The 57,232-nt window shown below is 60.6% G+C and carries 52 protein-coding genes (1 of these 52 running past the window's edge); 23 read left to right on the top strand and 29 right to left on the bottom strand.

Translation table 11 applies throughout. From position 1 onward, the window contains the following. The 13 genes from LUU92_RS01525 to LUU92_RS01465 all read right to left on the bottom strand — a co-directional run. Window positions 1–73 carry the 5' end (the start) of a hypothetical protein gene (locus LUU92_RS01525; RefSeq protein WP_257103066.1) on the bottom strand. The gene continues 1,217 nt to the left of window position 1, outside the view, so only the first 73 of its 1,290 coding nucleotides appear in the window; its start codon is at window positions 71–73; its stop codon lies off the left edge, out of view. A 437-nt stretch (window positions 74–510) separates the two neighbouring features. Continuing rightward, on the bottom strand, window positions 511–738 hold the full coding sequence (locus tag LUU92_RS01520; RefSeq protein WP_257103065.1) for a hypothetical protein: 228 nt from the start codon (window positions 736–738) through the stop codon (window positions 511–513). A gap of 47 nt (window positions 739–785) precedes the next feature. Beyond that, window positions 786–1,133, bottom strand: a complete 348-nt coding sequence (locus LUU92_RS01515; RefSeq protein WP_257103064.1) for a hypothetical protein — start codon at window positions 1,131–1,133, stop codon at window positions 786–788. Beyond that, the gene (locus LUU92_RS01510) at window positions 1,130–1,858 is read right to left on the bottom strand and encodes a hypothetical protein (protein WP_257103063.1); all 729 of its coding nucleotides are present in this window, start codon (window positions 1,856–1,858) and stop codon (window positions 1,130–1,132) included. The genes LUU92_RS01515 and LUU92_RS01510 overlap by 4 nt, the downstream gene beginning before the upstream one ends. A gap of 120 nt (window positions 1,859–1,978) precedes the next feature. Then, window positions 1,979–3,349 (bottom strand): exopolysaccharide Pel transporter PelG, encoded by a 1,371-nt coding sequence (gene pelG / locus LUU92_RS01505; RefSeq protein WP_092248456.1) that lies wholly within the window; start codon window positions 3,347–3,349, stop codon window positions 1,979–1,981. Continuing rightward, window positions 3,350–4,864, bottom strand: coding sequence for a GT4 family glycosyltransferase PelF (pelF, locus tag LUU92_RS01500; protein WP_257103062.1), 1,515 nt, complete (start codon window positions 4,862–4,864; stop codon window positions 3,350–3,352). Then, the gene (locus LUU92_RS01495; protein ID WP_071492456.1) at window positions 4,854–5,849 is read right to left on the bottom strand and encodes a HEAT repeat domain-containing protein; all 996 of its coding nucleotides are present in this window, start codon (window positions 5,847–5,849) and stop codon (window positions 4,854–4,856) included. The genes pelF and LUU92_RS01495 overlap by 11 nt, the downstream gene beginning before the upstream one ends. Then, entirely contained in the window at window positions 5,827–7,194 is a 1,368-nt protein-coding gene (locus LUU92_RS01490) for a PelD GGDEF domain-containing protein (RefSeq protein ID WP_257103061.1), read from the bottom strand. Before LUU92_RS01490 ends, LUU92_RS01495 begins: the two co-directional genes overlap by 23 nt. A gap of 5 nt (window positions 7,195–7,199) precedes the next feature. Beyond that, window positions 7,200–7,718: a penicillin-binding protein activator LpoB gene (locus LUU92_RS01485; protein WP_071492458.1), complete on the bottom strand. Its 519-nt coding sequence runs from the start codon at window positions 7,716–7,718 to the stop codon at window positions 7,200–7,202. Between the two features lie 26 nt (window positions 7,719–7,744). Further along, window positions 7,745–11,344 carry a tetratricopeptide repeat protein gene (locus LUU92_RS01480; protein WP_257103060.1) on the bottom strand — a complete coding sequence of 1,200 codons (3,600 nt, stop codon included), beginning with the start codon at window positions 11,342–11,344 and terminating at the stop codon, window positions 7,745–7,747. Further along, window positions 11,322–14,135, bottom strand: a complete 2,814-nt coding sequence (locus LUU92_RS01475) for a bifunctional glycoside hydrolase/polysaccharide deacetylase family protein (protein WP_257103059.1) — start codon at window positions 14,133–14,135, stop codon at window positions 11,322–11,324. Before LUU92_RS01475 ends, LUU92_RS01480 begins: the two co-directional genes overlap by 23 nt. A gap of 62 nt (window positions 14,136–14,197) precedes the next feature. Then, window positions 14,198–15,130, bottom strand: coding sequence for an SDR family NAD(P)-dependent oxidoreductase (locus LUU92_RS01470; protein ID WP_092248467.1), 933 nt, complete (start codon window positions 15,128–15,130; stop codon window positions 14,198–14,200). A 469-nt stretch (window positions 15,131–15,599) separates the two neighbouring features. Further along, window positions 15,600–16,094 carry a hypothetical protein gene (locus tag LUU92_RS01465; RefSeq protein WP_071492462.1) on the bottom strand — a complete coding sequence of 165 codons (495 nt, stop codon included), beginning with the start codon at window positions 16,092–16,094 and terminating at the stop codon, window positions 15,600–15,602. A 125-nt stretch (window positions 16,095–16,219) separates the two neighbouring features. Here LUU92_RS01465 and LUU92_RS01460 point away from each other — a divergent pair, with 125 nt between their 5' ends. Further along, window positions 16,220–17,104 carry an AraC family transcriptional regulator gene (locus LUU92_RS01460; RefSeq protein ID WP_257103058.1) on the top strand — a complete coding sequence of 295 codons (885 nt, stop codon included), beginning with the start codon at window positions 16,220–16,222 and terminating at the stop codon, window positions 17,102–17,104. A gap of 15 nt (window positions 17,105–17,119) precedes the next feature. Here LUU92_RS01460 and LUU92_RS01455 read toward each other — a convergent pair whose 3' ends face one another. The 3 genes from LUU92_RS01455 to LUU92_RS01445 all read right to left on the bottom strand — a co-directional run bounded on the left by LUU92_RS01455 (window position 17,120) and on the right by LUU92_RS01445 (window position 19,551). Beyond that, on the bottom strand, window positions 17,120–17,821 hold the full coding sequence (locus tag LUU92_RS01455) for an SDR family NAD(P)-dependent oxidoreductase (protein ID WP_257103057.1): 702 nt from the start codon (window positions 17,819–17,821) through the stop codon (window positions 17,120–17,122). A gap of 20 nt (window positions 17,822–17,841) precedes the next feature. After that, window positions 17,842–18,045, bottom strand: coding sequence for a tautomerase family protein (locus LUU92_RS01450; RefSeq protein ID WP_016979078.1), 204 nt, complete (start codon window positions 18,043–18,045; stop codon window positions 17,842–17,844). A gap of 204 nt (window positions 18,046–18,249) precedes the next feature. Then, window positions 18,250–19,551 carry an OprD family porin gene (locus LUU92_RS01445; RefSeq protein WP_071492465.1) on the bottom strand — a complete coding sequence of 434 codons (1,302 nt, stop codon included), beginning with the start codon at window positions 19,549–19,551 and terminating at the stop codon, window positions 18,250–18,252. A gap of 412 nt (window positions 19,552–19,963) precedes the next feature. Here LUU92_RS01445 and LUU92_RS01440 point away from each other — a divergent pair, with 412 nt between their 5' ends. After that, entirely contained in the window at window positions 19,964–22,051 is a 2,088-nt protein-coding gene (locus LUU92_RS01440; protein ID WP_257103056.1) for a TonB-dependent receptor, read from the top strand. A 64-nt stretch (window positions 22,052–22,115) separates the two neighbouring features. On the opposite strand, the gene LUU92_RS01435 is transcribed toward LUU92_RS01440, so the two are convergent. The 3 genes from LUU92_RS01435 to LUU92_RS01425 form a co-directional block, all read right to left on the bottom strand. Beyond that, window positions 22,116–22,331 (bottom strand): hypothetical protein, encoded by a 216-nt coding sequence (locus LUU92_RS01435; protein WP_257103055.1) that lies wholly within the window; start codon window positions 22,329–22,331, stop codon window positions 22,116–22,118. A gap of 233 nt (window positions 22,332–22,564) precedes the next feature. Beyond that, window positions 22,565–23,671, bottom strand: a complete 1,107-nt coding sequence (aguA, locus tag LUU92_RS01430; RefSeq protein WP_071492467.1) for an agmatine deiminase — start codon at window positions 23,669–23,671, stop codon at window positions 22,565–22,567. Between the two features lie 120 nt (window positions 23,672–23,791). After that, window positions 23,792–26,692 (bottom strand): aminotransferase, encoded by a 2,901-nt coding sequence (locus LUU92_RS01425; RefSeq protein WP_257103054.1) that lies wholly within the window; start codon window positions 26,690–26,692, stop codon window positions 23,792–23,794. A gap of 152 nt (window positions 26,693–26,844) precedes the next feature. Here LUU92_RS01425 and rfbB point away from each other — a divergent pair, with 152 nt between their 5' ends. From rfbB to LUU92_RS01390, 7 genes are read left to right on the top strand one after another with little or no spacing between them, the layout of a single operon-like run. Next, window positions 26,845–27,927, top strand: a complete 1,083-nt coding sequence (gene rfbB, locus LUU92_RS01420) for a dTDP-glucose 4,6-dehydratase (RefSeq protein WP_257103053.1) — start codon at window positions 26,845–26,847, stop codon at window positions 27,925–27,927. Beyond that, on the top strand, window positions 27,924–28,799 hold the full coding sequence (gene rfbA, locus LUU92_RS01415) for a glucose-1-phosphate thymidylyltransferase RfbA (RefSeq protein WP_257103052.1): 876 nt from the start codon (window positions 27,924–27,926) through the stop codon (window positions 28,797–28,799). The genes rfbB and rfbA overlap by 4 nt, the downstream gene beginning before the upstream one ends. After that, window positions 28,796–29,341 (top strand): dTDP-4-dehydrorhamnose 3,5-epimerase, encoded by a 546-nt coding sequence (gene rfbC / locus LUU92_RS01410; protein ID WP_257103051.1) that lies wholly within the window; start codon window positions 28,796–28,798, stop codon window positions 29,339–29,341. Before rfbA ends, rfbC begins: the two co-directional genes overlap by 4 nt. Further along, the gene (rfbD, locus tag LUU92_RS01405; RefSeq protein WP_071492472.1) at window positions 29,338–30,207 is read left to right on the top strand and encodes a dTDP-4-dehydrorhamnose reductase; all 870 of its coding nucleotides are present in this window, start codon (window positions 29,338–29,340) and stop codon (window positions 30,205–30,207) included. The genes rfbC and rfbD overlap by 4 nt, the downstream gene beginning before the upstream one ends. A gap of 36 nt (window positions 30,208–30,243) precedes the next feature. Further along, complete coding sequence (locus tag LUU92_RS01400; RefSeq protein ID WP_071492473.1) at window positions 30,244–32,052, top strand: sensor histidine kinase; 1,809 nt, start codon at window positions 30,244–30,246, stop codon at window positions 32,050–32,052. Beyond that, complete coding sequence (locus LUU92_RS01395) at window positions 32,049–33,425, top strand: sigma-54-dependent transcriptional regulator (RefSeq protein ID WP_257103050.1); 1,377 nt, start codon at window positions 32,049–32,051, stop codon at window positions 33,423–33,425. Before LUU92_RS01400 ends, LUU92_RS01395 begins: the two co-directional genes overlap by 4 nt. Before the next feature lie 26 nt (window positions 33,426–33,451). Then, entirely contained in the window at window positions 33,452–33,907 is a 456-nt protein-coding gene (locus LUU92_RS01390) for a YiiD C-terminal domain-containing protein (RefSeq protein ID WP_071492475.1), read from the top strand. Window positions 33,908–33,934: 27 nt separating this feature from the next. Here LUU92_RS01390 and cysQ read toward each other — a convergent pair whose 3' ends face one another. Further along, entirely contained in the window at window positions 33,935–34,771 is an 837-nt protein-coding gene (gene cysQ, locus LUU92_RS01385; protein WP_071492476.1) for a 3'(2'),5'-bisphosphate nucleotidase CysQ, read from the bottom strand. Continuing rightward, a complete protein-coding gene (gene nudE, locus LUU92_RS01380; RefSeq protein ID WP_071492477.1) occupies window positions 34,768–35,334 on the bottom strand; it encodes an ADP compounds hydrolase NudE in 567 nt (188 codons plus the stop codon). Before nudE ends, cysQ begins: the two co-directional genes overlap by 4 nt. An 87-nt stretch (window positions 35,335–35,421) precedes the next feature. Here nudE and yrfG point away from each other — a divergent pair, with 87 nt between their 5' ends. Continuing rightward, entirely contained in the window at window positions 35,422–36,084 is a 663-nt protein-coding gene (gene yrfG, locus LUU92_RS01375) for a GMP/IMP nucleotidase (RefSeq protein ID WP_071492478.1), read from the top strand. A 108-nt stretch (window positions 36,085–36,192) separates the two neighbouring features. On the opposite strand, the gene lysM is transcribed toward yrfG, so the two are convergent. Beyond that, window positions 36,193–36,633, bottom strand: coding sequence for a peptidoglycan-binding protein LysM (gene lysM, locus LUU92_RS01370; protein ID WP_071492479.1), 441 nt, complete (start codon window positions 36,631–36,633; stop codon window positions 36,193–36,195). Window positions 36,634–36,765: 132 nt separating this feature from the next. On the opposite strand from lysM, the gene LUU92_RS01365 reads away from it, so the two are divergent. From LUU92_RS01365 to LUU92_RS01350, 4 genes are all read left to right on the top strand, one after another. Continuing rightward, window positions 36,766–37,653 (top strand): LysR family transcriptional regulator, encoded by an 888-nt coding sequence (locus LUU92_RS01365; protein ID WP_222540777.1) that lies wholly within the window; start codon window positions 36,766–36,768, stop codon window positions 37,651–37,653. Window positions 37,654–37,750: 97 nt separating this feature from the next. Continuing rightward, window positions 37,751–38,590, top strand: coding sequence for a formate dehydrogenase accessory sulfurtransferase FdhD (fdhD, locus tag LUU92_RS01360; protein WP_071492481.1), 840 nt, complete (start codon window positions 37,751–37,753; stop codon window positions 38,588–38,590). Continuing rightward, on the top strand, window positions 38,587–40,935 hold the full coding sequence (locus LUU92_RS01355; protein ID WP_071492482.1) for an FdhF/YdeP family oxidoreductase: 2,349 nt from the start codon (window positions 38,587–38,589) through the stop codon (window positions 40,933–40,935). The genes fdhD and LUU92_RS01355 overlap by 4 nt, the downstream gene beginning before the upstream one ends. A gap of 265 nt (window positions 40,936–41,200) precedes the next feature. Beyond that, window positions 41,201–41,677 carry a glycine zipper domain-containing protein gene (locus tag LUU92_RS01350; protein WP_058424794.1) on the top strand — a complete coding sequence of 159 codons (477 nt, stop codon included), beginning with the start codon at window positions 41,201–41,203 and terminating at the stop codon, window positions 41,675–41,677. A gap of 34 nt (window positions 41,678–41,711) precedes the next feature. On the opposite strand, the gene LUU92_RS01345 is transcribed toward LUU92_RS01350, so the two are convergent. Both LUU92_RS01345 and LUU92_RS01340 read right to left on the bottom strand, forming a co-directional pair. Beyond that, window positions 41,712–42,146, bottom strand: coding sequence for an acyl-CoA thioesterase (locus LUU92_RS01345; protein WP_071492483.1), 435 nt, complete (start codon window positions 42,144–42,146; stop codon window positions 41,712–41,714). 22 nt (window positions 42,147–42,168) lie between these two features. Further along, complete coding sequence (locus LUU92_RS01340; RefSeq protein ID WP_257103049.1) at window positions 42,169–44,106, bottom strand: RecQ family ATP-dependent DNA helicase; 1,938 nt, start codon at window positions 44,104–44,106, stop codon at window positions 42,169–42,171. A gap of 164 nt (window positions 44,107–44,270) precedes the next feature. On the opposite strand from LUU92_RS01340, the gene LUU92_RS01335 reads away from it, so the two are divergent. Next, window positions 44,271–45,320, top strand: a complete 1,050-nt coding sequence (locus LUU92_RS01335; RefSeq protein ID WP_257103048.1) for a S8 family peptidase — start codon at window positions 44,271–44,273, stop codon at window positions 45,318–45,320. A 62-nt stretch (window positions 45,321–45,382) separates the two neighbouring features. Here the strand turns inward: LUU92_RS01335 and LUU92_RS01330 are convergent, their stop codons facing one another. Next, window positions 45,383–46,558: a tetratricopeptide repeat protein gene (locus tag LUU92_RS01330; protein WP_092248522.1), complete on the bottom strand. Its 1,176-nt coding sequence runs from the start codon at window positions 46,556–46,558 to the stop codon at window positions 45,383–45,385. 175 nt (window positions 46,559–46,733) lie between these two features. On the opposite strand from LUU92_RS01330, the gene LUU92_RS01325 reads away from it, so the two are divergent. The 4 genes from LUU92_RS01325 (at window position 46,734) to LUU92_RS01310 (ending at window position 49,364) form a co-directional block, all read left to right on the top strand. Further along, window positions 46,734–46,904: a YhfG family protein gene (locus LUU92_RS01325; RefSeq protein WP_016979054.1), complete on the top strand. Its 171-nt coding sequence runs from the start codon at window positions 46,734–46,736 to the stop codon at window positions 46,902–46,904. Continuing rightward, a complete protein-coding gene (locus LUU92_RS01320; protein ID WP_257103047.1) occupies window positions 46,904–47,503 on the top strand; it encodes a putative adenosine monophosphate-protein transferase Fic in 600 nt (199 codons plus the stop codon). Before LUU92_RS01325 ends, LUU92_RS01320 begins: the two co-directional genes overlap by 1 nt. 266 nt (window positions 47,504–47,769) lie before the next feature. Next, the gene (locus LUU92_RS29065) at window positions 47,770–48,402 is read left to right on the top strand and encodes a DUF1493 family protein (RefSeq protein WP_231999477.1); all 633 of its coding nucleotides are present in this window, start codon (window positions 47,770–47,772) and stop codon (window positions 48,400–48,402) included. A gap of 98 nt (window positions 48,403–48,500) precedes the next feature. Then, window positions 48,501–49,364, top strand: a complete 864-nt coding sequence (locus LUU92_RS01310; RefSeq protein ID WP_257103046.1) for a DMT family transporter — start codon at window positions 48,501–48,503, stop codon at window positions 49,362–49,364. A 58-nt stretch (window positions 49,365–49,422) separates the two neighbouring features. Here the strand turns inward: LUU92_RS01310 and LUU92_RS01305 are convergent, their stop codons facing one another. Continuing rightward, window positions 49,423–50,964, bottom strand: coding sequence for a phosphoenolpyruvate carboxykinase (locus LUU92_RS01305; protein WP_071492490.1), 1,542 nt, complete (start codon window positions 50,962–50,964; stop codon window positions 49,423–49,425). 179 nt (window positions 50,965–51,143) lie between these two features. Next, complete coding sequence (gene hslO / locus LUU92_RS01300; protein ID WP_257103045.1) at window positions 51,144–52,046, bottom strand: Hsp33 family molecular chaperone HslO; 903 nt, start codon at window positions 52,044–52,046, stop codon at window positions 51,144–51,146. A 103-nt stretch (window positions 52,047–52,149) separates the two neighbouring features. On the opposite strand from hslO, the gene LUU92_RS01295 reads away from it, so the two are divergent. After that, on the top strand, window positions 52,150–52,953 hold the full coding sequence (locus LUU92_RS01295; RefSeq protein ID WP_257103044.1) for a phosphatase PAP2 family protein: 804 nt from the start codon (window positions 52,150–52,152) through the stop codon (window positions 52,951–52,953). Window positions 52,954–53,005: 52 nt separating this feature from the next. On the opposite strand, the gene LUU92_RS01290 is transcribed toward LUU92_RS01295, so the two are convergent. Next, window positions 53,006–53,413, bottom strand: a complete 408-nt coding sequence (locus LUU92_RS01290; RefSeq protein ID WP_058424805.1) for an Hsp15 family ribosome-associated heat shock protein — start codon at window positions 53,411–53,413, stop codon at window positions 53,006–53,008. Between the two features lie 116 nt (window positions 53,414–53,529). On the opposite strand from LUU92_RS01290, the gene rimA reads away from it, so the two are divergent. Genes rimA through rimK form a run of 3 tightly spaced genes read left to right on the top strand, consistent with a single transcriptional unit; the run spans window position 53,530 to window position 55,707 of the window. Next, window positions 53,530–54,309, top strand: coding sequence for a S6 modification regulatory phosphodiesterase RimA (gene rimA, locus LUU92_RS01285; RefSeq protein WP_222540773.1), 780 nt, complete (start codon window positions 53,530–53,532; stop codon window positions 54,307–54,309). Window positions 54,310–54,322: 13 nt separating this feature from the next. After that, on the top strand, window positions 54,323–54,805 hold the full coding sequence (rimB, locus tag LUU92_RS01280; protein WP_071492495.1) for a retropepsin-like aspartic endopeptidase RimB: 483 nt from the start codon (window positions 54,323–54,325) through the stop codon (window positions 54,803–54,805). After that, window positions 54,802–55,707 carry a 30S ribosomal protein S6--L-glutamate ligase gene (gene rimK / locus LUU92_RS01275; protein ID WP_010214091.1) on the top strand — a complete coding sequence of 302 codons (906 nt, stop codon included), beginning with the start codon at window positions 54,802–54,804 and terminating at the stop codon, window positions 55,705–55,707. Before rimB ends, rimK begins: the two co-directional genes overlap by 4 nt. 95 nt (window positions 55,708–55,802) lie before the next feature. Here the strand turns inward: rimK and LUU92_RS01270 are convergent, their stop codons facing one another. After that, on the bottom strand, window positions 55,803–57,116 hold the full coding sequence (locus LUU92_RS01270) for an ATP-binding protein (RefSeq protein WP_071492496.1): 1,314 nt from the start codon (window positions 57,114–57,116) through the stop codon (window positions 55,803–55,805). Window positions 57,117–57,232: the final 116 nt, after the last annotated feature.

Here is a 57,232-nt window from a genome sequence, read left to right as displayed (position 1 = left end):
GCTCAATGCTTTCGACTGCACGGTCGAAACCTTGGGTGCCAGCCGTAAACTGATAAGCGATAGTTCTTTCCATACCGGCACCTCAATATCCGCAATACAAAGTCACAATTGACGAAGCGTTCTTAGGAAAGGGGCAAACTCAAACAGTACGCGCCTACTTATAAAATATGGACAATTCATAACATTCCATAACAACCTACAAACGAACGTGTAAATTAAAATTAGACATAAGACACAAAATTCTCGCTTTGAACCATTGACTTTACGCTCAGTCTTAATACTGAAGAATGCAAGTCATACTTAAGGGGGGGGCCTGCTATGTCAACATTCGCTGACAAGCTTGAATATATGCACAATCAAGATATACAGGCACTATTCGAATTCGGAGGAAAAATGTATCCAGGTAGAATTGTCAATGTATCGGAGGACTACGTACTAATAGAAATAGAGCACAATGAGAAAACTGTGCTCTTACATAAACACATTAGTGCTATAGGATTCATTACCGGTTCAGGCATCGTTAGCTGACATAGTGACCATTTGAAACGCATCCAGCCCTTTTCGCAGATGCTTGGGCAGGTCGTCTCTTAGATCTTCGGCCATCGCAGCAATGTCGCGCTCCAAATCGGGCGCATCAGTGAAATCATGGGTCGGCTTGTAGCCTATGTATCCGGCAACAAGAATGTGAACGGGGGGATGGATTCGCCAATAGTCCGTCATATGGCCGACCATCACCATGTCCCAGTCCCGTCGCAACGTGACCGGGCTATGGCCGGTACTGGCGATCAGGTGAGCGTAGAGTTGGCCCCAGTCGAAGGGGCCTGGCCTTCCCCCGGCGCTGGCTCCGTGACTTCCAGACCCGAAGCGCTCATAACAGCATCCAACGCGTCACGCATGTTGCGAAGGTCCAGCAGCGCTGCCACCTCTGAGCGCTCGATGTCGGGGTAGTTCCGACGCAATGCCGCGTGCGTGGCATCAATGACCGTCGCGATGCTTTCACGGTCCATGTTGCCGGCCATCACCGCGTTGATCCGATCCAGCAGTTGCTCCAAATCCCCCAGGGCCAAGGGTGGAATGACAAGCGTCTTACCGGGAAACGGAAACGAAACGCCAGGGACATTCACAACGGTCATTCGTTGGCACTCCAATAGCACACCTCGCCGAACTCATCCGCGTAACCAGTGAACTCAAAGTCCGGGATGGTGTAGTCGTCCTGTTTGGTGGCGATTCCCAGCTTATTGCTGACGAAATTAGGGACGCGCACATACACAGTCTTGCCCTTGTATTTCAGGACCAATTCGCCCTGGAACACCGGCATGTCGCCCATGGGCAGGTTTTTCACCGACAGGCTTTTACCCGTCGTAACGGTGTAGCGGTAATCAATGAACACCGACTTGGCGACGTCTGAAGCGGCAAATGCATATCCCCCCGTGGCGGCATCAAAGGTGTACTGCCCTGCTGTCGGCGCGCTCAGTACCCGTACATAAGGGATAGCACCGGCGCCCCGTACCCCAAGATCACCAGAGAGCGTGCCACCCGCTGGAGGCTCCACGGTGATGGCGGCCCCTGCCGGCACCACTGTGGGCTCCGTGGAGTGATGAACTAACACCTGGCCGGTGGTCAGGGTCTGCCCAAACACCAGTTGATTCCACTGCAGCAGGCTTATCTGGGCGGATTTGGCCTTGCCCGTCAGCTTGCCCTGGCCCCGCGCCGCGTCGACCGCAAACTGCTCGCTGCCGAACAGTTCCTTGGAATCAAACGACAGGTCCACCGATGCTTCCTGCATGATGCCCAGCAGGATGGAGTCACCCGGCAATAGCGCGCAGTAGACCTCACTGAAAAGGCCTGTCCTCGCCATGGTGCAGTCCAACTTGTGGCGAGGTTCGTTATCGCTCTCTATAAAGCCCCATTCAGCCCCCAACAAAAAAGGCACTTGCCGCAAACGCCAAGTGCCTTTTTCACACCACCTGAAATCCAATCACCGCGCCAACATAAACGTCTCATACTCCAGATCTTCCAGCGCCGACGACAACCGCGCCAGCCCCAGCAATACGCACACCAGCAACGACAACGTAAACCCGTAGCCGAAGAAACTGGGCCCCAGGTGCATGCTGAGCAGGGTCAGGGCTGCGTTGAGTACGGCAAACAGTACGCACAGTTCCAGGACCACGCGGCGTTTGTCGAGGTAGAAGAACACGTTGAGCAACGCCATGAAGACCACCTGGATGCTCACGCCGATCAAGTCGATGTAGAACAGTGGCAGGTAGTAGCTGGAGATGCCGATCCATTCCAGCAGGCGCGGGGCGAAGAGGAACAGCAGCACCACGGTCAGGCCTTGGACTTTGCAGATTTCCAGCAGGCCCTGGCGGATGGAGAGGGTCATCTCGGTTTTCAGCGAGCCGATGTGCTGCAAGGTCTCGCCATCGCGGATGGCACGGAACAAGCGGTCGTACCACTCGGCAAAGTCGGTCTCGATACGCACCAGGAACACGGCCATGCCGGGGATGATCGCCAAGTAAGCGATGAAGATCGGCATGTCGTACAGGATCGAGGCGCGCAGCGGGCCTATGACTTCGTTGGAAGTGCCTGGGTTGAACCAGAACAGGATTTTGTCCACCCAGATGCCGAAGTTGTAGAAGAACCCGGTCACCAGCAGGCTGAGGAACACGTTGCGACGATTGAGAAAATCAAACGCAATCATTTTCTCGGCACGGTACTCGCGCAGGATGTCGTACAGGTACAGGAACAACAGGCTGCCGTGCCCGATCAACAGCGCCAGCAACAGGCCGGGCATCTTCAGAAAGCTCAGCAGGTAGGCGCACGCGACCATCAGCGAGTAACCCACCACCATCACCAGCAGGATGCGGTTGTATTTCTTCATCCCCGAGAGAAAGATGATCACCAGCCACAGGTTGCACAGCACCACGAAGTTCGACAGCACCAGCACGCGGTAGACCAGCGGTTGATCGAACAGTAGCGCCAGCACGATAACCCCCAGCACCCCGGCACCGACCGTCACCATCAACAATATGCCCAGCAGGTTGGGCAGGATCTGCTCGTAGTTGTGCTCGAACAACTGGTCGGACACGAAGCGGGTGAAGAACAACTGCAGGCCACCGGTCAGGATCAATGAGCTGGCCATCAGGTACGTCACCGTGACCAGAAACTGCCCCACCAATGAGTTGGGCAACAGCAGGCCCAGGCTGATGATGCCCACCAGCATTACGCTGATGATCGACAGCACCCACGGGCCGGAGCTGATCAGGCCTGCATACACATAGGCGTGCAAGGTGGCGGTGTATGAGTCGCGCGAGAGGATCTTGCGCAGTTCGAAGCCAATACCGGCCATTTAACTATTCTCCATGGCGGCCTGGTACAGGTCGCGGTAGCGCTGCAGCATCAGGGCTTCGGTGTAGTAACGGTTGACCCGCAGCAAGCCGGCGGCCTGTGCAGCCTGCCAGCGCTCGGGGCTGCGCAGCAGTTCCAGGATCGCGGCGGACGTCGCCTGTGGGTCGGCAATCGCCACCACCTTGCCCGCCACGCCCAGGTCGCGGTCTTCGGCGCTGCCGCCTTCGATCAGTTCGCGGCATGAGCCGACGTCGCTGCTGACGACCGGCGTACCGGCAGCCCAGGCTTCGAGGATCACCAAGGGTTGTGCTTCGCTGATCGAGGTCAGCACCATCAGGCCAAGCTTGGGCAAGATGTCCTGGATGCGCTGGAAACCCAGGAAGTGCACTTTGCCTTCAAGCCCCAGGCTCGCCATCAGGCTGCGGCATTCGCTCACGTATTCCGGGTCTTCTTCCTCGCGGCCGACAATCCAGCCTTCGGCATGCGGCATGGCGCTGATCACACCGCGCATGGCACGCAGGAACGTTTTCACGTCCTTGATCGGCACCACGCGCCCGATCAACCCGACCACCGGTGCAATGCCCGGCTCACGGGTTTCCATGGCGCGGGACCACTGCGACAGGTCGATGCCATTGGCGATCAACGCCGTGCGGCTCGGATCGGCACCGTCCTTGATCTGACGCTGACGGTTGCCGTCATACAAGGCAATGATCTTGTCGGCGCTGTTGTAGGCCAGTTGGCCGATCCGTTCGAAGTAGCGCACCCACAGGGTCCGGATATACCCCGAGCCCCCGTCGAGGCTGCGGTTGAGCGCCTGCCCGGAGGTTTCGGCAATCCAGGTGGCCTGGGCCAGATCGATCTTGCGCTCCTTGGTATAGATACCGTGTTCGCTCAGCAGGTAAGTGCATTTCCAGCGGTGCTTGAGGATGCAGCCCAGCAGCCCGGCGTAACCGGTGGAAATCGAGTGCAGCACCCGCGCTGGCGGCATCTTGCGCGAGGCCTCGGCGAGCATCAGCAACGGCGACTGCAACGAACGCAGGGTCCAGAAATAGTTGACGAAAGATGGGTCGGCGCAGTGCTGGCGGTAGCCTTCGCTGAGGGTTTCCCAACTGGCACGGCTGCGCAGTACATCATCCAGGGTCATATGGCCCTCGGCGATGCAATTGAGCAGGCGCTCACCCAGCTCCCGCTCGGGCGGGTCCGGGTGGTGCAAAAAGCGATACAGGTCGGCCAACTGCTGCGGGTCGGCATCGCGCGGCGTGCCACGGGTATCGGCGGGGTGCGTCGCGTCTTCGAGGAACACCTCTTCGATGTGCACCACGTTCACCGGCACTTCATAACGCCGCGAGGTGTACGCCGAGCGCTGACCACCGATGAACATCACCGAAAAAGTCAGCTCCGGCAGGCCGAGGATCATCTGGTGAATCCAGCTCGATACGCCGCCGCGCACGTAAGGCCAGGTGCCTTCCAGCAGCAGGCAGATGTCGGCCGTCGGGGTGGCTTCCTTATGATTCATTCCAGCTCCTCACCAACTCAGCAAAGGGTGGCCGCTGACGGGTTTCTTCCGGCAGCCTGGCGAGCAGCCCGGGGATTTCGTGATAGCGACCCGCTTCAAACGCCAGCTCGGCATGGAAAGGCAGTAACTGAGCCTCACCCAGACCGTTTCGCTCAGCCTCGTGCAAGAGGGCCTCGGCTCGCTCGTTTTCACCGCGCTCCAGGGCAATACGGCCGGCCAGCAGCAACAGCTCACCGCCCTCACCGGCCGCCAGACCTTGCTCGGCATGCTCGCTGGCCTGGTTCAGCACGTGTTCGAGCACACTGCCTTGGGCCAGGCCGAGGTAGGCCAATTCCCAATACCATCGCGCCAGCATGCTGTGCACCGGGCCGGCAGTTCGGGGGCTGACGCCGGCCAACTGTTCCAACGCCATCTGAATGTGCAGGTTGATGTCACTTTCCTGCTTGTCGAGCATCGAGTACGCCAGGAGACGCACGTCATCACTGGGGTCACCCAAGGCCAGCTTGAGGATGGGTACCGCGTCCTTGCCAGGCATGCGGCGAGTCGCCAGCAAAGCGGCCAGACGCTGATCGGGATCGGGCGCGTGGCGCAGCACGTCCTGCAAACCGCCATCGGCGAAAATCGGCGTGCGTGTCTGGGCCTGCGCACGGAACGGCAGGCTTGGGATCCCCACCGATCGCCACGCCTGCTGGTCGCGTTTACGCGGCAGGTACAGCGCCGGGAAGATCGACGCAACCACGCCCAGGGTGCCGATCACCGGCACAAAGAACGCCAGGCTGAAAATGAACAGTGGGCTCCACGGCAAAGGCGCCCGGTAGCGCGCCGGCAACAGCAACCATACGGCGCCGCACAGCATCAGGCAGGCCAAGCCATGGCTGAAGGTGAACACCAGCAGTTGGTGCATCTGCGGCGCATCGAGCCACAGACTGGCCCAACTGCCCGCCTCCAGCAGCACGGCGCCGCTAAACAGCCACTTGCTGATCATTCAGGCCACACTCGTTGTAAAGGAAGTTACGCAGCCCGTTGCGATCACAGCCAGGCTCCAGGTTGAAAGGCATGGCCCGCACACCCAGGCTGTCCAGGTCCGTGTCGATACCAAAGTGCTCGTGCAACAGCATGCCAATCCGCGCCAGGTAGCCTTCGGTACCTTCCGGGCTGGTCAACGGCAACAGCACCAGCAGCAGGCGATGTTCGCGGTTGTTGCGCACCGCCAGGTGCAAGTCCAGGCCACGTTGGCTGCGCTCCATCAGACGCGACAGTTCCTCGTTGGCACGCGTCATCTCGAACGCGAACAACCCAGCGGGCAATGTGTGCTGTTCCACGTCCACCAACGACCGCTTGAGCTGCAACGAAAACTGCTGGGCGTGCGCATCGGGCAGGCTCAGCACTTGCGGATCGCGGCGCAACAGGTCGGCAATGTGGCCGGCCAGCAGCGACAAGAGGCTCAAGGTGCGGTCCTGGAACGCAAAGAACGGCATTTGCCGAACCGCCAGGATCGCCAGCAAGCGGCCTTCGGCATCGATCAACGGGATGCAGGCCTGCAGCGTGGAAAACTGCGCGGCGTTACCGGCGTCGATCAGTTCCTGGCGTACGCTCACCAGTTCGCCGCGCTCCAGGCATAGCCGGATCAAACCGTCATCGGTTTCCAGCGGCCCCATCACGCCGATCATCGCCAAGGCCTGGGGCAGTAGGTTTTTCTCGCTGTCGTCGACGCGGTACAAACCCGCCACGCGCAATGCACCGTATTGGCCGAGCATCGCCACGATCGGCTCGGCCAGCTCGCTCAATGCGTCGCCTTCGACCGGCATGCCGCGCAGTTTTTCACGCAGGCCCAGCAACGAGCTGCGCAGGCTCTGGTCACTGCCGGCCACGCGCTGCTCCAGCAGGTCATGGGACACCCGCAGGATCTGGTGGGCACGGGTGAATTCGTCGAGGCGGTACTGACGGTATTCGTTAGCCATCTGCAGACGCTCCAGGCGGCGCACCCACAGGTCGCGAACCTCACCCACCAGCATCCCGCACACCAGCACACCGACGATGAACGAGGGCTCAAGCTGGGTATAACCTGCATGCCCGGTGTAGCGCAGGGCAAACAGCGCCGCCACCAGCAGCACGGCGCTGAACAGGCCGCGCACAAAACCGTAACGCACACCCAACAGCAGTGGCGCCAGGATTGGCCAGGGGAAACCACCGTGCATTTGCAACGGGTCTTCGGGAGTCAGCCAGAAGCCGAGGCCAATGGCCAAGCCCGTTACCAGGAGTGTTTCCAGCCAAGACACCGGCCCGCTGGCGCGAGGCGCCAGGCTGTAATCCATGTGTGGAGAATTCATTGCGTTCACTCGAATCGAAGGGCGCCAACCAGTTTGTCGATTACCGTCTGAGCATTGCCCGCCAGGCTTTCACGGGACCAACCGGCGCGCGCGCCGCTTTTGCTCCAGAGCACACGACCACTGTTGGCGTCCAACACACGCAGGCTGATGCCCACCGCCGGCTCGCCATCCAGGCCGTTCTTGTACTGCCACTCTTCGACGCTGCCGGCGATGACGTAATCGAGCTTTTGCTCACGAGCCCATTCCAGGGCACCGGTCAGGCGCTCGTTGTCGTCCATCAGCGCCTGCTCACCCTGGGTGCTGGTCGGGTAAACACGCGGTTGCAGGCCATGGCTGCTGAGTACGCTGAGCAGGATCTGCTCGCTGCGCTCACCGGCTTGCGGGGTCTGCGAATAGTTGATCATCGGCACGATGCCCCACTGCGCGTTACGCGGCAGGTCAGGGCTGTTTTCACTGGTGAAGCTGGAGCAGCCGGCGACGAACAGCACTGTCAGGGCCAGGCTCAGGTTACGAATTGCTTGCATAGGTTTTTCTCCCGTAGATTCTGTAATCAGCGCCCGAAACGCACGCCGTAGCTCATGCCCAGTGTGCCGCCGGACTTGCCATCCCCGCCTTGTGGCGCAGATTGGTAGCCGAAGGTGAGGGCCAGTTCGTCGTCACCCAGCACTTCGAAACCAATGCCCGTGTTGACGCCGTAGTTGAAGGTTTGGTCGGTCCACTGCCAGCCCGCCGTCATGTCCACCAGCCAGGTGTATTGCGGCTTGCTGCGCACCAGCGCACCGGGGATGCCGCGACGCCAGGACGTACCGACATAGAGCTGGCCGTAGCGGCTTTGCAGGAGGTCGCCCGACGGGATGGTCTGCAACTCGATCGGGTCACCCGGCTCAGGCGGCGCGACATCAGGCACTCGAATCGGGCCTTTGAAGTCGCTGGAGAGGTAATCCAGGTTGCGATCCTTCACGTTGTTCTTCTGGTAATCCACACCACTGCGCACCGTCCAGTTAGGCCCGGCGAATTCCAGCGTGTGGTTAAGCTCCAGCTTCAATGCATGACCGCTGCCCAACGAGTCGCCGGCACGGGTCGAGAACGAGCGCTGCGCCACTTCCCAGCTCAACTGATCCCGCGCAGTCAGGCCGTGACGGCCGCCGACCCAGGCGCGGTCCTGCTGGCCGAAAGCACGCATCAGGCCGCTGTCGTCGCTCTTGCGATGCCAGTCCAGGCCGGTCTCGATCTGGTGGCTGTTGCCCAACTGCCACAGGCGCGACAGGCCCAGGCCGTTACGGTCGTCGTCCTTGCGTTGGCTGGTGTCGGCGAACAGCTTCCAGCTGCCGTTTTCCACCGCGCGCACCAAGGTCAGGGCCGCGTTGCTCTCGTCGCCGATGCGCGAAGAGATGACGTCGTCGCCTTTATAGTTGCCGTGTTCCATCTCGACATCGGCGTACCAGTTGTCACCCAGGTTGTGGGCGATTTCCAGGCGCGGCGAGTCAAACGACAAGCCACCGAAATCCTGTTTCTGATACGACAGCAATGCGCCTTGCGGGGTGGCTTCGTGGATCTCCACCGCCTGGCGACGCAGTTGCTCGTTCACCGAATCCGGCTGGTCGTCGCCCAGTGCGGACAGGCTGGTGTCCAGTGCCTCGTTGGTACGCCCCAAACGGCTGAGCGCCTGTGCGCGCTGCGCCGGGTTCAGGTCGCTGCTGGCCAACAGGGTTTCGACCTGGGCTTTATTGCGGCTGCGCAAGGCCTCCTGGATCTGCTCGTAACGGTCGACCTTGAGCCCTTGGGTGCGCGCCCAGGCCAGCCAGTCGTCTTTCTGCGCTTGCTGGTTGGTCGCATCCAGGCGGGCCAGCAGGCGTTCGAACCACAGCTGTTTCATCGACGGCGAACCGTCTTTCCACTTCAGCAATTCTTGCTGGGCCTTCTGCGGCGAGTAGCTGCTCGACATCAAGCGCAGCCAGATCGCATAGCGTTGGGACGAGGGTTGCAGGTTGTCGGCCTCGGGGCTGCGCAGCAACTTCAAGCGCAGGCGCTGGGCGGCGTCCTGGTAGCCGGATGTGTCCAGTGCATCGGCATACGCGGCCTGCACCAGCCAGTCGTTCGGGCTGAGCTTGAGGTACATGCGATACCAGGCCAACGCCTCGGCATCGCGCCCCAACAGCTGGCTGGCGCTGGCGAACGGCAGCCAGAGCAGGCGGTCTGCCCGTGCATAGGCACGCCATTTGGCCAGCAGGGGTTTGAGTTTTGCCGTGTCGGCCTGGTCGACATACAGCCAGGTCAAACGCTCGCGGAACAGGTTGTCATCGGGGTAGCGCGACAAGCCCAGCAGATAGAGACGCTCGGCCTCGGAGGGATCGCCCTGCTCCACCGCCAAGGCACCGCGTACCGCCAGGACCTGGGCTTGCTCGTAGGCCTGCGGGTATTGCCTGGCGTCTTCCAACAGGGTAACGACCTGATCCCACTCGTGCAGCTCCTGGGCCAGTTGCAGCGCCTCGACCAACCGTTGCGGATCCTGGGCGCGGTGCCAGCTGTCGACCATCAACTTCAAGGCACGCTGCGGGTCCCGGGTGCGATACAGAGTGATCAACTGGCTCTCGTCGCCACTGGTCAGCTTGCCGTTGAGGGACAGCAGTTTTTCCAGGGAGACGCGCAAGTCTTCGTCGCGCTCCAGGTCCCAGGCGAGCGCCGCACGGGTGCGCCAGTATTCCGGGTCATCGATGGATGAGTCGTCCGACTTGACCACTTCCCAGGCCGCCGGCTCATCAAACAGCTTCATTTGCGTGCTGGCCCAATCGACCAATTCGGCGGTGGTCAGCGTGTAGCGTTTTGCATAGTCCTTGTAGAGTTTGCCTTTGGCCGCGAACTGCCCGGTGTTTTCCAGGTTGTGCAGCAAGCGTGTCCAGGCCAGGCGATGGGCCGGGTACTTGCGCAGGTAGGTGCGCAGCCATGCCTCGGCTTCAGCCGGTGTACCACGGGACTCATGAGCGTAGATCAACGCATCCAGCTCGATGTCCGTGAGCGCACGCTGCTGCATGATGTCGGCGAGCAACGGGATCGAGCGGGCGAAGTCGAATTGCAGGCTGGCAAGGCGCCAGGCGTGCTCGCGGGTTTTCGGGTCCTCCTTGAGTTTGAGCAAGCGAATCCAGTAATCCAGCGCGGCTTCGTTATCACCGCGCCACTCACCGAGCTTGGCCATTTGCCCCAGCAACTCGGTGTCATCCGGGTAATCGATGACCAGCTCCTGACCGGTTTCCCACGCACCCGCCAGATCATTGATAGACAGGCGCACCTGGAATTCTTTGACCAGGATTTTGCGGTTGCCAGGCTCCAGGTCATGCCACTGCCGGAGCACGCGCCGGGCCAGGTCGAACTGCCTGGTCGCAACGGCGATATCCACGCCTTGCTCCAGCCACGCCACGTCGGTCTGCGGGTTCGTCAGCCGGGGCAGCTCGTCAGCCAGCACTTGCGCGGCCTGCTCGTCACGGCCGGCCGAGAGCAGGCTGTTGAACGCAAGTTGCGCGTACTCCCGTCGTTCGGCCGGTAGTTGGGCGTCACGCTCGAGTTGCAGATAGATGTCTGCCGCGTGCGCAGGCTGCTCACCCGCCAAGTACCACTGCGCGGCGAATTTGAGCGCCTCGGTGCGCTGCGCCGGGTCACGCCCTGCGATCTCTTCGAACACACTGGCGGCAAACGCCGGCGCCTGCAGGGTCAACGCCAGCTTCGCCAGGCTTTGCAGTTGGGCCACCGGCAGCTTGCGATGATCGAAGCTTTGCAGACGCTCGACCAACGCATGCTGCGCAATCAGGTCGTTGCCACTGGCTGCGATCAGCGCGTCCAGCTCCAGGCGATAGTAGGCCTGGATCTCCGGCTGCGGCTTGGGCCAGGCGTCCACGTGTTGGCGCGCCTTGGTGTAGTCACCCAGGCGAATCAGCAAGTCGACCAATTGCAAACGCAAATGGTCGTCATCCGGGTGCGCCGTCAGCAACAGCTCGGCATAGTTGGCCGACACGGCGTCGGGTTCGCGCCCGTCGGGCTGGAACACTTCTTCACGCTGGAAGGTTGCCCACAGCAGGCCGCCCACGGCGACAGCGACCACCGCCAGTGCCCATGGGTTGAGCAGGCGGCTGCTTTTAGTTGCAGAGGAGTTGACCATTACTCACCTGCTTCATGGGAAGTTGAAAAGTCCAAAGGCCAGCCGAGGCCTTGCCTGCGAATCGTTGCCCATCGACTTCCACGCGGCAGGCGGTTGCCGAGCGTACGGTGAAGGTCAGGTCGAACTGACCGGCGAAGGAAAAGCTCACGCGCCGATCGTCCAGGTAACGCCAATCGAGCAACGGCACGTTGGCCTCCTCCAGCGCAGGGCGGGGATCTCTGTCCGCACGCAATGCGAGCAATGCCTTGTCGCTGCTCAGGGCCACATAGCGCCCTTGCGGCAAGTCACGTACACCCGCGACACCTTGGGATTTGAGCAAGTCCGGCCAGCCCATTTGTGCATCCAGGCGCACGGTACGCAGAGCGTCCATCCCGCGAATCTGCCAGGCGCCGTCCGCAGTTCGGGCCAGGCTCGACTGGTAAAGACCATGCAGACGGTCGACGTAGTCGCTCATCCATAACGACATCGGCTGTTGCTCGCGCAAGTAGCCGTAGATCTCGTGCATGGCCTTGATCGAGGCTTGCTTGGTGCTGGAATAGAAGTGGTAGTAGAGGTGCAGCCCGCGCAGGCGACGCGGACTGTCGGTCAGTTCGAACGTCTCGATCAACTCACGGAAGCCGTAGTACGGGCCTTTCCACAGGTTGGTGTAGAGGTTTTCGTTGATGATCGGCGCGTAGTACTGCAACCCCCCAGGCGTCGGCCGCAGCAACGGGTTCAACCCGGTCAGGGACGGGTTGGCCTTGGTCATGATGGTTTCGGCGCCGTTGACGTTTTTCAAGCCCGCGTCATAGGCCAGCTTGATGGTGCTGGCGGATGGCAGCGCATCGCCTGGCCAGAACACCATCTTCACCGGCTTCTGTGGCGTAGTCAGGTTTTGATTGATGTAATCGCGCGAGCCAAAAATCTCCCGACGAAAATCGATTTTTTCGTAGCCGGCGATTTTCATGTTCAAACCGTATTCGGGGTTGAAATTTTCGCGCTTCTCGGCCTTATCCGGCTGCATGAAAAACGGGTGGCTGTAGGTGTGCGTGGCCACTTCGACTTTAGGGTTGGCGAAGATCTCGCGGGCAATCGGCTCCAGCTCGCGGGCCAGGAAGGGGAACGCGCCACGCGGCGAGATCTCGCCCTCGATGATCGACACCGACGTCAGGAACGGGTTGGGCTTGATGTAGTCGTCCAGGGTATGACGACCGGCATAGGGAGTGCCGCGCACTTCGGCGCGGGAGGGAAATCCGTCGCCATCGATATGCACGGTCGCGATGCGCCGGCCATTTTCGGTGGTGGTGTCCGGCCGAGGTTGCGCCGGTAGACGCAGGCTGGCCTGAAGGAACGCGAAAGGGTCGAGAATCCAGCGGCTACGCTCGTTGTTGATTTCGAGCAGGTAAGGCGCAAGCGCAAGTCCCCCCCATTTACCGACCACCACCGGGTTGAAAACGGCGCCATTGGCACCGCTCAAGGACAACGCCGGGGTTGGGCCGTTGGGCAATACGAAGACCGCTGCCAGGTCACGGGAGCGAGGCACCACCGGTGCCTCGAATGCGCCCAGCAGGGCCTTGTCCTGGTGGGTGATGGTCAACACCTGAGTGGCGGGCGGCGCATCCAGCTTCAGGCCCAGGCGCTTGAGCAACAACTTGTCTTCAACCGGCAGACCACTGAAAAACACCACTGGTACCTGCTCGTCCAGACGGGCATTGATAAAGCGATTGAACGCCGATGCATCCTGCGGCGGGCCGCTGGTCATCCAGGTGACCACGCCCGCGTACAAGCCACTGAAACCGTAGAGCGGCAGGTCACTGTCGGCGGGCAGGTAATCGACTCGGTAACCGAGGTACTCCAACAAACCACCCAGGTTGCTATGGCCAGCGGCATCTTCCAGTGCACCTTCACGCGGGTCGTAGATCATCGCGATACGGCGCGGCTGGACCTCGATGCTGCTGATGCCCAGGGTGTTGAGGTCCGGGGTACTGATGTAGGGAATGAACCCCTCATCGCGCAGACGCTTGGCGAGCGTGCGCGCTTCCTCACGACGCTCGGGTGGCAAGTAGTCGATGGCCACCAGCGGCACGCCCTTGGCGCGCAGCGGTTGCAGGTGGGTTTCGAGCCACTGGCGATCAGACTCGGACACCGGGCGATAGCGTTTGGCGGAAGCATCCCAACCGGCATGGATCGACTCGACCGCCACGGCGGCGGCAACGCCGTCCAGCTCAGGCAACACTTCGAAACCACGGTTGAAGAACAGCTTCAGGTTCGGCTGACGCTTGTGCAGCTCACGCAGCAAGCTGGCCAGGCCGACGCGCTGGTTCTCGCGCGAAGCCTCGGGCATCAGTTGGAAACTGTCGAGGGTGTCGAGGAACAGACCCGCATAGCCTTGCGCTTCCAGAGCCTTGGCACGTCCGAACAGATGCTCGCGCCAGACCGGCGACGTGAGATCCATCACCTGGCTGTTCCAGGCGTGATTGCGCACAGGGGAAACCGCGTTGCTCAACCCGGCTTTCTCGACCTCAGCCTTATTGCCGTCAAACTCACCGATGGACAGGTAGGCAAACGGCTGGCTGCCCAACGCCCGCAAGGTTTTCACATCGCCAGGGGTCATGTGGCCCGGTTCGACCACGGCCCAGTCGAACTGCGCCAGTTCCGGCAGCGGTGGTTGCTCGGCGTACCAGAAAGCCACGCTGTTCGGTTGAGCCAAGGCAGCAGCGTGCACAGTCGGCACGCCGACGAATAAGGCAAAAGCAGCCAACAGCCGCTCAGCGATCGCGCGGATACGCGTCCTGCGGAAAACGATTTCCATAATTCACTCTTGAAGATGACTGAGCCAATACTGCGTAGACGTCGGGCGAAGTGACCGACGAACTACAAGCTGCGCAACAGCTGCGCCAAACCCTGGCCAATGGAGGTCGGTTGCGGGAGTGCAAAGCGCTCCAACAGACGGGCGTTATTCGCGCGCGAATGACGGATGTCGCCTTGACGTGAAGCTTGGTACGTCACGTTCAACGCAGTACCGGTGGCACGGCCCAGCTCGGCGATCAGGTCGTTGAGACTGGTCGAACGGCTGAGCCCTACGTTGATGGCTTCAGGTGCCGGTTCGCGGGTCTCCACCGCCTGGACGAGGATGCTCACCAGGTCCTGCACGTAGACGAAGTCGCGGGTTTGCTCACCGTCACCAAAGACGGTAATCGGCTTACCTGCCAGCGCACGCTCGGTGAAGATGCTGATCACGCCGGAGTACGGCGAAGACGGATCCTGGCGTGGGCCGAAGATATTGAAAAAGCGGAAGATCACTGGCTCCAGGCCGTGCTCGCGACGGTAGAAGTCCAGGTAGTACTCACTGGCCAACTTGTCGCTGGCATAAGGCGTCAGTGGCGACTTGGGCGTGTCTTCGGCGATGGCCGTGCCTTCGCCGTTGTTGCCGTAGGTAGCCGCGCTGGAGGCAAACACCACACGTGCCACACCGGCCTTGAGCATGCTTTGGCACACGTTGAGAGTGCCGACGAAATTGGCCTGGTGAGTGGCGACAGGATCGTCTACCGAGGCCTGCACCGACGCAACCGCAGCCAGATGCACGACTGCACTGCAATCAACCATGGCTTGCTCGACCACGGCGCTGTCGGCGACATCGCCAACCAGCAGTTCCAGATCAGGATTACCGGCGGGCAGGTTAGCCACCTTACCGGTCGACAAGTTGTCCAATACGCGAATCTTGTAGCCTTTGCCCAGCAACGCATCTACCAGATGTGAACCAATAAAACCTGCACCACCGGTGACCAGAATTCGTCCTACAGCCATGAAGTTTACTTCCTAGAGACTCGAGCGCAGGCACCGACAAACGAGCCTGCTAATTAAAGGTGACAGTGTTTTAGGGCTACCCTGACCAACGTCGCCTGGCCATCCGAGTCCAAGCCGCCTTATCCCTGAATCTGAAGAACCACAGCATGGGACGAATGCGCGTTACTAATGTCACTTTAATGGCTTAGAGCCATCAACATCGCGGGAATCATGGTGGATCCAAAAGAGACTGTCAACAAATTGTCTAAGATGCCGCCAGACGGCAAACCCGAGTCAAAATTGCCACTTATTTGACGCTACTAATAGGGCGCAGTCTTTTTTTCACCCTTCCAGGTATCACGTCTACTGCACCCATATTCGTGGCCCAGGCTGTGTGGTCGAGACGACTTGCGTGACGATTGCTGGCTCCTACTTCATGGGCGGCTACACGCTGTTGGGCGATGAAAGCTGGCAGTTCCTGCCCGGTTTTTCAGCGTTGGGCAGTGCTGAGGCGCGATTGCCTGCGCAGGTACACCATTTGCGCCGTCACACCGATCACCAGCGCCAGCGCAATGCCCGCCTGCGCGCCCAGCAGCACCGGCGATTTCAGGTCAGTGACAAAGGGGTGGCCATCGGGAACGCGGCGCAACGTCTCGGACACGGTGGGCACCATCAGGAAAAAAGCCGTCAGGCTCAGCAAGATCGTCTCCACATACACCCGGGCTCGCCCCAGCCAGGCCACGCGCCCTACCCCATAGCCCGCCAACAGCAGCGCAATCGTAATGATGCCGATGGCGTTGCTGACGGGCTGATGCGCGACCAGGAACACGGTGAGGCCACCGATCATCATCGACACGAAATACAACAACCCCGGCACTGACCGAGGCACGATACGGCCATGCCGGATAAACATGTAGGCGGCCAGTGGAATGGCCGGCAGGCTGCCGAGGGTGTGCAGCCAGCCGAGAGCGGAGATTCCGAACATAGTGGGGTTCCCATGTGGTTGGATGATGTGCAAAAACGGTCAGCGCGGGAAAGGCTCATCCCGATGGCGCCGGCGCGCTATGATCTCGGCGGTCAGCTTAGTGAGGGCGGGGTCGAACCGACATGATGAATCCCTTGGAAAACTTGATCATTCATCCGAAATTGCAGCTGGCAGGGCTGGCCAAGGGCGACCTGCTGTCCCAGGTACTGGCGCAGATCCGCCTGACGGGTGATCGGGTTCATTCCTGCACGCTGACGGAGGCACAGCCCCTCACGCTGGATGAAAAAAGCGCGCACATCTGCGTGCTCCAGCACGGCCGGTTGCATCTCAACGTTGCTGATCAGCCTCCCGTAGCGCTGGAGCAAGGCGATGTGATCCTGCTGCCCCACGATCCAACGGGCATCACGCTGACCGCCCTGAATGGGCCGGCAACCGTAGTCATCTGCCGCTTCTGGTTCGACGCGAGCAGTTTCCAGGCCATGCTGTTCGCCCTGCCTCGGCTGATCCACATCCAGCAAGCCGACGCCGCCGCATGGGCGGAAGGCATTCTGCATTTCATGTTGCTCGAAGCCCACGACACGCAACCGGGCGGGGCATTAATGATTTCGCGCCTGATCGACCTGGTGGTGATTCGCATCCTGCGCACCTGGGTGCACCAGGGCGCCGCTTCCGGATGGTTGGGTGGGTTGTCGGACGCGCGTATCGCCCGCGTGCTGAAAGCCATTCACGAAACACCGGGCAGGCAATGGCGCATCGACAACCTGGCTGAGGTGGCGGGCATGTCGCGGTCGAATTTCTGCGAACGGTTCAGCGCCCTGGTCGGTCGCTCGCCGCTTCGGTATCAGAATGAATGGCGGTTGACCCTGGCGAAAACCATGCTGGCCAAACAGGACGGCCGCATCGGAGAAGTGGGTTTTGCAATTGGCTATGAATCCGAAGCGGCGTTCAGTCGCGCCTATAAAGCTTTTTTCGGCCGCTCGCCTCGGGATGACAACGCCCGGCCGGGCTAGGCCGGGACGTGTGTATCAGTGCCCGGCGCTTTGCCCGCCGTCGACATGCAGAATCTCGCCGGTCACAAAACCGGCGGTTTCCAGGTAGACAATTGCCTGGGCGATGTCACTCACTTCCCCCATGTGCCCGACCGGGTGCAATTGCCCGAGCGCCGCGTGGGTTTCTTCGCCGTGCATCGGCGTCTTGATGACGCCCGGGCTCACTGCGTTCACACGGATTCCACGCTTGGCGTATTCAATCGCCAACGATTTGGTTGCCGAATTCAAGCCGCCTTTGGTGAGGTTGGCGAGTACCGACGGCACGCCATCAATGGCGTGGTCAGCCAGGCTGGTGGTGACGTTGACGATGTGGCCGGCGTGGTTCTTTTCCATCTCGGCAATCGCGAGTTGAGTGATGTAGAAGAAGCCATGGAGGTTCACCGCAAGCACGTTGGCGTAGTCCGCCTGGGTGTAGGCGGTGAAGGGTTTGGCGATGAAGATGCCAGCGTTGTTGATCAGGCTGTCGATGCGCCCGAAGGTGGCCAGGGTGTCGCGGATGATGCGCTGGGCCGTGGCCGGGTCGGCGATGTCGCCGGCGACGGTGAGGATGTCGGGGTCGGTGGACGGCTGGATCGAGCGCGAGGTGGCGACCACGCGGTAGTCGAGGGCACGGTAGGCCTGGACGACGGCGGCGCCGATACCTTGGGAGGCGCCGGTGATGATGACGACTTTTTTCATGAGGATGCTCCGGTAGGGATTCAGGCTTGGGATTTGCGGTATTCGGTGGTGGTGATGCCGGCGTAGCCCCAGTTATCGGTGTCGACTTCTTCGATGACGATATGGGTCAGGTCCGGGCGTTTGTGCAGGACGCGTTCGAGGGTTTCGGTAAATTCGGCGATGACCTGGGCTTTTTGCTCGGGGGTAACGCCGTCACGGGTGATGCGCAGGCTGACAAAGGGCATAGCGAGGACTCCAGTGGCCGACCATCGGGGTGATGGGCGAGCCGTGGGGCCAATTTAGGCTTGCGCTGGAAGGGGATAAAGGTGGGCCCGGTTACTTCATTGGTGATCCGATGTAACAAGTCCGCCTTGCATAGACGGGCATAAAAAAACCCCGAACCAGTCGGGGTTTTTTTCGCCTGACACTCAGGCGCGACGCAGGATCAATTAGAAAACGTTGATCGGATAGTCGGCGAACAGACGGATTTCGTTACCGCCTACGTTGTAGTTGCTGGCGTTGTTGGAAACGCGCAACCAGGACGCACGCGCACGCAGGCTCAGGTCTTTGGCCGGGCCGCTCTGGACCACGTACTTGAACTGGTTCCAGATTTCACGCTCGGTGCCGTCGCCGCGGTTGGTACCGTCGTCGATGTTGGTACCCCGTACGTAGGCAACGTTGTAGGTCAGGCCCGGCACGCCGAAGGTGGCGAAATCGATGCCGTAGCCCACTTGCCACGAACGCTCGTCCTTGCCGTTGAAGTCGGACCAGTAGGAGTTGGCCAGCAGGATGGTGTTGCCACCGTCGCCGATGCCGCCAGCATTGCGGTAGCCGCCGTACAGGTAGCCGGTGTCGCCGGTGCTGCGCTGGTGAGCCACGGTGAAGCTGTGCGGGCCAACGGCCCAGGTCGCGCCCAGGCTCCAGATTTTGTTGTCGCGAGCATCTTCACTGCCTTGGTTTTCCAGGGCGAAGCTCTTGTCCAGCTTGGTTTTGTAGCCGTTGAAGTCAAAAGTCAGGGACTGCTTCTCTGGCAGGGCCAGCACGTAGTTGACGTTGACGTATTGCTTCTTCAGCACGTCCTGCATGTCGGAGGCATACAGCGCGGCGGACAGGCTTTCGGTGAATTTGTAGCTACCGCCGATGTAGTCGATGCTTTTCAGGCGACCGCTGTCGGTGCCTTCCATGCTCTTGCGCGCTTCTTTGGTGAAGTGACCCGCGTCCAGTTGCAGACCGGCGATCTCTTTGGAAACGATCGAGGTACCGGTGTAGGTTTCCGACAACAGACGGGAGTTGTCGTACTGCAGCACAGGCACGGCTGGGAACTGATCACCGTACTTGAGCACGGTGTTGGAAACGCGGAACTTGACGGCAGCGCCGCCCTTGGCCAGGTCGTGGGGTGCCGAGCCAGGGTTGTCGGCAGTGCCATTACCCGGTTTGAAGAAGTCGATACCGCCCGCGCCGGCGCGACCTTTGCCACCGTCCAGGCGGATAGCGTATTGGCCGATCACGTCCACACCCACACCGACGGTGCCCTGGGTGAAACCGGACTCCAGCTTGCCGATGAAGCCTTGGCCCCACTCGGCTTTGTCTTGCTTGCCGTTTTTGTAGTCGCGGCTGATGTAGGCGTTACGTGCGGCGATGTTCAGGTGGCTGTCTTCGATAAAACCCTTGGACTGGTCCTGGTCGTTTGCCATTGCTGTCGATGCGCTCAAAATCCCCAGAGCGATCAGACTCATCCGTTGCTTCAACATTTTCTTGTATTCCTTATTCCTGGTTGAGTACGCGCTGTGACACCAGGCTCCGTAATGCTTTTTCTGGTGTCGACTGAATCCGGAAAAAAGAAGGCCCGCGGACGACTGAACATGCCGCGGGCCTTTTTTATTGGATGAGTCATGGCGGTTAGCCACAGGCGTTGGGCGCAATCCTAGTCGCGCCCGGAACTATGTGTCAATTTCGCGAATCGTCTGTATTTAGGCGAAATAATTCTAAGCCAGGGCCTACAGCCACATCGAAAGCGACAAAAAACCGCATCCGAAACGACAAAAAACACATCTCGTAACACATTTCAAAGCCGATACGTTTGGCAATGGATAACGTGCGCAAATGCAAAGCATTACCATTAACGTACTGTTTTTCTCCCAAACCACTCGGATACATTTCTTAATGCCTGCCCCTCGCCTGACGCCCATCACCCTTGGGCTTTCCGTTCTGCTGTCTGCCGGTTTTGCCTGCGCGGCCACCACGTTGCCCGAAACCTCGATCAGCGCCGAAGCTGACGAAGACGACCCACGCGTCAAGGAAACCAGCACCGCCACCCGCACCGCCACGCCGGTGCGTTATGTGCCCCAGGCCATCGACTCGGTAAAGACCGAAAGCCTGCGCGCCTACGGCACCAATGACCTGGGCCAGGCGTTGAGCGGCATTCCCAACGTCAGCAGCGGCGCCGATACGCGCTTCGACAGCCTACGCATCCGGGGTTTCGACGCGAGCAATGACTTCTACCTGGATGGCATCCGCGATGACAGCCAGTACGTGCGCGACCTGCATAACATCGAGCGCATCGAAGTGCTCAAGGGGCCGGCAGCCGTACTCTACGGGCGAGGCGGTCAGGGAGGGATCGTCAACCGTGTGAGCAAACTGCCTGGCGCCGGCCACAAGTCGAGTATCGAGGCCCAAGGCGGCAGCAACGATTTGCGCAGTCTGTATGCCGACCTCAGCACCGACCCCACCGATGACATCAGCCTGCGCCTGAACATGGGCAACCAGGACAACAACAGCTGGCGCGATGGCGTCAGCGGCAATCGCCAGCTGTTTGCACCGTCCATGAGCTGGCAGCTCACGGCGGACCTGAATTGGCTGGTGCAATACGAATACAGCCGCTACAACCGCACGCCGGACCGTGGCGTTCCCGGGGTCAACGGCCGGCCGGCGGATGTGAGCCGCAGCACCACTTACTTCGACAGCCGCGACTACATCGACGACAAATCCCAGTCCCTGCGCTCCAGGCTGGCCTATGAGCTCAACGACAACTGGCAACTGCGCCAGACCCTGGGTGTATTCAAGCTCGACAGCGATTTCGACAACACCTACCAGACCGCCTACGTGCCTGCGACCAACAGCGTGACACGCCAGCGCTGGCAGCAAGACCTGACCACGCGGAACCTCTTCAACAACGTCGAACTGGAAGGCGGCTTCAGCACTTTCGGCCTGGAGCATCGTTTGCTCACCGGCCTCGAGCTGGGCAGCCAGCGCCGCGATCCCAAGCTCTACACCGCCACCGCCGTCAGCCGTGGTGGCCAGGCCGTGCCGAGCCTGGACCTCAACCAGCCCAACCGCCACCTGAGCCATAACGGGCGGATGAGCGTGTCGAGCAACAACCACACCGAAGTGGAAAGTCGTGCGGTTTATGTACAAGACCAGCTGCGCCTGAATGATCAATGGCAGCTCCTGGCCGGCCTGCGCTACGACCGTTTCGAAGTGGACACCAAGAACAAAATCCTCAACACCCAACAGGCCGTCGACAGCCACAGCACCAGCCCGCGCTTTGGCGTGGTCTGGACGCCGCTGGAACATCACTCGTTCTATGCCTCGTGGAGCAAGACGTTCTCCCCGGCAGGTGGCGGCCTGATCGGCATCACCCCGAATGCCGCCGGCAGCGTCAACGACCTGAGCCCCGAGCTGACCAAACAGAAGGAAATCGGGGTCAAGAGCGATTGGCTCGACGACCGCCTGAGCACCACCCTGGCGGTGTACGAACTGGAGCTCTACAACCGCCGCACCAGCGACCCGCTGGACCGCACCATCACCCTGCTCAGCGGCTTGCAACGCTCACGCGGCGTGGAGCTGACCGCCACCGGCAAGATCGTCGGCAATTGGTACGTTCGCGGGGGAATCGGCCTGCAGGACGCCACGGTCGTGAAGGACAACAACGGCTTTGAAGGCAAGCGCGTCAGTGATGTGGCCAAGCGCAACGGCAGCCTGTTCATCACCTGGAAACCCGAGATGGGCTGGTACGCCGAAACCGGTTTGACGCTGGTGGGGGATCGTTACGCCGACAGTCTCAACACCGTGGTGCTGCCGGGTTATGGCCGTTGGGATGCCTTGGCGGGGTTCCGCCAGAAAGAATGGGACGTGAGGGCGGCGCTGAACAATATCGCGGACAACACCTACTATGCGTCGGCGACCAGCGTGGCGCAGATCCAGCCGGGAGAACCGCGCAGCGTGGTGGTGACTGGGACCTACAGTTTCTGAATCGAATACATCCAAAGGGTGTAGGAAGGGGCTTGCCCCCTCCCACATTTGTGCTCGGTGTTACTCAGTTTTTCAGCAGGTCGCACAACACGTGCACTTCATCCTCGCTGAACAGCCCCGCCGGGTAGCGTTCATTCATCACGCTGCGCAAGTCAGGCTGGCGCCTGATCCGTCGCGAGCCGTTTTCCTTCAACCAGAGCGCCAGTGCGGGAATCGCGTCGCCGCTGACCCGCAAGGGGTGGGCCGTACGCGTGTACATCAGGTTGATATCGGCATTCATTTCAGCGCTCTCTCCTACTGCGTGAGCGGCTAACTTACTCAAGGTTTATGACAGAACTGCGCAGTCATCACCTTGGGCCACTGTGACAGCACCGATACAAGAGCTATGCCAATGTCTCGTGTTTATAGGCATTGGGACACAAAAAAGCCCGCGACCTTGCTGGGCCGCGGGCTTGCTGTGGGCACCGGAACCGGTTGCGCCCGGCTATCGCCTCGATGCTGTTACAACTGCACTCACTCTTTGTGCGGTGCCGGCTGTTGCTGTGTCAGACAGTGGATATTACCGCCACCCAGTAACAGTTCGCGGCCCGGCACCATCACCACTTCGTGCTGCGGGAAAAGGTCCTGCAGGATCGCCTTGGCCTGGCTGTCCAGCGGGTCGTCGAAGCTTGGGGCGATGATGCCACCGTTGACGATCAGGAAGTTCACGTAGGAACCGGCCAAACGCACCGACGGATTCCGCTCCTGGGAGCCGTCAACCGGGTCGACACCGGCGCATTCTTCCTCGGTGGCGTACAGCGGCCCGGGAATCGGCATTTTATGCACTATGAACGAGCGACCCTGGGCGTCGGTGCTGCTTTGCAGCACGTCCATTGCGGCGTGGCAGCGCGCGTAGTTCGGGTCTTGTTCGTCATCGGTCCAGGCCAGCAACACTTCGCCCGGGCGCACGTAACAGCAGAAGTTATCCACATGGCCGTCGGTTTCGTCGTTGAACAGGCCATCCGGCAACCAGATGATCTTATCCACAGCCAGGTTGGCGCTCAGTACCGCTTCGATCTCGGCCCGGCCCAAGTGCGGGTTGCGATTGCGGTTGAGCAGGCATTCTTCGGTGGTGATCAGGGTGCCTTCGCCGTCGACATGGATCGAACCGCCTTCCAGCACAAAACCTTCGGTGCGGTAGCGCGGTGCGCGTTCGATCTCGAGGATCTTGCCGCCAACCTGGGAATCGCGGTTCCACGGCGCATACAGGCCACCGTCAAAACCGCCCCAGGCGTTGAAGTCCCAGTTCACGCCGCGCACTTCGCCGCTGTTGTTGATCACGAAGGTCGGGCCGGTGTCGCGCACCCAGGCGTCATCGCTGGACATCTCCACCACGCGGATATTCGGTACATCCAGGCGTGCGCGGGCGTTTTCGTACTGGCCGGCAGATACGGCAACGGTCACCGGTTCAAAGCGTGCGATCGCCTTGGCCACCGCCACATGGGCAGCCTGCGCCGGCTTGCCGCCCAGGCGCCAGTTGTCCGGGCGCTCGGGCCAGATCATCCAGGTTTGCGTCTGTGGCGCCCATTCGGCAGGCATGTAGAAGCCATCGGCGCGAGGGGTGCTGTGCAGGGTGGTCATGGCGATCAGGACTCCGAATGGGGTAAAGCCGACTTTATAACGGATAAAAATCGGCTTTAAAAGCGATAAAGGATCATAGCTGATGAGTATGACAGTAGTTAACCGATAACAATCGATTAATCACACCTGCTCATCCATCACCTTCGACAGCATGTCGACAAAGAAGTCCACGCTGCGCCTCGACGTGACCATCGGCGGCTTGATCTTGAGAATGTTCAGATAGTCGCCGGTAGGCTGCATGAAAATGCCCAACTCCCGCAGGCGATCACACAGCAAAGTGGTTTCTTCGGTGGCGGGCTCCAGGGTTTGCCGGTTACGTACCAATTCCAGGCCGAGGTAAAATCCGGAACCGTGGACGGCACCAACCAACGGATGGCGCTCGATCAGAGCTTCCAGGCGTGCCTTGAAATGCGCGCCAACCACCTGGGCGTTTTCCCACAGTTTTTCTTCTTCCATCACATCCAACACGGCCATGCCGATGCGGCAACTGACCGGGCTGCCCCCCGACGACGAGAAGAAGTAGCCCTCAGCCTCCAGCGCCTCGGCGATTTCACGCCGGGTGATGACCGCACCCAGGGGCTGGCCGTTGCCCATGCCCTTGGCCATGGTGATGATATCGGGCACCACACCCTGCTCTTCAAAGCCCCAGAAGAAATGCCCCATGCGGCCGTAACCCACCTGCACCTCATCGGCGATGCACACGCCGCCCTGGGCGCGGACAAGTGCATACACCCGCTGCAAATAGCCCGGCGGCAACGAGATGCCACCGGCATTGCCGTACACCGGCTCACAGATGAAACCGGCCAGCTGGCGTTGGCTCGCGGCGATTTTCGCCAGGTTGTGCTCCACACTTCGTACGTAATCGGGCGCACTGTCCTGCCCGCGGAACTCGCCGCGATAGGTATTCGGTGCGGTCACCGGGTGCACCCAATCCGGGCGGCTGCTCAAGGCCTGGGGGTTGTCGGCAATCGAGGTGGACACCGCATCCGCCGCCACCGACCAGCCGTGGTACGCCTCCAGCACGCTGAGCATGTCGCGCCCGCCGCTGTAGGCCCAGGCCAGGCGTATCGCCAGGTCGTTGGCCTCGGTGCCGCTGTTGACCAGGAACACCCGGTCCATGCCCTCTGGTGCCAGCGCGAGCAAGCGCTCGGAAAACTCGGCAATCGCCGCGTAGTGAAACCGCGAGTTGGTGTTGAGCAACGACCACTGCCGCGCCGCCACCGCCGCCATGCGCGGGTGGCCATGGCCAAGCACCGCCACGTTGTTGAGCATGTCCAGGTAGGAACGACCCTGCATGTCGATCAGGTGGTTGCGCCAGCCACGCTCGATGCGCGGCGGATCGACGTAATAGTGCTTTTGCGAACGGGCGAAACTGGCGTCGCGCCGGGCCAGCAGGGCCTCGGGGTCCAGCTCGGGCTCGGCGTCGCAAGCCAGCCCCAGCAGCGCAGCCGGCGATGGGCAAAGCGCTTGCCACGCCGCTGCCCGGGACGGTGCGCAGAATAGCGGTGCGGGCAAGTCAACACGGCAAAGCTGCACTGTCAGCGGGCCCTCGACCTCACCGATCAACTGGCCCTTGAGCACCGCAGCCCCCGGCTGCAACAGCGGCTTTACACCCCATAGCCGCACGGTCGTTTCGCTGTTATGCACATGAAGTTCATCATTGGCTCCTCGTCGTACCACACCGGCAAACGGCGCTTCGACGGAAGTCCCCGATGGCACGTGCAGCTCAACGTGCAACGCAAACGTCTCCGGCTCGGTCGCACTGTCGGGCCGGGTACGCGACAAACGGTATTGCCCATAGCGGCTCGCCGCCAGCCCATGTACCGCCGCCGCATCCTGCAACAGGCGTTGATCGATGCCGGCTTGCTCCCAGTTGCCCGCCTCGAAATGCGGGCTGAGCACACCCAGGTCGATCAGCGCAAACTCGCGGCCTACCAACCCCGGCAACAAAGGCGCAAAACCTTGACTGACGATAGGTGCGGGTGCCTGGCCAACACAGCTGAGAATCGCCGCCTCCATCAGCTCAAACGGCACCGAGGTCGCTACATGGAAGATTTCCCACTCATGCTCGGCGTTTTTCAGCAGGTAGCTGTTATGCGGATCCAGCCGTTGTTGCTGCTCGCTGCTCAAGACCAGCACCGCCGCCCGGGCGACGATCAGCGGCCATAGCGCCTGTAATTCTGCGGGTTGCAAGGGCGTCACCGCATGACAAGCCTGGATTGCCGGCAAAATCGCAAAGGGATCGCCCTCGGCATGGTGCAGCAGGGCGGCGCAGGTCACCGACAGGTCGGCAATGCGCCAGGTGTGCACCAGATCGCCGAAATCGATCACGCCCTGAAATTGCCAGTGGCGTTGCGTATCACGCTGCCACACCACATTGTCGTCGGTGATATCCATGTGCACGGCTTGCCACGGCAGGTGGTCGGCCAGGGAGCGCATACGGTTGCGGACCTGCTCAGCCACTTGCTCCAGTGCTTCGCGGTGGGGCAAATCTTCCAGGGTGGCCAGCAGATGCTTGATCAATTCCAGGGCATGGCGCGGGTCCCATTGCAACGTACGCTCCAGGCCCGGATGTTCGAACGACGCCAGCGCCTGGCTCATCCGACCGCACAGGTCGCCGAAGCCTGCGATCACCCTGTGCCCCAAATGCACCTGATGGGTCAACGGCTGGCCGTCGATGTAATCCAGCACCCGCACATGCAGGTTTTGGCCGTCGAGGGTCAGGGTCAGCAGTTCTTCACCGGTCAGAGCCTTGATGACCTTGGGTGCGCGCACGGCCTGCAGGGTGTTGAGCGCCGCGTGCTGGGCCTGAAGCTCAACGGCAGCGTAGTCGCCCCGGCAGATTTTCAGAACGAACCGGCCACGGGCACTGTCGACTTTGTAGTTGAGATCCTGCTGGCTGCCCAATGACTGCAAGGTTCCCGTGAGGCCGTAATGCTGCTCGAGCAGTTGTGCCGCCTGATCGGGGCTCACTTGCGGGCAGGGTAGACTGGCGCGATGGATCAGGGTGGCGAGCAGCATGGGGGGTGGCCTCGGTTTTTTAGGGGTGTATATCGCCATTGTTCAGGGGGCTTACGCAACCCCCTGCGCAGACCACGCTTGCACCGCCCGGCGTCACAACTCAAGCTATGCTCCATTCGCTTAATGTCCGTCTAAGGAAAAGGCCCTCCCACATGCGCATTCTCATCACCGGTGGTGCCGGTTTTATTGGCTCCGCCTTGATCCGCCACCTGATTCAACACACCGAGCACGAAGTGCTCAACCTGGACAAACTCACGTATGCCGGCAACCTGGAATCGCTGACCAGCATCGCGTCCAACAGCCGCTACGAGTTCGTCCAGGCCGATATTGTCGACCAGGCCACTGTCAGTGCCGTACTCAAGCGCTTCGAGCCCCAGGCGATCATGCACCTGGCGGCCGAGTCCCATGTAGACCGCTCGATCGATGGCCCGTCGGACTTCATTCAGACCAATATCGTGGGCACCTACAGCTTGCTGGAAGCCACCCGCGCCTATTGGCAGACGCTCGACGAGCCCGCCAAGCGTGCGTTCCGCTTCCATCACATCTCCACCGATGAGGTGTACGGCGACCTGCATGGCGTGGACGACCTTTTCACTGAAACCACACCCTATGCACCCAGCTCACCGTATTCGGCCAGCAAGGCGGCGTCCGATCACCTGGTCCGCGCCTGGCAGCGCACCTACGGCTTGCCGGTGCTGCTGACCAACTGCTCGAACAACTACGGGCCATTCCACTTCCCCGAGAAGCTGATCCCGCTGGTGATACTCAATGCCCTCGCAGGCAAGCCGCTGCCCGTCTACGGTGATGGTTTGCAGGTGCGCGACTGGCTGTTCGTCGAAGACCACGCCCGCGCATTGCTCAAAGTGGTCACCGAAGGTGTGGTCGGCGAGACCTACAACATCGGCGGCCACAATGAGCAGAAGAATATCGACGTGGTGCGCGGCATCTGCGCCCTGCTTGAAGAGTTGGCGCCACAGCGCCCGGCCGGCGTCACGCAATTTGCCGATCTGATCACCTTCGTCAAGGATCGCCCAGGCCACGATCAGCGCTATGCGATCGATGCCAGCAAGATCGAACGCGAACTCGGCTGGGCGCCGGAAGAAACCTTTGAAACTGGACTGCGCAAAACCGTGCAGTGGTACCTCAATAACTTGGAATGGTGCCGCAGGGTCCAGGACGGCAGTTATCAGGGTGAACGTTTGGGCAACACCGACTTTAAGGATCTGATCGCATGATGAAGGGAATCGTATTGGCCGGCGGTTCCGGCACGCGTTTGCACCCCATTACCCTGGGTGTGTCCAAGCAACTGCTGCCGGTCTATGACAAGCCGATGATCTACTACCCGATCTCGGTGCTGATGCTGGCAGGTATCAAGGATATTATGGTGATTTCCACACCAGTGGACTTGCCGCAATATCGCAACCTGCTGGGTGATGGCAGCCAGTTCGGCGTGCGTTTCAGTTATGCAGAGCAGCCGTCTCCCGATGGCCTGGCTCAGGCATTCCTCATTGGTGAGGAGTTTATCGGCGAAGACTCAGTCTGCCTGATTCTGGGCGACAACATCTTCCACGGCCAGCATTTTGGTGACCAATTGCGCACCGCAGCCGAGCGCGCTTCAGGGGCCACGGTATTCGGCTACTGGGTCAAGGACCCGGAGCGTTTCGGCGTGATCGACTTCGACAAAGAGGGCCGCGCCCTGTCCATCGAAGAAAAACCGACCAAGCCAAAATCGTCCTATGCGGTTACCGGCCTGTATTTCTACGATAACGACGTGATCAAGATCGCCAAGGCGGTCAAACCTTCACCTCGTGGGGAGCTGGAGATTACCGACGTCAACAATGCGTACCTTAAGCGTGGCGACCTGCATGTGGAGCGTTTCGGCCGCGGCTTTGCCTGGCTTGACACCGGCACCCACGACAGCCTGCTCGAAGCCTCCACCTATGTGCAGACCATCGAGCATCGCCAAGGCTTGAAGGTAGCCTGCCTAGAAGAAATCGCCTACGAAAATGGCTGGATCGACCGCGACTACCTGATGGAGCGTGCCAAGTACTTTGGCAAAACCGGCTATGGTCAATATCTGTTCACGATCGCAGGGGAAACTCCATGAATGTAACCGCCACTGCGCTGCCCGATGTACTGATCATCGAGCCTAAGGTTTTTGGCGATGAGCGTGGTTTCTTTTATGAGAGCTTCAACGCTCGAAATTTTGCGCAAGCCACTGGACTAGAAGCGCAATTTGTCCAGGACAACCACTCGCGCTCGCAAAAAGGGGTGTTGCGCGGTTTGCACTACCAGATCGAACACGCCCAAGGAAAACTGGTGCGTGTGACAGCGGGTGAAGTATTAGACGTAGTGGTGGACATCCGTCGCAGCTCACCTCACTTCGGCAAATGGGCCAGCGTGCGGTTGTCTGCTGACAACAAAAGACAGCTCTGGATTCCGCCAGGGTTTGGCCACGGGTTTGTGGTGCTCAGTGACTATGCCGAATTCCTGTACAAAACCACTGATTACTACACCCCCTCAGCTGAACGCTGCATTCGCTGGAACGATTCTGATCTCAATATCGATTGGGAGTTTGCTGGCGATCCGACGCTATCCGTCAAGGATCAAAACGGCCAAAGCCTGAAAGATGCAGACCTGTTCCCATGAAGATCCTGATCTGTGGCCAGCACGGCCAAGTCTCCCGCGAACTGCAACAACGCCTCCAGGGCTTGGGCGAACTCATCGTCCTGGGCCGCGACCAGCTTGACCTGGCCAATGCAGAACAGATCCGCCAGCGAGTGCGCGCCCACCGCCCCAGCCTGATTATCAACGCAGCGGCTCACACCGCTGTCGATCAGGCCGAAAGCGAACCGGACGCCGCATTTGCCATCAACGCCATCGCCCCCGGCATTCTCGCCGAGGAAGCCAAGGCACTGGGCATCCCGTTGATCCACTACTCAACCGACTACGTGTTCGACGGCAGCAAACCGGCGCCTTACACCGAAGCCGACACGCCGAACCCGCTGGGCGTCTATGGCCAGAGCAAGCTGGCCGGCGAGCAGGCGATTGCAGCCGTAGGGGGTCAGTACCTGGTTCTGCGCACCAGTTGGGTCTACTCCAACCACGGCAAGAACTTCCTGCTGACCATGCAACGCCTGCTGCAGGAAAAACCGCAGATGCGCATCGTCGCCGATCAGATCGGCGCACCGACCTGGGCCGGTAGCATCGCCAACAGTACGCTTGCGTTGATCGAGCGCTGGCAAGCCGGCACAGCGGGGGAATGGGGGGTATATCACCTGACCGCCCAAGGTGAAACGTCGTGGTTCGGTTTTGCCGAGGCCATCGGCGAGCATCTGCGCAAGCAGGGCAAAGCCTGTGCCGAGCTGGAAGCCATCCCTTCCAGCGCCTACCCGACGCCCGCCCAGCGTCCCTTGAACTCACGCCTCGATTGCAGCCGCTTGCAACAACAATGGCACGTCAGCCAGCCGCAGTGGCAAGACGCATTGCGCGAGTGTCTTGCACAGCAGCACTAGGCATAATGCGCCTGTACCCACAGGCGCACGACTCCCATGACTCCACCCCTCCCGCGCAGACCCCGCTGGCGCAGCCTCGCCCTCCTGGCGCTTTGCCTGGCGCCGCTATTGTGGCCGCTGGAGCATCTGGCCGAGCGTTATTACCGCAGCGAACTGGCCGGCCAGAACCGCCAGACCCTCGACCTGTACGTCGCCAACCTGCTCGGCACCCTGCACCGCTATGAAGTGCTGCCGCAAATCCTCGGCGACCTGCCGGCACTGCGCACTGCATTGGACGCGCCCAACGTCAGCACCAACCTGGTCAACGCCAACCTGCTGCTCAAGGAGGTCGCCGCCCAAGCCGGGGTGGAAGTGATGTACCTGATGGACACCACCGGCAAGACCCTCGCGGCGTCCAATTGGGATAAACAAGATAGCTTTGTCGGGCGCAACTTCTCGTTCCGCCCGTATTTCAGCGAAGCCATGGCCGGGCGTCTGGGGCGGTTTTTCGGCCTGGGCACTACATCGGCCAAGCGCGGTTATTTCTTCGCCGCCGCCGTACGTGACGGCGATAAGATCATCGGTGTATTGGTGGTCAAGGTCGACCTGGACCACACCGAAAGCCTGTGGGGCAACACCCCGGAACAACTGCTGGTCACCGACCATAACGGCGTGGTGATCCTGACCTCGCGCCCGCAATGGCGATTCCGCGCGACCCGTCCGCTGACCGCTGAAGAACGCCAGGCCATCATCGCCATCCAGCCCTACCCGACCCGCGACCCGCAGCCGTTGAGCCTGAGCAGCACCGCGTGGCTGCGCCAATCCACGGCCATCGCCGAAACGGGCTGGAATGTGGAAATCCTTGCGCCACGCTCGTTGATCAACCGCCCGGTGCGCACCGTGGTTGCCGTCGGCGGCGCGACGCTGCTGGTGTTGATGTTGCTGCTGGGACTGATGATGCAACGTCGCCGTCACTACCTGGAGCGCATTGCGTTCGAAGCCAAGGCCCGCCGCGAGCTGGAAGCGCGGGTGGTCGAGCGTACCAGTGACCTGGAGGGCCTCAACCGGCGCCTGAAACAGGAAGTGCTGGAGCGCGAACACGCCCAGCAGGAGCTGGTACGGGCCCAGGACGACCTGGTGCAAGCGGGTAAACTGTCGGCGCTGGGCACCATGTCGGCGAGCATCAGTCACGAACTCAATCAGCCCCTGGCCGCCATTCGCAGCTACGCGGAAAACGCCGAAATCCTGCTCGACCATGAACGCACCAATGACGCCCGCGGCAACCTCAAGCTGATCAGCGAACTGACCGGGCGCATGGCCTCGATCATCGCCCACCTGCGCGCTTTCGCCCGTCGCGACCGCCATGCGCCCGAAAGCGTGGCCCTGCAACCGGCGCTCGACGATGCGCTGGCGTTGCTGGCCAAGCGGCGACGGTCGATGGAAGTGGAACTGATCCGCGACTTGCCGGAAGCCACCCTCTGGGTACAAGCCGGCGAAACCCGCCTGCGCCAGGTGCTGGGCAACCTGCTGGCCAACGCCCTCGACGCCCTCACCGAAAAAGGCCCGCCACGTAGACTCTGGCTGAGTGCCGAAACCACCGAACAGGGCGTCAACCTGTACATTCGCGACAACGGCCCGGGTTTTTGCATGGAGGCCCTGGGGCGCGCCAGCGAGCCGTTCTACACCACCAAGACACGCACCCAGGGCCTGGGCCTGGGGCTGGCGATCTGCGAGACCCTGATGCGTGCCTTCGGCGGCGAACTGCTGTTTGCCAACCACAAGGAAGGCGGCGCGCTGTTAACCTTGAAATTGCGCGCCGGCTCGCCGGGCGTCAGTCTGCAACCGTCCGAGGACCGCAGTGTATGAGTATCGATAACCAGATTCAGGTGGTGTTGATCGACGACGATCCACATCTGCGTCAGGCGCTGTGCCAGACCCTGGACCTGGCCGGGCTGAAAGTCCTGCCCCTGGGCGAAGCCAGCGGCCTCACCGCACGCCTGTCGCGGGACTGGCCGGGGGTGGTGGTCAGCGATATCCGCATGCCCGGCATGGACGGCCTGGAGCTGCTCGCCGAACTGCACGGCCAGGACCCGGACCTGCCGGTGCTGCTGATCACCGGCCATGGCGATGTGCCGCTGGCGGTGCAAGCCATGCGCGCCGGTGCCTATGACTTTCTGGAAAAACCCTTCGCCAGCGACGCCCTGCTCGAAAGCGTCCGCCGTGCCCTGGCTCTGCGCCGCCTGGTACTGGACAACCGCAGCCTGCGCCTGGCCCTCAGCGATCGTCAGCAATTGAGCACGCGACTGGTCGGGCATTCGCCGCAAATGCTGCGCCTGCGTGAACAGATCGGCGCCCTGGCCGCGACCAAGGCCGATGTGCTGATCCTCGGCGAAACCGGCGCCGGCAAAGAGGTGGTGGCGCGTGCGCTGCACGACCTGTCGAGCCGCCGCAGCGGGCCGTTCGTGGCGATCAACGCCGGGGCGCTGGCTGAATCGGTGGTCGAAAGCGAGCTGTTCGGCCACGAGCCTGGTGCCTTCACCGGCGCGCAGAAACGCCGCATCGGCAAGTTCGAGTTCGCCAACGGCGGTACCTTGTTCCTCGATGAAATCGAAAGCATGAGCCTGGACGTGCAGGTCAAACTCTTGCGCCTGCTGCAGGAGCGTGTGGTGGAGCGGCTGGGCGGCAATCAACTGATCCCGCTGGATATCCGCATCATCGCCGCCACCAAGGAAGACCTGCGCCAGTCGGCCGACCAGGGTCGCTTCCGTGCCGACTTGTATTACCGACTCAACGTCGCGCCGCTGCGTATTCCGCCGCTGCGTGAGCGGGGTGAGGATGCCTTGATGCTGTTCCAGCACTTCGCCGATGAAGCCAGCAGTCGTCACGGCCTGCCGCTGCACGAACTGCAACCGGGCCAGCGCGCCCTGCTGCTGCGCCATAACTGGCCGGGCAATGTACGCGAACTGCAAAACGCCGCCGAACGCTTCGCATTGGGGCTGGAACTGGCACTGGATGCCACGCCGGACAACCCTGCCGCCGGTGTGTTGACGTCCACCTCGGGTGGCCTGAGCGAACAGGTCGAGCAGTTCGAAAAAAGCCTGATCGCCGCTGAGCTGACCCGCCCCCACGGCTCCATGCGCAGCCTCGCCGAAGCCCTCGGCGTACCGCGCAAGACCTTGCACGACAAGCTGCGCAAGCACGGCCTGAATTTCGCCAACCAAAGCGGCGATGACGAATGACCGCTCCCACTCGCCAAGAGGCCCCCATGAACCGCGACAGCCGTTACCTGGAATCCATTCTTCACCACGACATCCCCCTCACCCGGGAAATGGGCCTCAAGGTGCTCGACTGGCACCACGGGCGGCTGGAACTGCATCTGCCCTTGCACGCCAACATCAACCACAAGAGCACCATGTTCGGCGGCAGCCTGTATTGCGGCGCAGTGCTGGGGGGTTGGGGCTGGCTGCACTTGCAACTGCGTGAAGAAGGCATCGAAGACGGGCACATCGTGATTCAGGAAGGGCAGATCAGTTATCCGCTGCCGGTCACGCGGGATGCAACGGTGGTGTGCCAGGCGCCGGAGGAGAAGGTGTGGAAGCGCTTTTTAGCGACGTACCAGCGCTATGGCCGCGCGCGCATCACGCTGGAGACGTGGGTTGTGAATGAAGGCAGCGAGGAGCGTGCAGTGGCCTTTACCGGGCAGTACGTCCTGCACCGCTGACTGCCACCCCCCCTCCCACCTTCCGCCTCAGGATCTGGCCAGGGTCAGCAAGCGCTCGCGCCACGCAGCCTTGGCCGGCAACGCCAAAAAGAACGGGTTCAACAACGATGCCCGCGCCGGGTAGCTGAACGGCTCACCGCTCAGCTCCAACACTTCGCCCCCCGCGCCTTCGAGTACGCCCTGGGCTGCCGCCGTGTCCCACTGCGAGGTCGGCGCCAGGCGCGGATAGCAGTCCGCACTGCCCTCGGCCAACAAACAGAACTTCAGCGAGCTGCCGATATTCGTCAGCTTCAACGCGCCCAGGCCTTCGCTCAGCCCGCCCAGTAAACGCTCCTGCTCCGCGCTGGTATGCCGACGACTTGCAACTACGGTGAACGACTCGCCCGCTGCCGGTGCTTCACGCACCTGGATCTGCTTGGGCGCTTCATTCACATCGGATCGCCAGGCACCCAAGCCGGCGCCACCGAAGTAGCAACGGCCGTTGGTGGGCATCGAGACCACGCCGAACACGACGCGGCCCTGTTCGATCAGGGCGATGTTCACGGTGAATTCTTCGCTGCCGGAGATGAATTCCTTGGTGCCATCCAACGGATCCACCAGCCACCAGCGCTGCCAGCCGGCGCGCACGCTCTGGTCGATATCGGCATCTTCTTCGGACAGCACCGGAATGCTCGGGTCCAGCGCGGTCAGGCCGGCCAGGATCAGGTGATGAGCGGCCAGGTCCGCGGCCGTCACCGGCGAATCATCGGCTTTGGACGTAACGGCCACGTCAGCGCGCCAGTACGGCAGGATCACTTCACCGGCCTGACGGGCCAGCTCGATCACCGGGGCAATAAACGGGTGGCCTAAAAACAGTTCGCTCATGCGTTAAACGCTCCTCGCTGGGTCAACAGGTCTCGTACCAGGTACAGCGCGGCCAGAGCCCGGCCTTCGCTGAATTGCTCATTTTGCGCCAGCATCGACAGCTCGCGCAGGTTGACCCGGTCCACACGCATCGGCTCAGGTTCATCGCCTTCCAGGCGTTCTTCATAGAGGTCGGTGGCCAGTACCACCTGGATTTTCTGGCTCATGTAGCCAGGCGACAGCGACAGTTCCGTGAGGTGCTCCAACTGCCGTGCGCCGTAGCCCGCCTCTTCCTTGAGTTCGCGATTGGCCGCCGCCAGTACGTCTTCACCGGGCTCGATCAACCCCTTGGGCAACGACAGCTCATATTCGTCGGTGCCGCCGCAGTATTCTTCCACCAGCAACGCATGGTCTGCGTCGATCATGGCCACAATCATCACCGCGCCGTAGCCGGCACCGCGACCGACCAGGCGCTCGTAGGTCCGCTCAACGCCATTGGAGAAGCGCAATTGCACTTCCTCCACGCGGAACAAACGGCTACTGGCGACTATTTCGCGGGCGAGGACGGTGGGTTTCTGGCGCATGAGCGGCTCCTTGGCGTGATCGGGTTACTATACCGTGGCTTTTCCGATTGTCTGTGTCGGATATCTTTACTTACATGAGACCGCCCCATGCCCTCTTTGCCCTGGCACGCCATCGACACTGTCCTGCTGGACATGGACGGCACCCTGCTCGACTTGCATTACGACAACCACTTCTGGATGGAACACCTGCCCCAGCGCTACGCCGAACTGCATGGCGTGAGCCGCGCCCTGGCCGAGATGGAGTTGCAGCCGCTGTTCGAGCGTAACGCCGGACAGTTGCAATGGTATTGCCTGGACTTCTGGAGTACCGAACTGAAGATCCCGGTGCGCGAACTCAAGCTGGAAACCGCGCACCTGATCGCCCTGCGCCCGGATGCCGACACATTCCTCACGGCAATCAAACGGGCCGGCAAGCGCGTGATCCTGATCACCAACGCTCATCGTGATTCCCTGTCATTGAAGCTGGAACGCATTGAACTGGCGCCGTATTTCGAGCGGTTGATCAGCTCCCACGATTACGGTTTCGCCAAGGAGAACCCGCAGTTCTGGGATGCCCTGCAAGCCGATATCGGCTTCGACCCGGCACGGAGTTTGTTTATCGATGACACCTTGCCGATCCTGCGCAGCGCCCAGGCGTTTGGCGTGGGGCATTTGTTGGCGGTAAAGGAGCCGGACAGCAAGAAAGGTCCAAAGGACACGGCGGAATTTGCGGCGGTCGACGACTACCGAGATCTCATTGCCGGACTCTGACCCCATGTGGGAGGGGGCTTGCCCCCGATTGCTGTGCATCAGAGACACATTCAGTCACTGACACACCACCATCGGGGGCAAGCCCCATCCCACCTTTCGTCCTGCGTTTTACTCAGGAATACGCAGCGTCTGCCCTGGGTAGATTTTGTCCGGGTGCGACAACAGCGGCTTGTTGGCTTCGAAGATCTTGTTGTACTGGTTGGCGTTGCCATACACCGCCAGGGAAATCGCGCTCAGTGTGTCGCCCTTTTTCACCACGACGAAACGGGCGGCAGCCACAACAGGCCCGGAAACGGTGATCTGGTCATCTACACTGGCCACACCGGCAATGTTGCCCAGCGCCAGCAGGATCTTCTCTTTCTCTTCCTGGGTGGCGACTTCACCGGTCACCGTCACCTTGTCGCCATCCACCGTGGTCTGCACATTCGGATTACCCAGGCCCACTTTGGCCACGTGCTCCTTCAACTGCTCACTGGCGTTTGCATTACCCGGCGTCAACAGGTCGACAATCTTTTCGCCGGCTTCCTTGATAAAGCTGAAAATGCTCATAGTGCGCGCTCCTTGTTAATTGATTTCCAGATGCCCAAGACTAGACCAGTCCTACCGACTTGGGTTCCAGCCCGGCAAAAGACCCAAACGCGCTAGAATCCCCCCGCCATTGGAATAAGCCCTGGAGCGAAGATGGACATCAAACAGTTGAAATTCCTCATCGCCCTCGACGAGACCCGCCACTTCGGCCAGGCGGCCGCGCGTTGCCACATCACTCAACCGACCCTGTCGATGCGCCTGCGCAGCCTTGAAGAAGAGCTGGACCTGCCTTTGGTCAATCGCGGCCAGCGCTTCGAGGGCTTTACCGCCCCCGGTGAGCGCGTGCTGGCCTGGGCACGCACGGTGCTGGCGGCGTACGACGGCTTGCAGGCCGAAGCGGCCGCCTGTCGCGGCAACCTCGTCGGCACATTGCGCCTGGGCGTGGTGCCGTTGTCGAGCTTCGATCCCTTGGCATTGATGCAGCAACTGCACAAAGAACACCCGAACCTGCGCTTCGAGCTGTCGGCGCTCAGCTCCGAACAGATCCTTGAGCAACTGGCGAGCAATCGCCTGGACCTGGGCGTGTCTTACCTGGAGCGCCTGGACGCTGAGCGCTTCGACTCGCTGGCCTTGGGCGAAACCCGCATGGGCCTGCTCTACGACCAACGCTTCTTCAGCTTTGGCGACACGCCATTGAGCTGGGAAGCCCTGATCGAACTGCCCCTGGGCATGCTCACCAGCGGCATGCACTTTCGCCAATCCATCGACCACAACTTCCACAGCCGTGGGCTCAACCCGCAGCCATTGTTGCAGACCGATGCCGTCCATCAGTTGTTGCAAGCCGTGCATGGCGGCTTGTGCTGCGCCGTGATGCCTTTGGACGGTGGCCTGGATGCACTCACCGAGCATCTGCGCCTGCAGCCGATCGAAGACGCCCATACACTCGCGCGCCTGGGCTTGATCATGCGCCGCAGTGCACCGCGCTCGGCGCTGGCAGAGGCGTGTTTCGCGCTGTATCAGAAATCGCAAAACGAGTCTTGATCGACGTCATCTATCGGAAGATCAGTACTGGCGATTAGACGCGACGCTTTGTCGCGCCTAGTCTAAACACTGATCAATCCGCCGGTGGTACTGCCCCATGAACGCCAAGCGCCCAGTCTGCGCGGCGCCCGCTCTTGAAACGCCAGCGCCCGCCGCCAGCCAGAGCTACCAGTATTGCAATCTCGAACATACGGAATTCGCCAGCACAGCCCTGGCCGAGGAAGTGGCGTTGGCGATTGCCTACAACGACATCAGCCAAGCGGTAATGCTGGTGACGCCGACAGACCTGGAAGACTTTATCGTCGGCTTCAGTATAGGCAGCGGCATTATCGCCGACGTTAGCGACATTTATGATCTAAAACTCAGCGGATCGGGCTCTGCTCAATACGCCCAGGTGCAGATCTCCAGCCGTGCCTTCTGGAACCTCAAGCAACAGCGCCGGCAACTGGCCGGCACCAGTGGTTGCGGTCTGTGCGGTGTAGAGGCGGTAGAACAAGCATTGCCTGACCTTGATGTACTGCCGGGCGCGCCTTTGCCGCCTGCCGAATGGCTGGATGGCCTGCGCCAACGCATCAGCGCGTTCCAGCCCTTGGGCCAGTACAGCGGCGCCGTGCATGCCGCCGTATTTATGAACGGCCAGGGCGAATTGTTGCTGGGCCGCGAAGACATTGGCCGACATAACGCCCTGGATAAATTGATCGGTGCATTGATCCGCCAAAAAATTCCGACCGAAGGCGGCCTGGCGATTGTTACCAGCCGTTGCAGCCTGGAGTTGATCCAGAAAGTCCTGCGCGCGGGTATCCAGACCCTGGTCAGCCTGTCGTCACCCACCGGCCTCGCCCTGCAATGGGCGCGCCGGCATAACCTCAATCTCATCCACCTGCCGCAGAAAAGTGCGCCGCGGGTCTACAGCCCTGCGATGGAGAACCAGCCATGAGCCAGCACCACCAAGCCGACCAAACCCCGACCCCGCGCTACAAGCCCTATAAAGGTCCGGCCGGCGGCTGGGGCGCACTGATCAGCGTGGCGCAGGCCTGGCTGACCAGCGACAACGCGCTGAAAAACCTGCGCATGATGCTCAAGACCAACCAGAACGGCGGCTTCGACTGCCCGGGCTGCGCCTGGGGTGACTCGCCGGAGAGCGGCATGGTCAAGTTCTGCGAAAACGGCGCCAAGGCGGTCAACTGGGAAGCTACCAAGCGCCGTGTGGATGGTGCATTTTTCGCCAAGCACAGCGTCACCGCCTTGCTGGAACAGAGCGACTACTGGCTGGAATACCAGGGTCGCCTGACCGAGCCGATGCGCTATGACGCCGAAACCGACCGCTACACGCCCATCAGTTGGGAAGCGGCCTTCGACTTGGTCGGCAGGCACCTCAACGCCCTGCCCAGCCCTGACATGGCCGAGTTCTACACCTCGGGTCGCGCCAGCAACGAAGCGGCCTACCTGTACCAATTGTTCGTGCGCGCCTACGGCACCAACAACTTCCCGGACTGTTCGAACATGTGCCACGAAGCCAGCGGCGTTGCCCTGGCGCAAAGCGTGGGGGTCGGCAAAGGCACCGTGACCTTTGATGACTTCGAACATGCCGATGCGATCTTCGTCTGGGGCCAGAACCCCGGCACCAACCACCCGCGCATGCTTGAACCGCTGCGTGAAGCGGTTAAACGCGGCGCTCAGGTGGTGTGCATCAACCCACTCAAAGAGCGCGGCCTGGAACGCTTCCAGCACCCGCAACACCCGCTGGAAATGCTCACCAACGGCGACAAGCCAACCAACACCGCCTACTTCCGCCCGGCGCTGGGGGGCGACATGGCCATCCTGCGCGGCATGGCCAAGTTCCTGCTGCTGTGGGAACGCCAGGCCCAGGCCGAAGGCAAGGAGGCCGTGTTCGACCACGACTTCCTCAACGAGCACACCGCCAACGTGCTGGAATACCTGGGCAAGATCGACGATACCTCCTGGGATGAGATCGTCGAACAGTCCGGCCTGACCCTGGTCGAGATCGAGCAAGCGGCGCGCATGTACGCCAAAGGCAAGAACGTGATCATGTGCTGGGCGATGGGCATCACCCAGCACCGCCATTCGGTGCCGACCATCCAGGAAATCGCCAACCTGATGCTGCTGCGCGGCAATATCGGCCGCCCAGGCGCCGGCCTGTGCCCGGTGCGTGGCCACAGTAACGTGCAGGGCGACCGCACCATGGGCATCAACGAACGCCCTCCGGTGGCGTTCCTCGATGCCCTGGAGCGTCGCTTCCAATTCCAGGTGCCGCGTGAAAACGGGCACAACGTGGTGGAAGCCATCCACGCCATGCTCGAAGGCCGCTCCAAGGTGTTTATCGGCCTGGGCGGCAACTTCGCCCAAGCCACGCCGGACAGCCTGCGTACCTTCGAAGCCCTGCGCAATTGCGACCTTACCGTGCAGATCAGCACCAAGCTCAACCGTAGCCATTTGATGCACGGCAAAGATGCACTGATCCTGCCGTGCCTGGGCCGTACCGACATCGATATCCAGGCCGAAGGCCCGCAAGCGGTGACGGTGGAAGACTCGTTCAGCATGGTCCACGGTTCCAATGGCCAGTTGCAGCCGCTGTCGAAACTCATGAAATCCGAACCGGCAATCCTGGCCGGTATCGCTGCCGCGACCCTGGGCAGCAAGCCGGTGGACTGGAACTGGCTGGTGGCCGACTACAGCCGCATCCGCGACCTGATTGCCGACACCATTCCCGGCTTCAAGGACTTCAACGAGAAGATCAAGCATCCGGGCGGTTTCTATCTGGGCAACTCCGCGGGCGCGCGCCGCTGGAATACCCCGTCGGGCCGCGCCAACTTCCGCCCGAACATCCTGCCCAAGGACTTGATCCACGAACGCACCCACGCGACCGGCCGCGTACCGGACCTGATCATGCAATCGATGCGCTCCCACGATCAGTACAACACCACCATCTACGGCCTGGACGACCGCTACCGTGGCGTCAAGGGCCAGCGTGACGTGCTGTTCGTCAACGAAGCCGACATCATCCGCCTGGGCTTCAAGCCAGGGCAGAAGGCCGACATCGTGTCGTTGTGGGAGGACGGCCGCGAGCGCCGTGTGAAGGGCTTTACCTTGCTGGCGTTCGATATTCCGGCGGGGCAGGCTGCGGCTTACTACCCGGAAGTGAACCCGCTGGTGCCGTTGGAAAGCACCGGGGATGGCAGCCATACACCGACGTCGAAGTTCGTGGCGATCCGGTTGGAAGCGGCGAGCGACAATGGCTTGATCATGGCGCGCTCGGCCTGATCGGGACCGTTGTGGTGGGCAGACTTGTATTGGCCTGCTCGCCACAGGGAATTACCCGCAAAGGAATTTCAGGCACAAAAAAGGCCGCTTTTGCATAAAAGCGGCCGTTCCGAAGTAGCTAAAGACTCGCAAAACAGGCTTAAGTTCCCGAGTAAAAACAGTAACTTATAGAATTGTGTACAACTCGTGCTACTGGTCGGATTTCTATTGTCACAATCCAGATACAGCCTCAGGATCGCGCCGTCATCCTCTTGAGGTCTCCCTAATGAAGTTCTCCTCGATTCTCTTGTTGTCCCTTGGCCTGGTCAGTGGCGCAGCCATGGCCGGTGGCACCACCGAAGCCGGTGTGGGCGGCGCATTGGGCGGGGTTCTGGGTTCGGTCGTTGGCCAGCAGCTAGGCGGCAACACGGGTTCGACCATCGGCGCAGCCTTGGGTGGCGCGGGTGGTAGTGCGGTGGGCGCCGACAAGCGCAGCCGTGGCGAAGCCGCTATTGGCGGCGCATTGGGCGCAGCCGGCGGCAACGTTGTGGGCCGCAGTGTCGGCGGCAGCACCGGCGCACTGATCGGTTCAGCGGCCGGCGGTGGTGCCGGTGGCGCACTGGGCAACTACATGGGCAACAAGAGCGATGACGACGACCGTCGCAGTCGTGGCCGTGATCACCGCCGTTATGACCGTGACGACCACCGTGGGCGCGGTCATGCCTATGGGCATCGCAAGAACAAGCATCACTACCGCGACTGATAGTTGCTGAGTGCAGGAGCCGGCTTGCCGGCTCCTACAGGGTGATCAACCGCTGCAATGCCTCGCGCAACCGCCCCGGAATAGTCACCGGCTGGTTCGTCCCCCGATCCACGAACACATGCACAAACCGCCCCGCCGCACAGGCGTCTTCTTCGCCCGCCTTGAACACCGCCAACTCGTACTGCACTGAGCTGTTGCCCAGCTTGCCCACCCGCAGGCCGATGTCGATGCGCTCGGGAAAGGCGATCGACGCAAAGTAATCACACGCCGAACTCACCACAAACCCCACCACATCGCCGTCCTGAATATCCAGACCACCTTGCTCGATCAGGTAGGTATTCACTGCCGTGTCAAAGAAGCTGTAGTAGGTCACGTTGTTCACATGGCCATACACATCGTTGTCGTGCCAACGCGTGATGATCGGCTGGAAGTGAGGGAAATCGGCGCGTTGCGGTACGGTATCAGGCATCGGGTCATCTCGTGAAAGTGAGTTACAGGTCATTCAAATGGGCCTGGGCCCACTCGCGTACCTCGGCGTACGGATACTCTTCCAGCACAGCAAAACCCGGAATACCTCGCGCCTTCAGCTTGGTAAACAACGGCACGCTGATGCCCCCGAGGAAACGCGTCAGGCGTTCCGCGCCAGGCAGTTGCCCGGTGTGTTCATGATGCCTGTGGATAAAATCGCCGCACAGCTCCATGAAGTTCTTATCCACAAGCGGCGGCAAGCCCGGCGGCGAAGGAAGGCGCGCAACATGACCATGGCACACCGAGCAATGCCCACAACGCTGCAGTGCATTTTCATCGCCAAAGTACTGTGCCAGGCGCTGCCCCAGGCAGTGTTCGGTGGCAAACAGATCGAGCATGGCGTGAATCCGCGCGACTTCTGCCACCTCGTGCTGCTTGAAGCCTGTGTATAACTCAACGCTCAACACCTGTGGATCGAAATCGGTCTCCAGCAGGCTGTAGACCTCGGTCATTTGCTTGCTTTCCAGTTCGATCAGGCCCTGCTCCTGGAAATAATCCAGCGCCTTGACCACCCGATTGCGCTCGGCGTTGTGCTGCTGATACAGCACGTCGAAATCCACTGTCGCCCAGCTCCTCGCGCGCTTGCAAACCTGGATGATCGCCGCGACAAACTGCTGCCGCTCACCGGAGAAACGTGCCAGCAAAGCCTCAGGTTCGACCAGGTATTTGAAACGGTACTCGGCATAAAACGCGTAACGCGGCGCGATCACGCCCTTGAGCTCCAACTGCACCAGCAGCGTCTTCAACGGCAGCTCGCGGATATTGCTGAGGTCCGACAAGGACCTGAGCAAAAACTCCCACTGCCCATCGCCCCGCGCGGCCTGCAACTCTTCCAGCACCCGCCGGATACCTTCCTGCTCTGGCGTATCGCCGTACACGAAGTTTTCCAGCACATTGAGGCTGTCGCGATTGGCCAGCACCAGGCAGTCGGATGGCTGCCCATCACGCCCCGCCCGGCCAATCTCCTGGCTGTAGTTCTCGATGGATTTGGGCAGGTCAAAGTGCACCACGTTGCGGATATCACTCTTGTCGATGCCCATGCCAAACGCGATGGTGGCGACGATGCAATTGGAGCGTCCACCCATGAAGCGCTGCTGGATGCCCTCGCGTTTATCGTGGGGCAGACCCGCGTGATAGGCCTCGGCCTGGATGCCGTTGCGATTCAGGTGCTCGGCAATCTGCTCGGCGGTTTTCTGCAAGGTAACGTAGACAATGCTCGGCTGGTCGACGCGCTCACTCATCCACTGCACCAGCCGGCGACGCTTGTCCGCACCGCTGACCGGCTCCACCAGCAGGTTGAGGTTGGGCCGGTAGAAGCCCGTGGTGACCACATCGTCCGGGGCAATGGCGAACTTGGCCTGCATGTCGGCAATCACCTTGGGCGTGGCTGTCGCCGTCAGCAGCAGTGCTTGTGGGATATTGAACTGACGCTGGTAGTCCGGCAGTTTCAGATAGTCCGGACGGAAGTTGTGACCCCATTCGGAAATACAGTGGGCCTCGTCCACCACCAACAACGAGATCCGCACACTTTGCAGGAAGTTACGGAAGCGCTCGTTCTTCAAGCGCTCCACCGAAATCATCAGGATCTTGAGTTCGCCCGACCGCGCACGGGCCATGACCTCATTGGCCTCATCGCGGTTCTGGGCCGAGTCGATACTGCCCGCCGCAATGCCATGGCGCTGCAGGAAACCCAGCTGGTCCTGCATCAACGCCAACAGCGGCGATACCACCAGCGTCAGGTGCGGCAGCAACACCGCCGACAGCTGGTAACACAGGGACTTGCCCGACCCGGTAGGGAAAATAGCGGCCGCCGAACGCCCGGCCAGTATGGCGCTGACCGTTTCTTCCTGGCCCGGACGAAACTGTGGATAACCAAAGACCTGTTGGAGGGTGTCGTGCATAGGCTGTCACTCCATTGACCGCTGAGGGAGTCAAAAACATAGATCAGCGATCGAGAATAGGTCGGGGATAAACGCTACAAACTGATACAGAGAAAACCAGCAGGCCGACGCAAAAACGAAGACATTAACATGCCTGATCACAAGCGCCCGACACGGAGTCGTGAATGTCGCACAAGCCAGTATTCCCATCGCTACGCCCGATCCTGCTCACATTGCCGCTGTTGCTGTTGGGGTGCGTGACCCCATCCTCCCCAAAGCCCGCCGAGCCGGATACACAGCGTTTTGAAACCCTCGAATACCTGGCGCAAAAAGCCCTGCCCGTCGTCAAGGCATCAGCACTCTACGCACGGGGTGGCACAGGCCAGGGTGTCAAAGTGGCACTGATTGATTCAGGCCTGAACCAGGACCTGCCTGAGTTCTACGGTCGCGTGGCCGACCCGGGCTACGACTTTGTGCGCAGCCAGCCAGGAACGCTCGATATCAAGGGTCACGGCACCCAGATGGCCGGTATTCTCGCCGCCAACAAGAACGACCAGGGCATCCACGGCATTGCGTTTAACGCCCAGTTGATTCCCATGCGCTTCGGTGATGACAAGGAGCCTTTTTATTTTGACAGTGAAATTGCCCGGGCCTGGACGCTCGCACACACAAAGGGCGCACGGATCTTCAGCAACTCATGGGCCAATCCCATCGAAGCCAACACCAACGAAGTTCCCATCTATGAACGCTTGATGGGGGACTCATTGGACGTGGCGAAAAAGCTGGTCGCCGAGGGTGATGTTTTCGTGTTTTCCACCGGCAATGAGGTCAAGCGTGAGCCGCTTGCCGAGCCCGGCCTGCCGGCACTGGTGCCTGAACTGGAGAAGGGCTGGATAGCCGTCATGGCACTCAAGAGCGACGGCACCGCCATCAATCTCAAGTCCAACTATTGCGGCCTCGCGGCGCGCTGGTGCATCGCGGTACCGGGAGGTGACGGTGGTGCAGGGCTGTTGACCACCAACAAGGACGGCAGCTACGGACCTACGGCCGGCACTTCGCCAGCCGCTGCGCTGGTCAGCGGCGCCTTGGCTGCCTTGCAAAGTCGCTTTCCCGAAATGACGCCGCAACAAGTGCGTGACCGCCTGCTCAGCACCGCCAATCGAACAGGCATCTACGCCAACAGCGAAGCCTATGGGCGTGGGTTGATGGACCTGGACGCTGCCTCGCGCCTGTAATCGTGCCCAAACGAACAACGCGCCCTAAGGCGCGTTGTCGGTAGAACATTTGTCGCTGTGTATCAGCGGTTCTGCACCCGCTCGATCGCCGTGTCATACACCGGGTTAGCCTTCTGCTCCTTGGCCAACTGATAGTGACGCAACGCATCCGGGAACTGCCCCGCCGCTTCGTAGATCCGCGCAATGTTGTAGTAAGCGCCCGCTCGCACCGTCGCAGCGTTCGCGCCCGTGGCGAGGGCGATAGCCTTGCGGTTGGCCCAGATCGACTCGGCGGTGTTGCCGGCCTTCTGATACGCAAGGCCCAGGTTGCCGTAGGCCTTGCCGAAACCATTGTCCAACTCGATAGCCTGGCGGAACAGGTCGATAGCCTGGTCCAGCTTGCCGGCCTGGTAAGCCGCTTCACCTTGCACGTTCAGACGTTTCGCATCGGCTTGTGCAGAAGAGCTCACCGCCACAGCGGTAACGGCCACGCTGTCATCCAGCAACGGTTTGACTTCGTTAAGCACGTTCGCCGCGTTCACCGTCACGCCACTGAAGGTGTTGATGTCCTGGAAGTCGCCACTGCCGGTCATGCGGAACACGGTCCACAGGTTGCCGCTGCGGTTTTTCGGCACGTAGTAGGTACGCACCAGCGATTGGCCCATGTACACGAATACCTTGGCTTCGCTGTTGGACAGCTGGCGCGAGCCTGGATTGCCGCCGTTGGTGAAGTCATGCACGGCATACACGTAGCTTTCGCCGTAGTGTTTTTTCTGCAGGGTGATGGTTTCCGGGCCGTAGCTGTCGACGTCATCCACGTCCAGTTCAGCGTCGGTGCCCGTCTTGTTCTCGAAGTAGATATTGTTGCCAGGGAAGATCATGTGGGAGTCGAGGTCTTCCGGGGTTTTGCCCCAGGTCAGTACCACACGCAGGCCGTCGAGGTTTTCCATCACCGGGCTGATGGCATACGTCATCCCGGCGCATGGGCACTTCACCACCAGGTTCGAGTAGCCGGGCTTCTTGATGATCAGAAGATTGGTGGCATCGTCTGCGGCTTCGCTGGTGAGGGTCACTTGCCCCTGGGCGTTGGTACGGCCCACTACGTTCTGCGCACCGTTGCGTTGCAGCAACACCTCGGCGTCGGCGATTTTCTGGTCCTTGACCACCGCACTGAGCACTTCAATCGGCAATTGCGCCGCCTGGACTGAAAACGCGACCGCACACAATGACATTGCCGAAGCAACACGCAGCAAACCCATGCTTAACTCCCTTTAAGTAGCGGGCGGAATCGCCCTGCAAGATTTTGCGGTGAAACATACTCCGAAATGCGTGCGCTGGCGGATTATTTATACAGAATGTGACGTGGTTTTTATCCCGCCTGCCTGTTGAAGCGTTGCGCTACAATCAAACCTTGCTACCCAAGAGTACGCTGTCATGAGCGAACCGACGTTTGAGCAAAAACAGGATCATTACCACAAGATCCGCCGTTCCAATTACCTGGCCAGCCTGCGCCTGGAAGGGTTCGACACCCAACCGGCCGACGTCGACAAGCCCTTGCCGACCCGTGAAGCCGTCCTTGCCAAGTACCGCAACACCCCACGCTGATGCTCGACAAATACGGGGTGGGCCAGGATCCGTACTGCTATCCCGGTAGCAGCGTCCTGCGCAACCGCCTCGATCTGCACGACGAAACCCGACTGCACCAGGCCGAGCGGGAATTATCCGAAATCGCCGTAGGCAACCTACCTCTCTTCCCGCCGCCCTACGACCTCGAACGCCTGCAACACATCCACCGCGTCCTGTTCGGCGACCTCTACGACTGGGCCGGTGAACTGCGCAGCGTCAACATCCAGAAGGGCGACACGCTGTTCTGCACCCCGGAACGCATCCCGCCGGAAGCGGCGAAGATCATCCGGCAAATGGAGGCAGCGAACTGGTATGTCGGGGCGAGCCAGGCCGAGCTGGTGACGCAGATTGCCGAAGCCTATGGCGACCTCAACGTCATCCACCCCTTCCGCGAAGGCAACGGCCGGGCGCAGCGGATTTTGTTCGAGCAGATCATCGTGAATGCCGGGTTTTCAGTGAACTGGTGGCTGGTGAAACACGCAGCGTGGATACCGGCGAATATTGATGCGGTGGCCTGTGATTATCGGGGGTTGGAGGCAATTTTTGAGCGGTGTGTGAGTAGGCCGGTCGGCAACTGACACACCCCAGCCCCCCACTCACATCACTTGCCTGTTTTGCTGTTAAGTCACTGCAAGCCACAAATCCCGGAAAGCCCTGTAAGAAACCTCCAAATACCACGACATCCCCTTCTGAAACTGCTTAAAACTCCTGCCCACCCCTCTATAAAACTCACCTTTCTCTGACTGAAACTGGCGCCCTTTCAGTAGCCCCGGCAAATACAAGTGAACATTGAAAGGACTCAACATATCGGCCACGGCTCAACAGCTCCAGAGTGGCTAAGACGATGAACGAATACATCGAATGGATTTATCTGCTCCTCCTCATCGCACTGGCCGCCATAATTGACAGGTCAATAAGGCTACCAGTGCTCAGAAGATGGTTTGGACTCTGCCTCTTGGTCACCGGCCCAATACTTCTGTTGTATGCCACCTCATGGATCAGAGGTGCCCAGCTTGGGAGCCTGCCGATAATCGCCTTCGTGACAGGCATCGGGTTATTGAGCACTCAGAATATCTATTGCAAAGTAAAAGCCAATCACCCACTCCTGCGTGCCCCCACCATGAACCTCGCCCCCAACTTCCCCGAAGACCCCGTTATGCAGCAACTCCTGCAGCTTTTGCACGAAGAAATCGGCCTGCCAAAACACAAGACGATCCGCCTGCAAACTTCGATCAACTTCGACCTGGGCTGCGACGGCAGTGAGGCCAAGCACCTGATGGAAGCGCTGGAGCAGGAATTTGCCCTCGACCTGGGTGACTACGACACTTATCGTTACTTCAACCCGCCGGTGTTCGATGTGTTTCTCAAGCGTCGGGCCAAGGGGCGCGGCGAAAAAGTGCCGCTGACCATCGGCATGCTCTACCTAGCGATCAAGACCCACAGCTGGGACACGCAGACGCTGGAAAACCTGAGCTGAGCGAACACAAACTCCAGGCACACCGGTACTCAAATTGTGGCAGGGGGCAAGTCCCCTCTCACATTCGATGAGCGTGCTCAAAACAACAAGGACCTTACATGGACGTAACAATGGGCCTGCTGGCCGCCCTGCTCTGGGGCGGCACGGATTTTCTCGTGGGCCTCAACGCCCGCGCCGTGGGCGTAAAACGCGCGGTGTATTTCGGCCAGGCGCTGGGCTTTCTGATCATGACCCTGCTGCTGGTCATCCTCCCGACCTTCCTGTTCAAAGCCCTCGACGCCGCGCTGAGCGTCTGGCTGCTGGGCATCGCTGCCGCCCTGTTCACTGTCTCCGGCGCTCTTGCACTGTCCAAGGCCTTTGCCCTGGGCAAAGCCGCCATCGTGGCGCCGCTGGTGACCTCCTACGGCGTGGTGACCACACTTCTGTCCTGGGCCAGCGGTGAACACATCAGCCCGACGCAACTGGGCTGCATCGCCCTGTGTGTAATCGGCGTGATCCTCTCCAGCATCCATAAGGACAACGGCGTCCCCCACAACAACCCCAGCCAGTCGATCGCCTACGCCATGCTCGCCGCCCTGCTGTATGGCACCAGCTTCTGGCTGCAAGGCCGCTACACACTGCCGGCGCTGGGACCGATCACCATGCTGTGGCTGGGTTACCTGGTAGGCCTGTGCGTACTGCTGGTGATGGTGTTGAAGATCAAGGACGGCTTGAAAATCCCACCGCTGAAAAACTGCGCGACGCTGACCGGGGCGAGCTTGATGAATCTCGGCGGGTTCTCGGCGTTTTCATGGGGGGCGATGGCGGGGTCGGTGTCGGTGGTGACCGTGATCAGTACGTTGTCGGGCGGGATCGCGGCGATCCTGGGACTCGTGTTTTTCAAGGAACGGTTGTCGGCGGTGCAGGTGCTGGGGGTTGTGCTGGTACTGGTCGGCGCAGTGGTTTTACATATCGCCGACTAATCCGACACGCACAAAAAAGCCGCCTCACAAGAGGCGGCTTTTTCACAACCACTGAATCTTACAACTTGGGACCCGCGGCCTTGATCGCATCGCTCACTTCAAACTTCTTGAAGTTCTCGATGAACAGACCGGCCAGCGCCTTCGCCGCTTCGTCGTAGGCAGCCTTGTCGGCCCAGGTGTTACGTGGGTTCAACAGGCCGGTCTCAACGCCCGGTACGGCCAATGGCACATCGAGGTTGATGGTGTCGAGGTGTTCGGTTTCAGCACCGACCAACGCGCCGCTCTGGATCGCTGCAATCACGCCGCGAGTGGTCGGGATGTTGAAGCGCTTGCCGACGCCGTAGCCGCCGCCGGTCCAGCCGGTGTTGACCAGGTAGACCTTGGAGCCGAAGCCGCGGATACGCTTGATCAGCAACTCAGCGTATTCGCCAGCCGGACGCGGGAAGAATGGTGCGCCGAAGCAGGTGGAGAAGGTCGACTTGATGCCACCGCCGGAACCCATTTCAGTCGAGCCCACCAGTGCGGTGTAGCCGGACAGGAAGTGGTAGGCCGCTTGTTCTTCGCTGAGGATCGACACCGGTGGCAGTACGCCGGTCAGGTCGCAGGTCAGGAAGATCACCGCATTTGGCTCGCCGCCCAGGTTCTTCTCGGAACGCTTGGCCACGTGCTCCAGCGGGTAGGCGGCGCGGCTGTTCTGGGTCAGGCTGACGTTGGTGTAGTCGGCGTGCCCGGCTTCGTCGATCACCACGTTTTCCAGCACGGCGCCGTGCTTGATGGCTTTCCAGATGACTGGCTCGTTCTTCTCGGACAGGTCGATGCACTTGGCATAGCAACCGCCTTCGATGTTGAACACCACGCCTTCGCCCCAGCCGTGTTCGTCGTCACCGATCAGGTAACGGCTTTCGTCGGCGGACAGGGTGGTCTTGCCGGTGCCCGACAGACCGAAGAACAGGGTCACGTCGCCTGCTTCGCCGATGTTGGCGGCGCAGTGCATCGGCAGTACGTCGGAAGCCGGCAGCAGGAAGTTCTGCACCGAGAACATGGCTTTTTTCATTTCACCGGCGTAGCGCATGCCGGCGATCAGGACTTTTTTCTGTGCGAAGTTGAGGATCACGCAACCGTCGGAGTTGGTGCCGTCACGCTCTGGCACGCATTCGAAGTTGGCCACGTTGAGCACTTGCCACTCGTCACGACCGGCCGGGTTGTACTGGGCCGGGTTGATGAACAGGCAACGACCGAACAGGTTCTGCCAGGCAGTCTGGGTGGTCATTTTCACAGCCAGGTAGTGGTCTTCGGAAGCCCCTACGTGAACGTGGGAAACAAAATGCTCTTGCGCGTTGTTGAATGCCTCGACGCGAGCCCAGAGGGCATCGAACTTGTCGGCCGGGAACTTGCGGTTGATCGGGCCCCAGGCGATGGAAGCCTGGGTGGATGGCTCTTCAACGATGAAACGGTCGACCGGCGAACGGCCAGTACGGTGACCGGTTTCGACGACCAGCGCGCCAGTATCGGCGAGCACGCCTTCACCACGCTGCAGGGCTTCTTTAACCAGATCGTCAACACTCAGATCGGTGTATACGGCGTTGTTGGCTTGCGTCATGAGGTTCCCCGTCGGCCTATGGCCGAGTGCTCCAAACGTTTTGTAGTAGAAAGTTGCGCACTACTACCGCGAAAAAAGTGGGCCGGATTATGCCAGAAAAGCCCAAAAAGAGTAGGGCCCTCCCGTCAGAACTGCGCTAATCCGGCGTTTGTCAGGTGATTTACCTGTGCTTAAACGTTTTAGTGGCGGGTGTCGGAAGGGGTGTCGATGCCTGCGCCGGCGAACAATTGCGCTACATCGGCCGCATCGAACAGGTAGCGCTCGTTGCAGAACTGGCAGTCGATCTCGATATGGCCACCGTGCTCCACCACCAGGTTTTGCGCATCTTCCAGGCCCAGGCTGGCCAGCGCATTGGCCGAACGCTCACGCGAGCAACTGCAGTTGAAGCGCAGGCCCTGTGCGTCAAACAGTCGCACGGCCTCTTCGTGGTAAAGGCGGTGCAGGATGGTTTCGTTGTCCAGGCCCAGCAATTCTTCAGCTTTCAGTGTGTCAGCCAGGGCGATGATGTGCCGCCAGCTTTCTGCGCGATCATCTTCGTCTTTGATACGGTCAGCCGGCAATTGCTGCAACAACAGGCCGCGGGCGCGCTTGCCGTCGGCGTTAAGCCAGAACTTGGTGCCCACCTGCTGGGACATGACGAAATAGTTGGTGAAGCAGTCCGACAGGGTTTCGCCATCCAGATCGACGATGCCCTGATAGCGCTGGCCTTCGGTCGGGTCGATGGTAATTGCCAGCACGCCGTTGGCCATCAGGTCGGACAAGGTGGCATCCGGCGCGATCTGATCGGCTTCATAACGGGCCAAGCCACGGATTTCACGCTCGCTGGAGCATTCGATCATCAGCATCGGCACCGGGCCTTCGGAACGCGCCTGCAGAATCAGCAAACCGTCGAACTTCATGGTGCCCACCAGCAACGCTGCCGCGGCCATCAGCTCACCGAGCAGTTGCGCGACCGGCTCCGGATAAGGGTGCTTGGCAAGGACTTCGGCATAGCTGCGCTCCAGCGAGACCAGTTCGCCGCGGGCGTCGCTCTCGTCGAAGATGAAGCGTTGGGTGAAGTCGGTATCCGGTAGATCAGTCATAGGTCTGGGTATCTGAATTGATGACAAAATGATTACAAGGTTTATAGAATTAAACGCTTTAGCACCGTTTTGGTGCGGTTTCTAGAGCCATGAGGGACAGTTTATGAACAATCCGGGTTTGTTCCAAGCCAAGTGGAACCTCGGGCGATGGGCCGTCTGCAATCTACTCGCTATCGGGCTGCTGTGTTTTTGGCTGTGGCCCACCGGCCAGATGCTGTGTGTGATGTTCGACGAGTGGCTGTTTCACCTGCTCAATGACCCGCTGGCGAGCAGCTCCACATGGCTGCACGTGTGGGCTGTCGCCAGTTTGCGACCGTTCGATGCAGTGGTCGGGGTGATTCTGCTGATGCTGTTGATTCGCGGCGATTGGGTGTTCAAGGCGGTGCAACTGCGCCAGGCCTTGTTAGGTTTTGTCGGCATTCTGTTGCTGTTGCTGTTTATCCGCATGCTGTTTTCCAAACTCGCCGCGCACATGGGCTGGCAACACAATAGCCCGTCCATGGTGATCAGCGGGGCGATCCAGATGAGTGACTACTTCCCGGGCCTGGAGAAGACCTGGGAGTTGAAGGACCGTTCGAGTCAGAGCTTCCCGGGGGACCATGCCTCGGTGCTGCTGATCTGGGGGATGTTCATGACCGTGTTCGCCAAGCGCATCGGCCAGGTGCTGGTGATCTGGGGCCTGGCGCTGCTGTTCATGATGCCGCGTCTGGTGGCGGGAGCACATTGGGGGCAAGACGATTACATCGGCGGTGTGTTGCTGGCGCTGTTGGCGTTGGGCTGGGGGTACTACACACCGTTTGCGGCGAAGGTATCGGGTGGGTTGTTGCGGGTAACGGCGCCGGTGTTCGGGATGGCTGCTCGTTTACCCATAGTGGGGCGAATGAGCGTCGTTAGAACACCGCAATAATCTGTGGCGAGCGGGCTTGCCCCGCTCACTACAAAAGCCCGTTCGATTGAGGCTAGTCATCGTTGCCACTGCCGCGAAACTTGAACAGGTCGCGGCGTTGTTTCTTGCTCGGTTTGCCATCGGTGGTCATGCCAGTGGCACCGGCCTTGCGCATCGCCGCCGCATTTTCACGCTTGGCAATGCTGGCTTCGGTTTCGGCGTATAACGCTTGCGCTTCAGGTGCGCCACGACGAACGATGGAAAGCGCCTGAACCACGACCGTCTTTTCATCAAACCCTGCACGAATCTGAAACTCATCACCGACACGTGGCTCTTTGCCCGGCTTGCAGCGTTCGCCACGATGATGCACCTTGCCGCTCTCGATGGCGGCCTTGGCCAGGGCACGGGTTTTATAGAAACGCGCCGCCCACAGCCACTTGTCCAGACGGACCTTTTCTTCCTCTTCCTGCTTTTGAGCCACTTGAATTCCTCGCTCTGAAAAATGTCGCAACTTTACCGTTGAAACCCTTCGACGCATAAATCCCAAGGCTCACCTAAGATACGCCAGGTAGCATCCTGTTTTCGCGAGGATATGTTGTGACCGAATTCCCCCTTTCACTCACCTCGCCCAACCAGCGCTGCGTGGGTTGCCAGCAAAGCGAGCCCCTCGGGTTTGATTTTGCGTTCGCTTACCAGCCTATCGTAGACCTGCGGGACCATTCGATCTTTGCCCATGAAGCCTTGGTGCGTGGCACACAAGGCGAAGGGGCGCTGTCGGTGCTGGACCAGGTCAACGAAGGCAACCGCTACCGCTTCGACCAACGCTGCCGAACCCAGGCGATCGCCGGTGCGGCAACCTTGGGAATGCAAACTCACCTTTCGATCAACTTCATGCCCAATGCCGTGTACCGCCCGGAACTGTGCATCCGTAGCACCCTGGAGGCGGCTCGCGTACATAATTTTCCGTTGAACCAGCTGATTTTCGAGACCCTGGAAAGCGAGCATGTAGATAACTATCGCCATTTGACGAATATTCTGCGTGAATATCGCGAATTCGGCTTCAAGACCGCCATCGACGATTTCGGCGCGGGCTATTCGGGGCTGAACCTGCTGGCCGACTTCCAACCTGACCTGATCAAACTCGACATGGCGCTGATCCGCGATGTTGATCAGGACCGTGTCCGTCAGGTCATCGTCCAGGGGATTGTCACAATCTGTGAGCAGTTGGGCGTTACTGTCATCGCCGAAGGCATCGAAAGTGCCGGCGAACGGGACTTTCTCTCCGACTGTGGAATATTTCTGATGCAAGGCTACTGGTTCGCCAAGCCTGCATTTAAAGCCCTGGCCGAGATATCCCCTCAGGCCTGGGCAAATTGATCGGTTATCCATATTGAAGACATTTGACCATTTGACCGTTGTGGGTCTGCGTGAGTGGGTGGCACTTCCCGACTTGGGAGTCGCAGGCCTGCGCGCGAAGATCGACACCGGTGCCAGCACCTCGAGCCTGCACGCCACCGACATTGAGCCGTTCGAGCGCGACGGCGAGCAGTGGGTGCGTTTTACCGCACACTTGGGCAGCGTCGTGCAACTGCGTCACCGCCGCTGCGAAGCGCCGCTGGTGACGATGAAAACCATCAAGAGCTCCAATGGCCATGCGCAGGTGCGCTATGTCATCAGCACCACGCTGGCGCTGGGTGATCGGGTATGGCGGGTGGAGTTTACCCTGGCCTGTCGCAAGGCCATGCGTTACCGCCTGTTGCTGGGTTCCAAAGCCTTGATTGACGGCCATTTGGTGGTCAATCCCGGCATCAAGTACGTACAAGACAAGCCGGTGTTCCCGGTCTCTACCCTATCTGCCCCAGGTGCTGCATGAAGATTGCTGTGCTGTCGCGAAACCCGCGTCTGTATTCCACCCGCCGCCTGGTTGAGGCCGGCACCGAACGTGGCCACGAAATGGTGGTGATCGACACGCTGCGTGCCTATATGAACATCGCCAGCCACAAGCCGCAGATCCACTACAGGGGCAAGCCGCTGGAAGGGTTTGATGCCGTGATCCCGCGAATCGGCGCTTCGGTGACGTTTTATGGCTGCGCAGTGCTGCGCCAGTTTGAAATGATGGGGGTGTTTCCTCTCAACGAATCGGTAGCCATTGCCCGCTCGCGGGACAAGCTGCGCTCGCTGCAGTTGCTGTCGCGCCGTGGTATCGGCCTACCGGTGACTGGCTTCGCCCACTCCCCCGACGACATCCCCGACCTGATCGACATGGTCAATGGCGCGCCGCTGGTGATCAAGGTGCTGGAAGGCACCCAGGGTATCGGCGTGGTGCTGTGTGAAACTGCGACGGCGGCGGAATCAGTGATCGAGGCGTTCATGGGGCTCAAGCAGAACATCATGGTGCAGGAATACATCAAGGAAGCCGGTGGTGCGGATATCCGCTGCTTCGTGGTGGGCGACAAGGTGATTGCGGCGATGAAACGCCAGGCAAAGCCAGGGGAGTTCCGCTCCAACCTGCACCGTGGCGGCAGCGCCAGCCTGATCAAGATCACCCCGGAAGAACGCATGACCGCACTGCGGGCGGCCAAGGTGATGGGGTTGAGTGTGGCGGGTGTGGATATATTGCGCTCCAACCATGGGCCACTGGTGATGGAGGTGAATTCATCACCGGGTCTGGAAGGGATCGAGACCACCACCGGGAAGGATGTGGCGGGGATCATCATTCAGCATCTGGAGAAGAATGGTGGGCCAAATATGACCAGGACCAAGGGCAAGGGCTAGAGAAGCAGCCAACAGCCTCAAGCTTTAAGCTGCAAGGACAGGCAAAGCAATTCACCTTTCTCTTGCAGCTTTAAACTGGGAGCTTGCAACTGTGCCTATACCGCATCCCTGGGCAACATCAGCCCAAGCGGCAAGCGCACCCGCGCCTCCAGGCCACCCTCTTCGCGGTTGCGCAACTCAACATTGCCACCATGCATCGAAGCAATCCGCCGCACAATCGCCAACCCAAGGCCAGTGCCCTTGCCACCCCGGGCACGGTCGCCACGGGTGAAGGGGTTGAAGATGCCTTCCAGCTCGTCCGGGTCGATGCCCGCCCCACGGTCCATCACGCTCAGCACCACATAGGGCGCTGCACTGTCGCCAGACACATACGCCGCCACTTCCACGTCAGAACCGGCGTGATGCAAGGCGTTGCCAATCAGGTTGTTCAACAGGCGCTTCATCGACACCCGACGCAACGCAAACGGCCGGATCGGCTCCAGACGCATGCGCACCTGTTCGCCGTTCTGGTTATAGGGCGCGACCACCTCACGCACCAGGTCCGTCAGGTCGACTTCTTCCACTACCTCATCACGGCCATCGCGGATAAACGCCAGGAACTGGTCGAGAATCGCGTCCATGTCCTCAATGTCGCGGACCATGTCATCGGTGAGATCAGTATGGTTGCCCATCAACTCCAGCGACAGGCGCAATCGCGTCAACGGTGTGCGCAAGTCATGGGACACCCCCGCCAGCATCAACTCGCGCTCACGCCCAGCCTGTTCGACGTCTTCCGCCATCTGGTTGAATGCGCCATACACCTCGGTCATTTCGCTGGGCGTATCGCTGACTGGCAGGCGCACACTACGCCCCTGACCCAACTGGCGGGCGGCAAACACAAGACGCTTGAGCGGTTGGTTGAGCTGACGCACGAAGATCCACGCCGACGCCGTTGAAAGCAGTCCGATCGCCAGGAACCAGCCCAGCACGTTCCAGATTTTCTGCCCCCGCAGCGGATGCGGATACAACGGCACCTTCAACCAGTCCTCGCCCAGGCTCGGCGCACGCACCCACAATGCCGGCGATACATGCATGCGCAACCGCACCTCGGTATCTTCACCGAGTTCAGCCTGCATCTGGCGCTGGTAGATCTCACTGTAGGGCCAATGCTGCTCGCCTTCCGGCACACCCGCGCCCGCCACACGAACCAACGTAGCGGCCTTGGCGATTTTTTCGCGATTCTCAGGGTCAGCTGCCCAATAGGCACGCAGGGTAAGGGCAACACCGTGACTGTATTGTCGATCCACCAGCACGTCCTCGTTCATCAACAGATAAACCAGCGTGAGTGCCTTGGAAAACAGAACGACGATCAGCACCAGCCAAAGGGTGCGGGAGAAGAAACTTTGGGGGAACCACAACGGGGTTTTCATAGAAGACAGCTGGATACCTTGCAGAAACGAGCGGCGCTCGCAGAATTGCAGACGCCGGGCATCCCGTCGACCCTCATGGAGTCAGACACCGGGAGGCCCATAACTGCAAATCATCG

This window comes from Pseudomonas extremorientalis, assembly GCF_024584605.1.
In the GTDB taxonomy this organism is placed as follows: Bacteria; Pseudomonadota; Gammaproteobacteria; order Pseudomonadales; family Pseudomonadaceae; genus Aquipseudomonas; species Aquipseudomonas extremorientalis.
This window is presented reverse-complemented; position numbering and strand designations above follow the sequence as displayed.

Bases quoted from the DNA above. Each gene is read 5' to 3' on its own strand.
- LUU92_RS01355 (WP_071492482.1), top strand. From the start codon at position 38,587: ATGAGCCAGCACCACCAAGCCGACCAAACCCCGACCCCGCGCTACAAG.
- LUU92_RS01340 (WP_257103049.1), bottom strand. From the start codon at position 44,106: ATGCACGACACCCTCCAACAGGTCTTTGGTTATCCACAGTTTCGTCCG.
- pelF (WP_257103062.1), bottom strand. From the start codon at position 4,864: ATGAATCATAAGGAAGCCACCCCGACGGCCGACATCTGCCTGCTGCTG.
- LUU92_RS01395 (WP_257103050.1), top strand. From the start codon at position 32,049: ATGAGTATCGATAACCAGATTCAGGTGGTGTTGATCGACGACGATCCA.
- pelG (WP_092248456.1), bottom strand. From the start codon at position 3,349: ATGGCCGGTATTGGCTTCGAACTGCGCAAGATCCTCTCGCGCGACTCA.
- LUU92_RS01325 (WP_016979054.1), top strand. From the start codon at position 46,734: ATGAGCGAACCGACGTTTGAGCAAAAACAGGATCATTACCACAAGATC.
- LUU92_RS01480 (WP_257103060.1), bottom strand. From the start codon at position 11,344: ATGGTCAACTCCTCTGCAACTAAAAGCAGCCGCCTGCTCAACCCATGG.
- LUU92_RS01270 (WP_071492496.1), bottom strand. From the start codon at position 57,116: ATGAAAACCCCGTTGTGGTTCCCCCAAAGTTTCTTCTCCCGCACCCTT.
- LUU92_RS01310 (WP_257103046.1), top strand. From the start codon at position 48,501: ATGGACGTAACAATGGGCCTGCTGGCCGCCCTGCTCTGGGGCGGCACG.
- LUU92_RS01335 (WP_257103048.1), top strand. From the start codon at position 44,271: ATGTCGCACAAGCCAGTATTCCCATCGCTACGCCCGATCCTGCTCACA.
- LUU92_RS01515 (WP_257103064.1), bottom strand. From the start codon at position 1,133: ATGACCGTTGTGAATGTCCCTGGCGTTTCGTTTCCGTTTCCCGGTAAG.
- cysQ (WP_071492476.1), bottom strand. From the start codon at position 34,771: ATGAGCGAACTGTTTTTAGGCCACCCGTTTATTGCCCCGGTGATCGAG.
- LUU92_RS01475 (WP_257103059.1), bottom strand. From the start codon at position 14,135: ATGGAAATCGTTTTCCGCAGGACGCGTATCCGCGCGATCGCTGAGCGG.
- yrfG (WP_071492478.1), top strand. From the start codon at position 35,422: ATGCCCTCTTTGCCCTGGCACGCCATCGACACTGTCCTGCTGGACATG.
- LUU92_RS01425 (WP_257103054.1), bottom strand. From the start codon at position 26,692: ATGCTGCTCGCCACCCTGATCCATCGCGCCAGTCTACCCTGCCCGCAA.
- rfbA (WP_257103052.1), top strand. From the start codon at position 27,924: ATGATGAAGGGAATCGTATTGGCCGGCGGTTCCGGCACGCGTTTGCAC.
- rfbC (WP_257103051.1), top strand. From the start codon at position 28,796: ATGAATGTAACCGCCACTGCGCTGCCCGATGTACTGATCATCGAGCCT.
- LUU92_RS01445 (WP_071492465.1), bottom strand. From the start codon at position 19,551: ATGTTGAAGCAACGGATGAGTCTGATCGCTCTGGGGATTTTGAGCGCA.
- LUU92_RS01320 (WP_257103047.1), top strand. From the start codon at position 46,904: ATGCTCGACAAATACGGGGTGGGCCAGGATCCGTACTGCTATCCCGGT.
- LUU92_RS01520 (WP_257103065.1), bottom strand. From the start codon at position 738: ATGGTGATGGTCGGCCATATGACGGACTATTGGCGAATCCATCCCCCC.
- aguA (WP_071492467.1), bottom strand. From the start codon at position 23,671: ATGACCACCCTGCACAGCACCCCTCGCGCCGATGGCTTCTACATGCCT.
- LUU92_RS01330 (WP_092248522.1), bottom strand. From the start codon at position 46,558: ATGGGTTTGCTGCGTGTTGCTTCGGCAATGTCATTGTGTGCGGTCGCG.
- LUU92_RS01510 (WP_257103063.1), bottom strand. From the start codon at position 1,858: ATGGCGAGGACAGGCCTTTTCAGTGAGGTCTACTGCGCGCTATTGCCG.
- rfbB (WP_257103053.1), top strand. From the start codon at position 26,845: ATGCGCATTCTCATCACCGGTGGTGCCGGTTTTATTGGCTCCGCCTTG.
- LUU92_RS01305 (WP_071492490.1), bottom strand. From the start codon at position 50,964: ATGACGCAAGCCAACAACGCCGTATACACCGATCTGAGTGTTGACGAT.
- LUU92_RS29065 (WP_231999477.1), top strand. From the start codon at position 47,770: ATGAACGAATACATCGAATGGATTTATCTGCTCCTCCTCATCGCACTG.
- LUU92_RS01460 (WP_257103058.1), top strand. From the start codon at position 16,220: ATGAATCCCTTGGAAAACTTGATCATTCATCCGAAATTGCAGCTGGCA.
- LUU92_RS01435 (WP_257103055.1), bottom strand. From the start codon at position 22,331: ATGAATGCCGATATCAACCTGATGTACACGCGTACGGCCCACCCCTTG.
- LUU92_RS01495 (WP_071492456.1), bottom strand. From the start codon at position 5,849: ATGATCAGCAAGTGGCTGTTTAGCGGCGCCGTGCTGCTGGAGGCGGGC.
- LUU92_RS01350 (WP_058424794.1), top strand. From the start codon at position 41,201: ATGAAGTTCTCCTCGATTCTCTTGTTGTCCCTTGGCCTGGTCAGTGGC.
- rimK (WP_010214091.1), top strand. From the start codon at position 54,802: ATGAAGATTGCTGTGCTGTCGCGAAACCCGCGTCTGTATTCCACCCGC.
- hslO (WP_257103045.1), bottom strand. From the start codon at position 52,046: ATGACTGATCTACCGGATACCGACTTCACCCAACGCTTCATCTTCGAC.
- LUU92_RS01470 (WP_092248467.1), bottom strand. From the start codon at position 15,130: ATGGCTGTAGGACGAATTCTGGTCACCGGTGGTGCAGGTTTTATTGGT.
- LUU92_RS01485 (WP_071492458.1), bottom strand. From the start codon at position 7,718: ATGCAAGCAATTCGTAACCTGAGCCTGGCCCTGACAGTGCTGTTCGTC.
- lysM (WP_071492479.1), bottom strand. From the start codon at position 36,633: ATGAGCATTTTCAGCTTTATCAAGGAAGCCGGCGAAAAGATTGTCGAC.
- LUU92_RS01465 (WP_071492462.1), bottom strand. From the start codon at position 16,094: ATGTTCGGAATCTCCGCTCTCGGCTGGCTGCACACCCTCGGCAGCCTG.
- fdhD (WP_071492481.1), top strand. From the start codon at position 37,751: ATGAACGCCAAGCGCCCAGTCTGCGCGGCGCCCGCTCTTGAAACGCCA.
- LUU92_RS01365 (WP_222540777.1), top strand. From the start codon at position 36,766: ATGGACATCAAACAGTTGAAATTCCTCATCGCCCTCGACGAGACCCGC.
- LUU92_RS01390 (WP_071492475.1), top strand. From the start codon at position 33,452: ATGAACCGCGACAGCCGTTACCTGGAATCCATTCTTCACCACGACATC.
- rfbD (WP_071492472.1), top strand. From the start codon at position 29,338: ATGAAGATCCTGATCTGTGGCCAGCACGGCCAAGTCTCCCGCGAACTG.
- LUU92_RS01400 (WP_071492473.1), top strand. From the start codon at position 30,244: ATGACTCCACCCCTCCCGCGCAGACCCCGCTGGCGCAGCCTCGCCCTC.
- LUU92_RS01295 (WP_257103044.1), top strand. From the start codon at position 52,150: ATGAACAATCCGGGTTTGTTCCAAGCCAAGTGGAACCTCGGGCGATGG.
- LUU92_RS01455 (WP_257103057.1), bottom strand. From the start codon at position 17,821: ATGAAAAAAGTCGTCATCATCACCGGCGCCTCCCAAGGTATCGGCGCC.
- LUU92_RS01450 (WP_016979078.1), bottom strand. From the start codon at position 18,045: ATGCCCTTTGTCAGCCTGCGCATCACCCGTGACGGCGTTACCCCCGAG.
- LUU92_RS01345 (WP_071492483.1), bottom strand. From the start codon at position 42,146: ATGCCTGATACCGTACCGCAACGCGCCGATTTCCCTCACTTCCAGCCG.
- LUU92_RS01440 (WP_257103056.1), top strand. From the start codon at position 19,964: ATGCCTGCCCCTCGCCTGACGCCCATCACCCTTGGGCTTTCCGTTCTG.
- nudE (WP_071492477.1), bottom strand. From the start codon at position 35,334: ATGCGCCAGAAACCCACCGTCCTCGCCCGCGAAATAGTCGCCAGTAGC.
- LUU92_RS01490 (WP_257103061.1), bottom strand. From the start codon at position 7,194: ATGAATTCTCCACACATGGATTACAGCCTGGCGCCTCGCGCCAGCGGG.